Below are 57,671 nucleotides of genomic sequence, written 5' to 3'. Positions count from 1 at the left end.
AGTGAGACAAAATCGGCAGAGGACGTAATCGACGTGTTGAAAAAAGAGTGGGATACTCATAAGAATAAAAAGTGGATTATTGGCTTTAGCTGGGATAATGGTGGCTGGGAAAATACAGCCTTACCAACAAAAGAAATGCTAGATAAGCATTTTCCGGATCATCCAATTGTACTCAATCATTTAGAATGTCATTATTGCTGGGTAAATAGTAAGGCGCTAGAATTAGCTGGCATTACTGAAGAAACGCCAAATCCCCAGTTTGGTGAAATTGTGAAGGATGAAAATGGAAAAGTAACAGGTATCTTAATGGAAAAGGCACAAAGCTTAGTTCAGGAATTAGCTTATAGCTTTACAAAAGATGAAAAACTGAATATGTTAAATAACTTTTTCCACTATACAGCACGTCACGGTATTACATCGATGAATGATATGTATGCTCCGTTTTCTGAATCCTTAGATGATTTCGACTTGCTGTATGAGCTTGAAGAAAGTCAGGAATTAAAGGCGAGAGTGCATTTACAGCCTAAAATGGAAGGGAACTTAGAGCATGCTAAGCTATTCCTAGAAAAATATAATCATCCTAAAGTAAAAATGAATGGTCTAAAGCAATTTATTGATGGAGTTATTACAGGTCATACAGCGTATATGCTAGAGGATTATGAGGATGTACCTCATCGTGGCCATACGACGTATCCGCTGCAGGAACTAGAGGATTGGATTGTCGAAGCTGACAAGGAAGGTTTCAGTGTTCGCTTACATGCAATAGGCGATGGAGCTGTAAAGTTCTCGCTAGATGCATTTGAGAAGGCTAGAAAGATTAATGGAAATCGGAATACTCGACATACGATTGAGCATATTGAAACGATTCGGGATGAGGATTTTAAGCGATTTAAAGAGCTTGATGTGATTGCATCCGTTCAGCCTTATCATTTAGCTGCTTTAGAACAAAAAGTATATCTTGAAAGACTTGGGGAGGAACGTTTTAAAAACACGTATTGCAGTAAATCATTTTTAAATGCGGGTGCTATTTTAGCCCTAGGTAGTGACTTCCCAGTTGTTCACATTTCACCGATGAGAGAAATCTTTCATGCTGTAACTCGTAAAGATAATACATTAATGAATAGCTGGAATGAGGAAGAAAAGCTAACGCTAGCAGAAACTCTAAAGGCATATACGTATGCGCCAGCCTTTGGATGCTTTAGAGAAAACGAGTTAGGCACATTAGAGGAGAATAAGCTAGCAGACATTATCGTTATTAACCAAAACTTATTCGAAAGCAGTCCTGAAGAGATTTTAGGGGCTAAGGTGGTGTTTACAATGTGTGATGGAAAAGTTGTCTATGAATTAGAGGGAGCAACAGTGTAACCTCCAGCAAACCTAGAGCGACAACGCAGCCCCAACCCCTAAGGTGGCTAAAAGTCGCAACATTTTTAATAAAGGAAGGCTTAATAAAAGTGAGTTCCCCATAACTCCCATACCTATAAACATAAAAATCAGCCCGTGCCATAACACAGGCTGATTTTTTAGGGGTTCATAGTTAGAAAGAGGTAAGTCCGGAAATCATTCGGGCTTACTTTTTTGTTCTTCAAGCAGAGACTTATCGACTATGCCTAGGAAAGAAATTCACCGTACAGAAATATAACTAATGAACCTATTCTATGTAAGTATATGATATACGTGGTGATATTAAGGGCAAAATATTATATATTTCCCTATAATCTATTAATTGTAAATCACTTTAATTGTGCTCTAAACATTCTTACATTATTATTATATTAGAAAAAGGAGGTACTTATTATGAAAAAATCTAAAAGTGTTGCTTTAAAGCTATCTTCTTTAATTATTGGGTTGTTTTTAATGTTATTTATTACCTATACATTGGTAACGAGTTATATTTTATACAATCAAAATATAGAGGATTCAGAGAATGCAACACTTCAAAATGCTGAATTATCTGCTGCAAAGATGAGCGAACGTTTTAAGAAATCAAATAATATCGTGCAGACCACTAAAAATATCGTGGAAACAATGCAACAGAACGGCGAGCTCTCAGGCGATGCTGTAGTAAGCATGCTCCAAAAGAATTTGGAGAAAAATGAGGATTTGCTAGGTGTTGCTGCGATCTTTGAAAAGGATACAGTAGTCCTTGATCAAAATATTGATAGCAATCTAATTGATAGTGAAAAACGTTTTATCCCTTATGTTTTCAAAAGCGAAGGTGAAATAATTACTACTTCGATCAAAGGGTATGAAGACCAGAACAATGCAGACTGGTATTGGGTGCCGAAAAATGAGGGTAGAGCAATATTAACTGAGCCTTATAACTATGAAGTGAATGGTGAAAAGATTTCAATGGCAACAATCGCAGTACCTCTAGAGGATTCATCAGGAGAATTCTTTGGTGTGTTAACGGCGACTCTAACTATAGATTTTTTAGAGGGGCTAGTGGATTCTATTGAACCAGATGGAGGATATGCCGGAATCATTACAGACAAAGGCATTTTGACAGCAAATAGTACTAATGAAAAGTTGAATGGGACAAATATGCAAGATGCCATTGACTGGACAAAGATTAAAAATTCCTTGGAAGATGGTAAACCAGATAGTGTTTATGTAGATTCGAAGCAATTAGGAGAACAATCATTCAATGCGTTTGCCCCTATGACACTAGGGGGTATAGACGACACATGGTCTGTGCAATTAGTATTACCAAAATCTAAAATTCTTGAAACATTTAATACGATTCTTGTATTAACCATCGTATCAGCAATTGTTATGATAGTTTTGATGGCAGTCGCAAGTGTATGGTTTATTTATAGGCAATTAAAACCATTACAGTACTTAAGAGAATCTATTGAAACTGCAGCTCAGGGTGATTTAACCCAAAAAGTAGATGAGACGTATATTAAAGCGGATGAAATTGGTTCAGTCTCATTGGCGTATAACAATATGCTAGATCAAATGAATAATGCGATACATACTGTTTACAAATCTGCTAATCTGCTTAATAAATCATCAAATCATGTTCATAATGCATTTAATGAAATTGTCGCATCTAGTCAGGAAGTTTCAGTAGCCATTAACGAAATTGCCCAAGGCGCTTCTAAGCAATCAGAAGATACGGAACAGACAAATTATCGCATGATTGATTTATCCGATAGAATGGATTCAATTACAAAACTATCGGCTCAGATGGAAGCGTTATCGCAACAAACGAAAGCTTCTACAGAAAAAGGGTTGAAAGAAGTAGAGAGTTTACGTGAACGCAATACCGAATCAAATGAAATGAATGAACGGATACAAAAGCAAATTGAATCACTCTCTTCCAACATTGCCAATATTAATGGAGTCATTACATCCATTAATGCTATTACAGAGCAAACTAACCTTCTTGCACTTAATGCAAGTATTGAAGCCGCTCGCGCTGGAGAACATGGGAAAGGTTTTGCGGTAGTAGCAGAGGAAGTTAGAAAGCTAGCGGAGCAATCGAGAAATGAAACTGAAGTAATTAAGACAACGGTAGATAGTATATTAAAGGATACAAGACAAACAGTATCAATTATTGAATCCAATGTAAGTTTAATGAAAGCCCAAAATGAATCAGTCCAAGGTACAGATGTAGCCTTTAAGGATAATAATGAGCTTACTAATTCTATTGCTGCTGCAATTCAAGAGCTACATTCTCAACTTACTAGTATGCTAGAGCATAAAAACCAAGCTTCAATGGCGATTCAAAGTATTTCAGCCATATCAGAAGAAACTGCTGCATCGGCTGAAGAGGTAAGCGCTTCGTCTATCGATCAGCAAGGAGAGCTAGAAAAAGTAGCAGAGTCTATCAGTCATATGAAAAATATCTCTGATGAGCTAGAAGAGGTTGTTCATCGATTTAAGCTTAATTAATTGTTTTAATATAGTTTTTTATAAAAAGGCTGCCCTTAAAGTCAGTTCACACTGAGTTTAGGAGGCAGTTATTTTATTTTTCCTTTTTTTATTTTTAGCATTGCCTAGCTCCTCGGTCGAAAACGAGAAAGAGCTTTTGAATCGGAACTAAACATAACGCTTTCATATTTTTTTATAACTTTGTACAAGCAGAACGTAGTTGTTCATAAAGTGGAGAGTCTTTCTTTCTCTACCAAATAAAGGCTAATGTTCTATAAAAATATGGCGGTTATTGACAAAAGTAACAACCTGTTGTTAAAATTGAGTTGTTTCTTTTGAGGGCTTAGTAATATTTTTGAAAAATAGGCTTTTAAAGAATGGCTTGGGGACAAGTGAGGTTTTCTAAATAAGGGGGATATAGAAATGGTAAAAATGAAGACGTTAGGAATCACTTTCGGGTTAGCATTTTCATTACTATTAACTGGTTGTGGTGATGAAAAGGATAATCAAAACAACGGGAAATCAACGGGAGATAGCTTAGGGGAGCAAATAGATTATAAAATTACAGGCATTGAACCAGGAGCAGGAATAACGGAACTTTCACGAAATACATTAGAGGAATATGATAACTTAAAAGGTTGGGAACTTGTAGAAAGTTCAACAGCGGGGATGTTAGGTTCATTAGAGCAGGCAATTAGAAATGAGGAACCTATTATCGTTACTGGGTGGACACCACACTGGAAGTTTTCGGAATATGATCTGAAATTTTTAGAAGATCCTAAAGGAACTTTAGGTGGAGAGGAAAATATTAATACGCTTGTGCGTAAAGGGTTTGAAACAGACTACCCTGATGCATATACAGTTTTAGATCGATTTTATTGGGAACCAGAAGATATGGAAGCTGTCATGCATGAGGCACAAGACAATTCTTTTGAGGAAGCAGCAATGAAATGGATCGAAGACAACCAGGATAGAGTAAATGAATGGACAGAAGGTATAGCAAAAGTAGATGGAAAAGAAATAGAAATCGTTTCAACGCCATGGGATACGGAAAGAGCTTCAAGTAGTGTAGCTGAGATTGTATTAGAGCAATTAGGTTACAATGTAACAGTGACACCAGTTGATCCTGCTATAATGTTCCAAGCAATCGCTACCGGTGAAGCTGATGCAACTTTAGCGCCTTGGTTACCATCAACACACCAATCTTTTTATGATAAACATAAGGAAGACGTAGTTGATTTAGGGGAAAACTTAAAAGGTACAAGGACTGGATTTGTTGTTCCAGCATATATGGACATCGACTCAATTGAGGATTTAAAGCCAAAAGAGTAATGATATTTGCTCACTGTGATGAGAAGGGGGAATTTCCTAATGAGGGAAGTTCCCCTTTTTAGCGGTATAAAGAAAGTGAAAATTTTGGAGTTTGAGCCTTGTATAGATCCGGCGCTTGTCGGGGCTAAACGGGGCGCTTGCGCTTTTCTAGGTGTCTAGCTCCAGCGCCCAGCCCCTCGAGGTCGCTTCATCCCCTCGGTCGAAAGCGGGAAAGCTGCTTTCGATTCGGGTCTTCCACCGCTTGTCAGGGCTAAACGGGACGCATCCGCTTTTCTTTCTCTTCCGTAAGATTTTTCAGGGCAGTACTGGGCACTAGGAATAAAATGTAAAACTGACCTAAAGTAAAAGCATACTTAATAACATCCCGATCACGATAGCGGAGATGGTTGAAACTAAGCCTGGGAGCATAAAGCTGTGATTTATAATGTACTTACCGATTCGCGTTGTGCCGGTACGATCAAAGTTAATGGCAGCAACAACGGTTGGGTAGTTTGGGATGAAGAAGTAACCGTTCACTGCAGGGAACATAGCAATTAATAATGCCGGGCTAATTCCAAGTGTTACACCAAGAGGCATGAGCGTTCGAACGGTAGCTGCCTGGCTGTATAGCAAAATCGATAGTATGAATAGGGCAATTGCGAATAACCACGGGGCTGCTGTGACGAGCCCAGAGATTGAACCCTTGATAAGCTCTGCATTTCCGTTAAAGAAGGTGTCTCCCATCCAGGCAATCCCGAAAATTGCCACTACTGCTGCTGCTCCAGCTTTAAACACACTTCCCCCAACAATTTCGTCCACATTTGCTTTACATAGAATGATAATGAGAGCGGCAATCGTAAGCATAACGATTTCAATCGTCACAGGCATCGACATCCTTGTAAATTCTCCATCAATCTCCCAGCCTGGACGTAGCCTTTCAAAAGAGCCGAGTACGACGACTAAAACGGCGGATAGAAGGAATAATACTACTGATAGCTTGGAACCCCGAGTAGCATTGAATTCTTTTTTATCTTGTTTTATGGGTGCTAGACCCTCTTCCAGGCGCTGCAAATAAATCGGATCCTCCGGTAGCTCCTTACCCTTTCTACTCACAGCAAAAGCAGCGATCATACAGCCGATAAAGGTAGAAGGAATGGCAATCATCATAATATCGAGCAGCGTAATTTGAAAATCAGCTAATAGGGCTAATAAGGCAACAGTCGCCGCTGAAATTGGGCTCGCTGTAATAGCTTGCTGTGAGGCAATGACGGCGATGGACATCGGTCTCTCAGGTCGAATGCCAGATTCTCGGGATACCTCCGCAATTACTGGTAGGATAGAGTAGGATACATGTCCGGTACCGGCGCAAAACGTAAAAGCATACGTAACAATTGGAGCGATAAACGTAATCCATTTAGGATTTTTTCTCAATGCCTTCTCTGCAAGATGCACGAGATACTCCATTCCTCCAGCGGCTTGAAGCGCACCTGCAGCTGTAATAACAGCTAAAATCATAAGCATTACATCGATTGGGGCGGATGTCGGCTCTAAACCGAATACAAAAACGAGGATGGCTAATCCAACCCCACCCATTACGCCGAGACCTAGTCCGCCAATTCTAGCCCCTAAGAAAATACAAAATAATAAAATCATAAACTGTATCCAAAACACACGTATTTCCTCCAATGAACTATGGTTAATTTCTTTCCGGTATGAGTTATTGCTAGGAATAGTAGTAAGAGAAGTGTGAGGAAGGATAAAAAGATAACGACCGTTAGTCATACTGTTTAACAATTAGCAGAAATAAGATTGTTATTCATTTCAGCAAGGACCTTAACACATCTCTTTTTTAGTTTGGGTAGGAATGCTCTAACTTATTCGTTTGGAGGAATAGGATGTATGGCGAGTGACTTGGAATTAGTTAACAGAGAAATAGCCATCTATCCTAAACGATTTTCGGATAGATGGCTATTCGCCTTATAAAATGGGTATAGAGCAACTTCAGTTTTTAGCAATCTGAATGGATTATTCAAAATCAATGTGTGCTCTCCTGTTTAGGGTATTATTGTATTTTACAGCTGTTGATAATAGCTTAGTGGCTGTGGCTTCCCTAAAAAATACCCTTGGAAACTTTCGCATCCTTTATTTTTTAAATAATCGTATTGATCCTTTGTTTCTACCCCTTCTGCCAGTACACTAAAGCCAAGCTCATGCGCCAATTGAATCGTACTATTAATAATGGCTTTGTTTGAAGGATGTATTAATAAATCTTTTACAAAGCTTTGATCAATTTTAATGCAATTAATTTGAAAATCCTTCAAGTATTTTAAACTCGAAAAGCCCGTACCATAATCATCTAATGCAACCTCCATCCCTAATAACCGAAGCTTAGCGATAATTTGAATCACATTATCTATATTTGTTGCAGCTACACTCTCTGTTATTTCCAATATAATATCATGCGGGTCCACCTTATATACTTCGCACAAAGAAATAAGATGGGTTGATAGGTTTGAATCAAAAAATTGCTTTAGAGAAAGGTTGAAAGCGACTTTTACTTTCATCCCAACAGCTTGTTGAAGCGAATGGAATTCTTGTAATACGAGCTCAAATAGTAAATAGCCTAAAGGAATGATTAAACCTGTGCGCTCCGCGATCGGGATAAATTCCCCAGGAGAAATCACACCTTTTATTGGATCATGCCATCGAACAAGCGATTCAAAACTCGTCAATTCGCCTCTATTGTTGTATTGCGGTTGATAAACCATCGTAAAGCGTCGCTGCTGTATTGCCTCATATAATAAATTTTTCAGCTCTAAACGTCGATTCGTATCTTCAATGATCGATTCATTGAAGAAAATAGATGTATTTTTACCTTTGATTTTAGCTAGCTGTAAGGCCCGAGCTGCATGTTGAAAGAGCTCCTCATAGCATGTTGCATAGGTAGGGTAATGAACAGCCCCAATAGAAATAGTAATATAATAATCAATATCTAAATATGTGATGGGATTCTCGAATAGTTTAAATATCTTTTGAATTACGGGCTGTGCCGATCCAGCCTCTCCTAAAACAACTAGTGCAAATTCATCACCATACGTTTTAGCTAGTATGCTTCGTTCGTCTTTTACGAATTCAGCTAATCTTTCACCAATCGAATGCAATATATGATCAGCTTCGAAATTGCCTAAACTCTCATTAAAACTTTTAAAATCATCCACATTGATAAAAAGTAAGGTCATTTCTTCATTCGTACGAATAAGCTTTTCGATAGAAGTCTTTAATGAATATGTATTCGGTAAACCTGTGATCGAATCGATAACAAGCTGCTGTTGAATTTTATGTTCTAGTAATTTTCGTTCTGTAATGTCGTGGCGAATGGAGACGTATTGATACGGCTGTCCCTGAGCATTAAGAAAAGGAATAATATATGTATCCACCCAGTAAATTGTCCCGTCTTTTGCTTTATTTTGAATTTCACCTCTCCATGTTTGCCCTAAGGAAATGGTTTGCCACAAACCTTTGAAAAACTCGGGCTCATGATAACCTGAATTTACTATTTTATGTGTTTTTCCAATTAATTCTTCTGAACTATATTTTGAAATTTCGCAAAATTTAGCGTTGGCATAGATAATTTTACCTTTCGTGTCTGTTATGGCTAATATTGTAGTAGCATTTAATGCATCTTCAATATCGTATAATTCTTTTAGCTTACTTAACAAAGGGGAATCCCTCCAACTAGTTTGTGTTTTACTTCTGACTAATAGTCTGAAAAGTTATATTATTTACTAGAATCATAAATACTCTTAATATTTTAACAAAAAATTTACAATTCATGTTGAAATGTAATAAATAACATGTTTCTAGCACTTTGAATAAAATTAATTGTAATTTTTCAGTACCATTTTGAATTTTTACGAGTAAGAAAGTATTTTGAAGTAATAGATATTACCAAATGGAAGGAACATTTTCCACAAATTAAAATAAATGAAATATAAGATCTATACAGTATTTAACTGTTGAAATTATTCTCGGGTTAGATGCTTGTTTCCATAAATGGTCATCAAGATGCTTTAGAAAAAATGAGTAAGAAGGAATGAGGCCAAAATTCTTTATCGTTCGTCCTAGTACTATTGGAAATTTTATAATAGTCAAAATATATACGAAATTTATTGTATGATATTTTATAACGTATTGGTAAAATGTGTATATAGGAGGTGAGTGATATGTATTCAACTGGTGAAAAGCCTGGAATAGGTACATATAAACTTACTTCATGTGGACAATTGGTTAGACTAGACGATAATGAAGATCGTTTACCACCATGTCCTAAATGTGAAGGAACAACATATGTTAAAGTTTAAATGTTGTTGCTTAATGGCTTAGTATTAAGGGGTGAAGGAGGGGCTCTGAAAGTTTGTACTTTCAAGCCCCCCTTTTTTAGTAGTTATTGTCCTGTTAGTTAATACATAAACACAACGTAAAAATCTCCTTCATTCGAACAAACTATTTCTCCAATGCTACTATTTTCTTTCTTTTATTAATAGCGGTAGCTAGTAAAATCATCGTGAGCAGTGCGATCACCGCAAATATCGTGGCACCAATGAAGGCAACGTTAATACCATGTAATAAGCCATCCAACTTAATGCTATTTAGCTGTTCAAGACTAGGGGCTCCATTAGCTGTTTTTGCCGTCTCCTCTGTCACATATATACCTGAGCTCATCGACATAAATGAAGTCATGACAGCTGTTCCAATGGCTCCTGAAATCGCTAGCATAGTATTTTGCATAGCTGTACCGTCTCCGTATAGCTTACTCGGTAAAGCGTTCAATCCTGCTGTTGACAATGGCATCGTTAAAAATGAAAGCCCGACTGATCGTACTAAATAGACTAGGGATAAGATAATGATTCCAGAGGTATAGGCTAAATTAGTATAGTAAGCAGTCGTCACAAAGAGCAGGAACGTACCGATTAATCCTATCCACTTCATACCGTATCGATCATACATTTTCCCTGCAATGGGGGACATAATCGCCATTGCTATGCTTCCTGGTAAAAGAAATAAGCCTGATTCCAACGCAGTTAGTCCACGGTTTGACTGTAAATAAATAGGAATTAAAATCATGGCCGAATACGAAACCCCATTAACAAAAAATGTAATAATGATTGAGTATGTGTACTCAATAGACTTGAAAATTCTTAAATCGATAAGCGGGTGAGCCGTTTTTAGCTGACGGATTGTAAATAAAGTAAGTGATACAACCCCGACTGTTAATGTAGTTAGTACAGTTATACTTCCCCAACCAGCCTTGCCGGCAATCCCAAAACCATACAATATGCCACCGAAGCCAAATGTTGAAAGAATAACGCCTAAAACATCCAGCTTTGCAGCACGTGGTTCAGAAACATTTTTCAAAATAAAGAAAGAAGCAATTAATGCTGTTAGTGAGAATGGCAAAATAGCAAAAAAGATATAGCGCCAAGATAAAGTCGTGATTAATAAGCCTGAAAGAGTTGGCCCAACCGCAGGCGCGAACATAATAGCTACGCCAACAATTCCCATGGCTGCTCCTCGCTTTTCAATTGGAAATAGCTTGAACACGACGTTGATCAATAGCGGCATAACAATTCCGGCACCAAGAGCTTGCACAACACGGCCTGCTAAAAGGAAGGAAAAGCTTGGTGCTAAGCCACATAGAACAGTTCCTAAGGAAAATACAATCATTGCTGTAAAAAAGAGCTGACGTGTTGAAAAGCGAGCCATTAAAAATGCCGTAACGGGAATAGAAACCCCATTTACTAGCATATATAAAGTGATCAACCATTGAGCAGTTGAATTAGAAACGTCCAATTCTGTTGTTAATGTCGGTAACGCCACATTCAATACGGTTTGATTTAAAATTGCTGCCACTGCACCTATTAGTAAAATGGCTAATATAGGACCTGTCTTTATATCGCTTTGTTGGGTATTCAATCATTTTACCTTCCCTTCATTATTTAAAATGGGTTTTACTTAGTATGCTAACTAAATAAGCAGATTTGATTTATTAGTGAAAATTAAAAATTTATTCGCTTAAGTTGGTGTCAATCTGCTGTAACAGACGTTTGAGTGTTAGCTGGTCTTCTTTACTAATGCCCTTTAACATTCTCTCCTGGTGCTTTTCCCAAATTTCATCGAGTGGGCCTTTAATTGTACGACCTTCCTCTGTTAAAAAAACACGGGTCACTCGAGCATCTAAGACATCTTTTTTTCTTGTTAAAAGACCATATGCTTCTAGCTTTTTCACCATATTTGTTAGTGTTGGCGGCTCACAGCCCATTCGATCACATAACTCGGTTTGTGTAGCACCATCCCCATTCCATAGTTGCCATAGCAAATGATCTTGACCTACATAAATATCTAATGCTCGTAGTGCATCTGCATAATCCTTTCGCATTTTGGCAGAAGTTCTTGTGAAAAGAATACGAATGTCTGCTTTTAACAAATTTATCATTCCCATCTTAAAGTAATTAGCCTGCTAACTATATTAGAAACGGATGGATTTGTCAAATATGGTAGTTAGAGTAGGGAGCTTAAATCTGTGTAAGCTTTCTTGGAATCGAATTTTTAATAGAGTTCATCTATATCAGTCTTACATATTTATTTGTTCTTTGCTGCTCCGAAAATCACCTTCCTAATAAATGTCGGGAATAGAATTTCTGTTTTAAAACATAATTATTCTCTTTTGTAATTCTTTTCTGTTCCAATTGACGTTAACGTAAATGTTATAATTTTCTGAGAAAGGGGGGGTGGTGATGAAGTCCATAAAGCAGCTTTCAAAGGAGTACAATTTATCGACTCGAACATTACGGTATTACGAGGAGATGGGGATTTTACAGCCGACTCGACCCTCTAATGGGATGCGCCACTATCCTAAACGGGAGGAGGCGAAGATAAAACTTATATTAAGAGGAAAGAAGTACGGTTTTTCGCTTGAGGAAATTAAAGAAATGATCCTACTGTTTGATAAGGACAGGACCGGCGTGAAGCAGCTAGAGCGAACGATTGAATATGGAGATCAAAAATTAGCAGAAATCGATGAAAAAATTCAAGAGCTTTATGAAATACGTGAGGAGATTGATCGGACAGCCAATATGTTTCGCCAAAAATTATCTCAATTATTGGAGGTTGGAGAATGAATATTTCAAATTTGTTAGCACGGGGCGCAAGAAAATATCCAAAGAATATTGCTGTTATTAGTATGGGGAAGGAAACTTCTTATGAAAGCTTAGAGAATCTTGTAAATCGAGTTGCCAATAGATTAATAGATACAGGGATCCAAAAAGGGGATAAAATCGGGATTTACATGCCGAATGTGTTAGAGTTCGTCGTCATGTATTTTGCGATTCAACGTGTAGGAGCGGTTGTTGTCCCAATCAATGCGAAATTTGTAAGGAAGGAAATAGAGTATGTGCTAGAGCATAGTGATGCGAAGGCGATCTTTGCACATGAGCTCCTCTTCTCACAGGCAGCAGACATTAAATTTGACGGCTTAAAAGTAAAAACAGGCGAGGCTACTAGAGAGTGGTTTAGCTTGGAGGAGTTTATCGATGAAAGCTCCGCTGACGAAATCCGCTGTCAGTTAAAGGAGGACGATGATTCGACGCTGCTGTATACATCTGGGACGACAGGTAATCCGAAGGGCGTGTTATTGACGAATCGGAATGTACTAGCAGTCTCTCATATGATTGCGATTGAAATGGAAGTGAAGCCTGAGAGTCGTCTTCTCATCATGATGCCGCTCACGCATTCAGCGCCACTTAATTTATTTTTAGTCACTGCTTTTTTAGTTGGAGCAACGGCAGTATGTACACCAACCTTCACACCTGATTTGCTGATCGATACGGTAGAAAAGTATAAAACGACACACTTCTTCGGTGCACCGGTCGCTTATTTACTGACAGCAGGCTCACCTCGAATTGCAGCAGCTGACCTATCATCGATGAAATGGTGGGTTTACGGAGGAGCACCTTTATCAAAGGGGGAGGTACTCCACGTTCAAAAGCAATTCCAAACAGATCGTCTCGTTTGTGTGTATGGTTTAACGGAGGCGGGGCCAAGTGGTGCCATCCTGCATGCGGAGGATCATCCAGAGCGAGCAGGCAGTATCGGAAAACGAGCGCCATTTGGAACGGAGATTCGCATTATAAATGAAACGGGCGAGGATGTGCTGCCAGGTGAAATCGGAGAAATTATTTTATACGGTGAAGGGAACATGAAGGAATATTATAAAAATCCTGAGGAGACGAGTAAAATTTTTCATCATGGCTGGGTAAGGTCCGGCGATTTAGCGCGAGTAGATGAGGCTGGCTATATGTATATTGTTGATCGAAAAAAAGATGTCATTATTTCTGGTGGAGTGAATATTTATCCAAAGGAAATTGAGGATGTGATCCTGGGGCATGAGGCAATATTTGAGGTTGCGGTAATCGGAGTCCCACATGCCGAATGGGGAGAAACGGTAAAGGCTGTTTTTGTAGCAAAAGAGCCAGTGCTAATAGATGACCTGAAGAGCATGCTAGAAAAGGAGCTTGCAAGCTTTAAGATTCCTCGTTTGTTCGAACAGGTAGAGGAGCTTCCACGCAACGCATCAGGCAAAATTTTAAAACAAAGGCTGAGAGGTGTAATGGATGAAAGTACTAGAGAATAAACAATCCAAGCGTAGCAACTTTTATGAGGGGGATCGAACACTACAGCAGATCCTACAAGACAAATTACCAGATTCTTTTTTGAAGTATGCAGATGAGCACTTAAGTGATTTTGGTGCACTATGTGCTGGACAGATCGATGCACGGGCAAAGGTAACAGACCGTGAAGGCGAGCCTCGTTTACAGCGGTATAATGCTTACGGTGAAGAAGTAAGTGAGGTTATCGTAAATGAAGGCTACAAGAGAACCGTTGCAGAAACGTATGCAACAGGAATTGTTGGGTATGTGCATAAGCCGATCCCAGAATTAAACGAACGAGGAAACTATGTGTATAGCTTTGCCCAAGGTTATTTGCTTTCGCAGGCAGAGCCAGGGTTCTATTGTCCGGTGACATTATCGATGGCTACTGCCTATTTAATAGACCACTATGGAGATGAGGAAGTGAAGAAGCGATTCCTTCCGCATGTTTGTGCTACAGGAGATGAAGAGTTATATGAGGGCGCTACGTTTTTAACCGAAAGACAGGGTGGCTCAGATGTTGGGGCTAATGTTGTTGAGGCGCGTTATGAAGCTGGTAGTTGGCGCCTTTACGGTGAAAAATACTTCGCCTCGAATGCTGGTATGTGTGGTGTAGCGATGGTGCTCGCTCGACAGACCGATGCACCTCAAGGCTCGAAAGGGTTAACCCTATTTGCAGTCCCTTGGCGTCACGAGGATGGTACATTAAACGGCATTCATATTCGTCGCCTAAAGGATAAACTCGGTGTTCGTGCAGTGCCTTCAGGTGAGGTAGTCTTTGACGGGGCAGAGGCGTTCGTCGTTGGCGATCCCTCTAAAGGTATCTATTACATGCTAGAGGCATTAAATCTATCTCGTATTTGTAATGCGGCTGCTTCTCTTGGCATTATGAAAAGAGCGTATGAGGAGGCGAAAGATTACACAGAGGGGCGTATTGCCTTTGGTCAAACACTAACTCAGTATCCGATGGTCCAGGAATCATTAAGTACGCTGCAAGCAAAATGGCATGCCTCACTCGTTACTTTATTTGATTTAATCGAGCGATGGGACCGAGTTACAGAGGGAAAGGCAACAGTCGAGGAGCAGGCTTTAGTTCGACTATTAATCGCCCTTGTTAAAAAAGAAACGGCTGAAGCCTCTATTCATTTTGCTCATGAGGCAATCGAGCTTCACGGTGGCAACGGTTATATAGAGGATTTTGTGACACCTCGTTTACTTCGAGATGCTCAAGTATTAACGGTTTGGGAGGGCACGGCGAATATTTTAGCACATGAGCTCCTCCGCCTTGTTCAGAAAAATGCCCATAAGGTTCTACTAAATGTTTTACAGCGCACGAAGCATCCGTATTTACAGCAGCGGCTAGCGATATTAGAGGGACAACTTTCGCAATTTACGAAGCTAGGTCCTGATGAGCAAACGCTAGAAGCGAAGCCCCTAATGAAGGAAATGGCTCAGCTGTATGAAGCGGTAATTGCAGTAGAGCATGGCGAGAAATTCGGTGAACGCGAGAAAATGCTAGCTGAGATTTATATTGAACAAACATGGCAGCAACGTGTTTTCGGTGAGGCTCCACTAGCAGTAAAGTATTATGAAAAGCTAGATTAAGTTCATTAAACCATTGTGGACCGTTTTTTATTCTCAAAAAAATGTATATAAACTAGCAAGCCCCGCCACTCCGCTTTTCGTGGGCGAGCGCCGAAGCTTCTCGAATTTGCAAGAGTGCAAATCCTGTGGGGTCTCGCCTGTCTCGCTATCCCACAGAAGTCTACGTGGCGGGGCTTGCCTTCTATTTTGAAGATGGGTATCAATATTGTTATTACTTTGATTTTTGAGAAAATTTGAAATAACCTATGCTATAATAAAAGCTATTATTCTATAAGTCATCGAGGGATTGCCTATGAAAAGACGCTCATTGAATTTTCGTTTTTTTAAATATAATATATTTTTAGCAGTGACTGTCGCCTTAATTATTTTGATTTCTACTTATTTTATTATGGGTGAAATGGTCGAGCATGAAATTGGTGAGCGGGCTTTAAGTGTTGCCAAAATCACTTCAAAACATCCAGATGTGATAGAAGGATTAAAAAAACCAGGAACAACAGAAGAGCTACAAGGATTAGCTCTAGAGATTCAAAAAAACGTTGGGGCAGAATATGTTGTAATTGGAGATGAAAATGGTATTCGATATGCCCACCCGGTAAAGGATCGATTAGGCAAAAAAATGGTTGGGGATGACAACTATCGAGCGCTAGTCAAAGGAGAGGCGTATATTTCCACTGCAAAGGGTACTTTAGGGAAGGCATTACGTGGAAAAGCACCTGTAAAAGATGAAGCAGGAAGAATTATCGGTGTAGTATCGGTAGGTTTTTTATACGAAGATATTTTTTCTACAAATATAGACTATGGTCGCTATTTACTCGTGCTATTTATAATTACTGTAGCGCTCTCCATCATCATTTCCACATACCTATCGAATAAAATAAAGAAGCAGCTATTAAATTACGAGCCTCAGGAAATTGTAAAAATCTTAACCGAGCGAAATGCTATTTTAGAGTCAATTCGTGAAGGAATCATTATGGTAGATGATAAGGGGACAATCACATTAAGCAATCATTCTGCCAATGCGATATTAAATAGTGAAAATTCGGTCGTCGGAAAAAATATCCGTACAGTCATTCCAAATACTAGACTCATTAAAGTTATGGAATCTGGGCATGAGCAGCTAGACCGTGTGATGACGATTAACGGAATAAAAACGTTAGTCAACAGAGTACCGATTATTAATGAAGGAAAAGTGACTGGAGCGGTTTCAAGCTTTAGACCGTTTGAAGAAATCGACTTAGTAGCAAACGAGTTATCACAAGTAAAGCAATATATTGAATCCTTGCGTGCCCAAACACATGAATATAATAATTTTTTGTATACCATTTCAGGCTTACTTCAGTTAAAGGAATATGAGGAAGCATTAAGCTTAATTCATTCAGAGCGTTTAGGAAACCATGCGTTAATATCGTTTATTAATGAACTGATTAAGGATACGTTTATTAGCGGTCTAATGATCGGGTTTTATAATCGAGCAAAGGAGCTCAAGGTTAAGCTTATTTTAGATGAGGATAGCTATTGTGGCAAGCTAGGGCAGCACCTTGAAAAGCATTTGTTAATATCAGTTTTAGGTAATTTGGTTACGAATGCATTCGATGCTGTTGAAGATTTAGATGAGGAAGAGCGAATTGTTCGTATATACATTTATGAGCATGATAAAGAGGTAATATGTGAAATAGAGGACTCTGGAAGTGGTATTGAGCAAAATCAAATAAATAGTATATTTAATTTAAAGCACTCCACAAAGGATAACGAAAACAGGGGTTATGGATTATATATCGTAAACGAAAATTTAAAAAAATTAAATGGCTCAATTGCCATTGAAAACGGGGAATTAGGGGGAGCACTATTTATTGTTTCTATTCCTAAAGAGGGGTAAATGGTATGGAAAAAAATATAGAAGTGTTAATTGTGGAAGATGATACACGTATTGCAAAAATTCATGAAAAGTTTCTTGAACAAATTGAAGGATTTAAAACAATCGGAATGTCACACACAATTGAAGAAGCGAAAATTTGGCTAGATACTTTGAAGCCTGATTTAATCTTATTAGATATCTATTTTCCAGATAAATTAGGTACGGAGCTTATTGATTATATCAAGCAATCTAGCATAGAAACGGATATTATTTTGATTACAGCGGCTGCAGAAGTAGAAATTGTAAAGAAAGCGTATTCGAGTGGTGTTGTCGATTTTTTATTAAAACCGCTAACTCTGCAGCGATTTATTGATTGTATGCAAAAATATAAAGAGAAAAAGGCAATATTAAGTGCCTCTGAAAGATTAGATAGCAATGAAATTCAACGCTTATGGAACAATTTTTCTGTTAATGATGAGCAGTCGAGAGAAAGCAATCCAAAGGGCATTGATGCGATTACGAAAAATAAAGTTATTAACTTCCTTACTACTTGTAATGATGGAATAACGGCTGAAGGTTTGGGTAAAGAGCTCGGCATCAGTCGTACAACAGCCCGTCGTTATTTAGAGCATTTAATGGAAGAAAAAATTATTTACGTAGAGCATATATACGGCACTGTAGGTCGACCAGAAAGACGATATTTTATTAATTAAATAGGAAGAAAAAGAGTACGTAAAGACATTTACGTGCTTTTTTTGTGCAAAAAAAATCAGTCGTGAACAGTATGAACAAAATGAATAATATAAAACTTAAAAACAATATTTCCGAAATATATAAATCTTTCAAAAAATGTATTTAAATAAAGACAGCGCTTACAAATAGGCGCGGAATCGGGAGGGGGATTTATTCATGTCAATGCGAAAAAAGCTACTTACACTGTTTTCTGCAGCAACGCTATCATTAGCTTTAGCGGCTTGTAGCGATGGCGGAGAAAAGTCAGATGGGGGTAAGAGCAGTACAGAGGAGTATCCAAAAAATAACCTAACAATCGTAGCGCCATCTGGAGCAGGTGGAGGCTGGGATTTAACAGCTCGTTCAATCGGAAAAACGATGAACGAAACAGGTTTAATTGACAAGGCAATTACAATTGAAAACAAACCAGGTGGGGGCGGAGCTGTATTTATGGCAACTTTCGCTACTAAGGAAGCGAAAAATGATCATATGCTAATGGTCAAATCGCCACCAATCCTCATTAATAATTTAAAAGCGGAAGGAAACAGCCCTTACGGATATAAGGACACAACACCACTTGCGCAATTAACAAAAGACTTTGGTGCAATCGTTGTACGTGCAGATTCTCCGTATAAAAGCTTATCGGAGCTATTAGATGCAATTAAAGCGGATCCAAAAGCAATTACAATGGCTGGTGGTTCAGCACCAGGTTCAATGGACCACTTAATTACGATACTACCAGCATTTGAATATGGTATTGATCCGAAATCGGTAAAATATGTTTCTTATGATGGTGGCGGTGAAGCAATGGCAGCGCTACTAGGTAATAATGCAGATGCAATTGGAACAGATATTTCAACTGTTACTTCATATGTAAAGAGTGGCGATGTTCGCGTATTAGCAGTAACATCTCCAGAAAAAGTGGCAATTGAAGGCTTAGAGGATATTCCAACTCTATACGATTTAGGAATCGAGACGGAATTTACAATTTGGCGCGGTATTTTCGGTCCAAAAGACATGTCAGAGACGGCTAAAAAATATTGGGTCGAAAAGTTAACAGCTCTAAATGAAAAAGAAGAATGGGCAGAAGAATTAAAGCGTAACGGCTGGGAGCAAGACTTCCGTGTAGGTGACGATTTCACTACATTCCTTGAAGAGCAAGAAGGAACAATTACAGAAATCTTAACGGCGTTAGGCATGCAAAAGTAATAGAGTAGATGCGAGCACAATGAGTTGCTCGCATCTCCTTTTAGGAGGTGGAACAACGATGAACTTAAAATTCGATCGAATGGCAAGTGTTGTATTTCTTGCACTAGGTATTCTTGTTGTTATCGAATCACAGAAAATTTCAGATAGTGCATATGGCTCGCAAATTGGTCCTAGTACCTTTCCGCTAGGCTTGGGCATAATTCTTATTGGATTGAGTGTTCTTTTGTTTATTGAAACGATTAGGCATAAGGCTACTTATAAAATTGTCGGTGAGGAAGAAGATATAAAATCTCCTAATTACAAGCGATTTTTTATCATTTTTCTTGCAGCCTTAGGATATGTTCTTCTATTAGAAAAACTAGGGTATTTAATTACTACATTTGCGTTCCTACTTATTGGATTCCAAACGCTCGAAAGAGGAAAATGGATTCCTTCTATTATTATTGCAGCAGCCTTTTCAGGAATAATTTATTACGGCTTTGTAAACGTATTAGGCGGATCCTTACCAGGGTTACCAATATAGTAGAAAGGGGGATATTGGATTGGAAACTATACGATATTTAATGGACGGCTTTGCGGTAGCATTTCAATGGCATAATATTTTATTTGCTCTATTAGGGGTTATCATTGGTACTGCAGTTGGCGTTTTACCGGGTATCGGACCGATGAGTGGGGTAGCGTTATTAATTCCTGTTACAGCTACATTAACATCTGGTTTACCTTTAGAAATGGCTGCAACTAGCTCAATCATCTTACTAGCAGGAGTCTACTACGGTGCAATGTATGGTGGATCTACAACATCCATTTTATTAAATACGCCAGGGGAATCTTCCTCTGTTGTTACAACGTTAGATGGTTATCAAATGGCACGTCAAGGTAGAGCAGGTGCGGCGCTGTCCATAGCGGCAATCGGCTCCTTCGTTGCAGGGATTGTCTCGTTAGTCGGATTAATTTTATTAGCTCGCCCCCTATCGAAGGTTGCCATTAATTTTGGACCTGCCGAGTATTTTTCATTAATGCTACTAGGCTTAGCAGCAGTAAGTGGATTAGCTGGTAAGTCGATTACGAAAGCATTGATTATGACCGTGCTAGGTTTATTACTAGGATCGATTGGGATTGATGCTGTTTCGGGTATTGCCCGATTTACGTATGATCAACCGGTTCTGTTTAGTGGAATCGAGTTTCTAACAATCGCAGTGGGGTTATTTGCCTTAGGAGAAGTATTTAAAACGATTTTCGAGAAAGACGGCAATGACGAGCCGATTGCAAAAATTAACAGAATCCTACCAACAAAGCAGGATTTTAAGGATAGTGCAGGTCCGATTGGTCGTGGATCTATTCTTGGCTTCTTCCTAGGTGTATTACCTGGTGCAGGGGCGACACTAGCATCATTCTTTGCTTATATTACGGAGAAAAAAATTAGTAAAAATCAGGATTCCTTTGGTAAAGGAAATATTGCGGGGGTGGCTTCGCCAGAATCTGCAAACAACGCAGCTTCAGGTGGTGCGATGATTCCCTTGCTAACATTAGGTATTCCCGGCTCTGGTACAACAGCTATTTTAATGGGTGCCTTTATTATGTACAACATTCAGCCAGGTCCGTTATTATTCGAGGAGCATCCACAGGTTGCTTGGGGATTAATTGCAAGTATGTTCTTAGGTAATTTAATGTTATTAGTATTAAATATGCCTTTAGTGCGTGTATTCGCAAAAATTATTCAAACACCGAAGAAATACTTGCTACCAATCATTATTGCCATTTCAATCTTTGGGGTTTATGCAGTTCAGTATACGACATTTGATTTGTTCTTATTATTAGGCTGTGGGGTTTTAGGGTATTATTTTGCTAAAAATGACTTCCCAGTGGCACCGCTTGTATTAGCATTAGTGCTAGGACCGATGATTGAAAATAATATGCGTCGTGCATTAACAATTTCAAACGGTGATTATGGCATTTTTGTACAGAAACCATTATCCTTAGTATTTTTAATCGTAGCTCTTCTATGGATTCTTATTCCGTTACTTTTAAAATTACGTGGAAAAAACGTAATTATCAATGAAGAAGGATAAAAGGTACTTGTAAATCATAAACATACTCATTTCATTATGAAATGAGTATGTTTATTTATATTATGAATATATTTATGAATGGAATTGGAGTATTTTCAAAAGGGACTCATTATTTAATCTATTGAAAGTCTATCGGATTCTAAGTGAAAAAAAGCTTACTTTAACCGATTAATTTGCTCAACAAGCTGCTGCATCGAATGCGGGAAGGAGGCGTTTTTCCATGCGGGATTCGATTCTTGAAGTAGCTCTGCCACGGCAACTAGCCAAGGCTTTTCAATATGAGCCTTTTGAAGCAACTCGCTATTTGAAAATAATGCTTCTCGTTCCCCAGTATACAGCAGCTCGCCTTTATGAAGCACAATAAAATACTCTGCCCACTCATACACAAGGTTGATTTGATGTGTAGCATATAAAAAAGTCCGCTCATTCGTATCGAGCTGCTGCAAGTAGTTAGTAAGCTGTGTGGCAAAGTAGTAATCAAGACTACTCGTTGGCTCATCTAAAATCAAAACATTTGGCTCCATAGCATAAACCCCAGCAATCGTTACTCGCTTTTTTTGCCCACCACTTAAAAAATGAATAGGCCGATCCTCAAGTTCCTCAAGCTCGGTAAGGGCAATCGCTTTATTCACCTGCTCATTTACCTTTTCTATTGACAGATCTAAATTAAGTGGTCCATATAAAATATCCTGTTTTACAGTTGAAGCAAATAATTGATTGTCAGCTTCCTGAAAAATTAGTCCTACATTTTGACGTAGATTTTTCATTGCCTTTTTCGTATATTGAACAGGCTCTCCCTGAAAATAAATCTTGCCACTTGTCGGTTTTTCTAGGCCCATTAACAGTTTAAATAGCGTCGATTTTCCTGAGCCATTTTCTCCTAGAATGGCTATTTTTTTGCCTCGAGGAATCGTCAAGGAGATACTGTCAATTGCCTTCGTACCATCCGCATATTGAAAAGATACAGAATCAAATTCAAAATAAGGTGTTGTCATTGGGTCTTTCCCCTTTCTTACAAGACTAAAAGCACTGCACTAAGCAAAAAGTACATCGTAAATAGTAGCGTCAGCCTTGGTAGCCATTTTCTTCTCTTCAAGAATGCTTGAGGAATAGTAAATTGTTCGATATTTCGAGCCTTCATGGCGTGTGTCATCGTCCCGTAACGTAAAAACATCGATTTAAACAGAGAACTAATCATTAGGCTTAGTGAAGAAAAGCTAGATTTATAGCTTTTATAGCCTAATCGTGCCTGCTGTGCTGTATAGAGCTGTTCGTATGTTTGAAGAAATAGGAAGATAAAACGGTAAATTAATTCAATCAATTCTACTATAACGACTGGTACCTTGCCTTTAAGTAATATTGGGCTAATCTCATAAATAGGCGTTGTTAAAATTAAAAAATATAAACAGCCTGTCGCGCTAAATGCTACTAAAAATATGTTTAGTGCACGTGAAAGATCATTGGGCAAAATATAAAGGGACAATTGAGCGAGTGAAGCATCCCACACAGCATGAGCGGGGATTGGACCATTCCATGCTATCGAAATAACAATCGTCACTATACCGGCTAGGCTAAATCCAAGCGGTGCAAGCATTAATATGGCGTAGGATTTCCAAGGGATTTTTGCATAGAAAACAATGACACTACTCATAAAAAGTAGTGTCCAAAGGGCAATCTCATTATTTCTGGAAATCGTAACTGCAAGTAATGCACTTATTGCAAAGAGAAGCTTTTGACTAGCGGCAACCCTTCTCAGTGCGTTATGGTGTGAAAGAAAATCAATGTTTAGCATGCTGTTTTGATGAGTTTTTCGAGTGTTTACCACGAGTATACCCAATGAAATAGCCGATAATTATTGAGCCGATGACCGCTTGTAGCACAAATAATAAGCTTTCAATTTCCCCACTTGGAGGCTCCCAAATCGCATTAAACCAAGGCTCATAATCATTAGCAATTTCAGTAATTGCCTCCTCTGCCTCTCCATCTGCTCCGCCAAATTCTGCATCCTTTAAAAATAGAACAGGCAAGATGGCTAAAAGGACAACAAGTAGGAATAGAATCAAATTTTTCTTCAACATATTAGCTCTCCTTTGCCTTTAAAATTCGTAATTGTACTAGCTCGTTCATATTGTACTTTTGTAAGAAATTCATAATGATAACCGTTAATAACCCTTCACTAACAGCTAAAGGAATTTGGGTTAGTGCGAAAATGCTCGCAAATTTTTGGAATGAGCCTAGTATTCCACCCACTTCTGCCGGGAACGCTAGTGAGAGTTGAACTGATGTCATCACATATGTACCGAGATCACCTAACATGGCAGCGAAAAATACAGCGATACTAAGGGACAGTCCCCATTTTATTGCTAATTTATAAACACCTACAGCGATAAAGGGACCAACGATCGCCATTGAAAAAATATTAGCTCCTAATGTAGTTAAACCACCGTGGGCAAGTAGGAGTGATTGGAATAGTAATACGATTGAGCCAAGTACGCTCATTACGAATGGTCCAAACAATATAGAGCCTAAGCCCACACCTGTTGGATGAGAGCAACTCCCTGTAACAGATGGAATTTTTAATGCAGATAGCACAAATGTAAATGCTCCTGATAAGGCAAGTAATAGTTTACTTTCTGGATTATCCTTTACGACGCTTCGAATTGAGCTAATCCCTTTTATTAAGAATGGTAAGCAGAGTGCTCCCCAAAAGATAGCCCATCCTATTGGTAAAAATCCTTCCATGATATGCATGGCGTGCGCTTGTTTCGGTATGAATAATAGTACAACTCCGAAGTACCCAAGCTTTGGTAATAAATGCTTCATCTTTCTTTCTCCTTTTTGATTATTTGACGAAAAAAGTGCAATAAAAAAAGCACCTTTCAGGAGAAGAAGTGCAACACTAAAAAAGCAAATCTTAATTTGCTTTCTCTTTCGCACCTATCCTCGTAGGTTGAATAGTACGTCATTTCTGGCAGGTCTCCTGGCTTCTCTTCATTGCATTTTACAAGCCTTCCCACGAAAGAATCGCAGTGGCTCTTCTAGTAATCTGCTCAGAGTTACAGTTGCGGGACAGCGACGGACTCACACCGTCTTCCCTATTAAGCTAAAGGTTAGCACCAAAAAATCATTAGGTTATCGTCATTGATAAAGATTCTAGCATTTAAAAAATAGGTTTGTCACGAAAAAGTTTGAAATATAAAAAAATTTAAAAGCATATCAATTTTCTTTTATCTATGTTATTTTAATATTAATTTAATTTTTGCAATTTTAAATAAGTGCTCACGATTTTGTGAGGTAAAAGGGAAATTAGTGAAAATCTAATGCAGCCCCCGCTACTGTAAAGCTGATGAAATCACAATAAATCACTGTCATTATGATGGGAAGATGTGAAAGTAAAGCGACGCTCAAGCCAGGAAACCTGCTTATTTAAACGACACTTACTTTTCGGAGGGAGAAGTATAGGCGGGACAATAATGTTCTTGTGCTTTTGTATGCATTTTTTGTATAGAATTTCACATGCCTGTATCTCTTTTTGAAAAGAGGTGCGGGCATTTTTTTTGAGGAGGGAGAGCTATGGTTAAGGGAAAGATCTTCGTTGTAGGCTTTGGTCCTGGAGACAGAGAGCATATTACAAAACGGGCTGTCGATGCTCTACAGCAAAGTGACCACATCATGGGCTATAAAACATATGTTGAGTTAATCCAGCATTTAGTAACAGCTAAAACGATTGTTAGTACAGGCATGACGGAGGAAGTGTCGCGTGCTCAGGAAGCGGTAAAGCAGGCGGAAGCGGGACACATCGTTTCGGTAATATCGAGCGGAGACTCGGGTGTGTATGGAATGGCAGGTCTTGTTTATGAGGTACTCATCGAAAAAGGGTGGAAAGAAGCAACGGGGATCGAGGTAGAGGTTGTACCTGGCATCTCGGCGATTAATTCCTGTGCAAGCTTACTAGGTGCACCCGTTATGCATGACTCTTGTACGATCAGCTTAAGTGATCACTTAACGCCGTGGACGGTTATTGAAAAACGAATTGAGGCAGCAGCAATGGCTGATTTTGTAATCGCCTTTTATAACCCGAAATCAGGCCGTCGTACTCGTCAAATCGTGGAGGCGCAAAAGATTTTATTGAAGTATCGTTCACCAGATACACCTGTGGGACTTGTAAAAAGTGCTTACCGAGATACACAAAATATCGTTTTGACAACATTAGCAGAAATGCTAGAGCATGATATCGGCATGCTCACAACAGTTGTTGTAGGTAACTCATCGACCTTTTTTTATGATAATAAAATTATCACACCGCGCGGCTATCAACGGAAATATACGCTCGGTGATGAAAAGCAAATATGGAAACCGCATCAGCGCTTGAAAAAAGAAGCCGAACCGTGGGCATTAGATCAGGAAACAGGGGAAGCGAAGGCGGGCTATGAAAAAATTGTTGCCATACAGAACCCAGTTCCACTAAAAAAAATGGAACCGAAAGTACCTTCGCTTAGGCTAGCTCAAAAAGCATTGGCACTTGTAACGAATCAAAAAATTGATAATCCGTTTATCGTGAGTCAGCCAATTGAATCTATATTTGAGTTTGCCGTATCTCCTGGTGTAGCAAATAAAATCATTTCACCAAGGCAGCTACAGAAGCTCGCTGAAATTGTTGGGGAAAAGGGAACATTTGAATATACACCTGACCATCGCTTCCTAGTGAAATTGCCAACTGAGAATCCACAAGCAGTAGTGGAAGCTATCAAGGCAGAGGGGCTGCTCGTCTTACCGATGGGCGATGTGTTAAATGTTAAGGCCTGTGATTTCTGCTACGGAGAAAAGGCTGAGTCGATTCCATATGCAGAGGAGATTATGGAGACTCTTGGTGGGATGAAGCTACCGAAGGAACTACATATTGGATTTAATGGCTGTGGTATGGCGTGCTATCGCGCGGTGTTTGATGATATTGGTATCGTATATCGTAAGAAAAAATTTGACTTATTCATTGGAGCGAAGCCTGTTGGGAGAACTGCTCATGCAGCACAGCCTGTTGTGGAAGGTTTAGCACCAGAAGAGCTGGTACCACTGCTCTCAAGGATAATTGAAGAATATAAAGAGAATGCTCATCCGAACGAACGATTATTTAAATATTTCAAGCGTGTGAAGAAAATTTTGCATTATAACTACCATGATATGAGCTGCAAAATCGAAATCGAAGAAGCACCTTGTGGAGATTAGGAGGCTATTATGATTTTATTTTTAGCAGGCACTAGTGATGCGAGGGAGCTTGCGGTAGTGTTACAGTCGCAAGGGCATGAGCTGCTTGCGACTGTTGTTACTGAGTCAGCGGCGCATAGCTTACAAGAGGCAGGAGTGCACACTAGTATTGGTCGATTAACAGCTCAAGATATGGAGACGTTGATAAATAAAATCGGCGCTACTTGTATTGTGGATGCGAGTCATCCGTATGCAGAGGAAGCATCTAAAACAGCAATGCTAGCCTCCTCAAGTCTGAATATTCCATACATTCGATACGAGAGGCCACTAGAAACATATAAGCATCCCCTTGTGACGGAGGTAGAAACATACGAGGAGGCAGCGAGGGCAGCAAAATCTCACAATGGTACAGTCATGCTGACAACAGGCAGTAAAACACTGGCAACCTTTACAAAGGAATTGCTAGACGAGCCGGCTATCCGATTAGTATGCAGAATGCTACCGAATAAAGAAAATATGGAAAAGTGTGATGGGCTTGGTGTAAAACAACGAGATATAATCGCAATCCAAGGACCATTTTCTAAAGAGCTAAACGTAGCGCTCTACAAGCAGTACGAGACAACGCTTGTTATTACGAAGGAAAGCGGCAAGGTTGGCTCTGTCGATGAAAAAATGGACGCTGCCTTAGAGCTAAATATTCCGGTTGTTTTAATTAAACGACCTAAAATTTCGTATAGCAACTTATGTACAACATTTGATGAAGTAAAGACTATTTTAGGAGGATTATAAATTATGGCAAATATGAATTTTAATACGGAATTTGTTCCGTTAACAGTAGATCCAGACAAAATTTATGACTACAGCTTCGCGATGATTAAAGATGAAATGGGCGAGCACTCATTTACAGATGAGCAGTGGCTAGTCGTTCGTCGTGTTATTCACGCTTCTGCAGACTTTGAATTAGGGCGCAGTATGATTTTTACGGATGACGCAATTGAAGCGGGCATCCAGTCGATTTTAGCAGGCCGTCATGTCGTAGCAGATGTTCAAATGATAGAAAGTGGCTCTGGCCGTAAACGATTCCAAAAGCATGGCGGTGATTTACATTGCTATATCGCAGATGAGGATGTATCGAAAAAAGCAAAAGAGCTAGGTACGACGCGTGCTATCATCTCTATGCAAAAAGCGACGCAATTACAGGAAGGCGGAATTTATGCAATTGGTAACGCACCGACTGCTCTTTTAGAATTAATTCGTTTAATTAAGGAAGGCTTAGCAAAACCAGATCTAATCATCGGAATGCCTGTAGGATTCGTATCAGCTGCAGAATCGAAGGATGAGCTAGCCATTTTAGAAGGTATCCCATTCATTACTAATGTAGGAAGAAAAGGTGGTAGTACGGTAACTGTTGCGGCGTTAAATGCCATCTCTCTTATGGCTGATGAGCGAGCAAAGCAAGCGAAATAAAAAAGACCCTTCACAAATGCGGCATGGCTATACAACAGGTGCATGTGCAACAGCAATGACAAAAGCAGCTCTGCAGGCACTCGTAACCGGTGAAGTGCCACAGGAGGTAACGATATATTTACCGGTTGGGCAGTATGCTACGTTTCGTGTAGAGGCAAGTGAAGTAAAAGACGGACAAGTGATGTGTGAAACAATTAAGGATGCTGGTGATGATCCAGATGCAACCCATAGGGCGCGTATTCAAAGTACTGTACGATTTTCAGAAGCAGAAGGGATTAGTTTAGATGGTGGCGTCGGGGTGGGACGTGTAACAAAAGCAGGATTGCCTGTCGCTGTTGGTGAAGCGGCAATCAATCCTGTTCCTCGTAAAATGATTCACGGTGTCGTTCAAGAAATGATTGAACAGTATGACCTTTCACAGGGAGTTGAAGTTGTCATTTCAGTACCAGACGGCGAGGAAATAGCAAAGAAAACTTTAAATGGTCGACTCGGCATAATCGGTGGTATTTCAATTTTAGGAACGCGCGGTACAGTAGTGCCTTTTTCAAGCTCAGCCTATATGGCGAGTATTGTACAAGCAATCAACGTTGCTAAAGAGGCAGGCTGCGATCATCTTGTTATTACAACAGGGGGACGTAGTGAAAAATATGCCATGAAGCAATATCCACATTTACCCCAGGAAGCGTTTATTGAAATGGGTGACTTTGTCGGCTTTACATTAAAGCATATTGCACGTAAAGGCATTCCGAACGTTTCTCTCGTAGGGATGATGGGGAAATTTTCGAAGGTCGCGCAAGGGGTCATGATGGTGCATTCGAAAAGTGCTCCAATTAGCTTTGAGTTTTTAGCCGCTATTGCTAGAAAAGTTGGAGTCAACCAAGTCGTGATAGAAGAAATCCTAGGGGCGAATACCGCTTCACAGGTTGGTGAAATGCTACAAGAGAACGCAGCATATTTTGAGGCGCTCTGTAAAAATTGCTGCTACTACGCGCTCGCACATACGAAAGCAGAATTAAATGTATCGACGTCACTGTATGCGATGAACGGAGATTGTTTAGGAAAGGCTGAGAACATTGACAAATTGGATGAAAATGATTGGTATCGGGGATAACGGTGTACAAGGTTTACTCCCGCAATATATAGAATGGATTCACAGCTGTGATGTGTTAGTTGGTGGAGAGCGTCATTTGCAGTTTTTCCCTGATTTTGTGGGAGAGAAAAAGCAAATTAAAGGTGGGCTAGCAAAACTAATCTCTGAGCTGCAGCAAGAAGCACGTAATGTCGTCATACTCGTATCAGGAGATCCATTATTTTATGGGCTTGGTGGTGTCGTTGCAAAAAAACTGCCTATTGAAATATATCCATACGAGAGTTCCATTCAGCTTGCTTTTGCGAGGATGCAGGAAAGCTGGCAAGACGCTTATTTAATTAGCTTGCATGGCCGTTCTAATCAAGGCTTTGCTCAAAGAATTGATGGGCGAAAAAAGGTAGCTATCTTAACAGACGATACGAATACACCAAATACAATCGCAAGCTATTTAAAAAGATATGGTATGACTGAATACGATGCCTTTGTGGCAGAAAATTTAGAGGGTGAGAACGAGCGTTGTCGCTTTCTGACATTAGACGAAATGGAGCAGGGGACGTTTTCTCCGCTAAATGTAGTGATATTAAAGCAACGTGTTTCAGTGGATCGTACGTCTTTAGGTATCGACGACGAGCTATTCAAGCAGCGTAAACCAGATAAAGGGCTCATTACAAAAAAGGAAATTCGTGTGCTTTGTCTTCAAGCATTAGGGTTAAAGGAGACAAGTACGGTATGGGATATTGGCACATGCACAGGCTCTGTTGCAATTGAGGTGGCGAAAATTGCGCGAGAGGGTGCTGTTTTTGCCATCGAAAAAAACGAAGCTGATTTAGCGAACTGCTTCGAAAATCAGCTTATTCATCGTGTGGATTTTACAGCACTATTAGGAAAAGCACCTCAACGATTAGAGGAATTTCCTGATCCAGATGCTATTTTTATTGGTGGTAATGGCGGCAACATGGAGAAATTACTGCAAACATGTATCTCACGCTTAAAACCTGATGGTCGCCTCGTAATGAATATTGCGACCATAGAAAATTTAGCCGAGGCGATGCAGCATTTGAAAAATCTAGGCTGTGAAGTGTCGGTCCTACAGGCGCAGCTTTCGAAGAGTAAGCCAATTTTAAATTTAACTCGTTTTGAACCATTAAATCCAATCTTTATCGTGACAGCACAGAAAGGAAATGAAAGATGACAATTGGAACACTATACGGCTTAGGTGTTGGTCCTGGAGATCCAGAATTAATTACCGTAAAAGCATTTAGAAAGCTACAGGAATGCCCGGTGATTGCTTATCCGAAAAAGCTAAAGGGCAGTAAATCATATGCACATAGAATCGTTGAAGTATACATAAATCCTGCTGAAAAAGAAATGCTCGGGCTTGTTTTCCCGATGACAAAGGATGAGGAAACGCTACAAGCAGAGTGGTCTAAATCGGTTGAGGCGATTTATCATTACTTGCAGCAAGGGAAGGATGTTGCGTTTGTAACTGAGGGAGATCCGATGTTATTTAGCACATTTATTCATCTAATGAAGCTAATGAAAGTGATGCATCCAGATGTGCCGATGGAAACAGTAGCAGGTATATCCTCGTTTAACGGCTCGGCCAATCGATTAGGTATTCCTTTAGCGGATGGTGACGACCATGTGGCGATGATTCCTGCAACAGATAATATGGATGATATGCGTAAAGTAATCGAGGATCATGATGCTATTGTATTCATTAAAGTTGCGAAGGTGTTAGATGAAATGCTAGCGCTATTAGAGGATATGAATCTACTTTCGAACGCTCATGTTGTAACGAAGGTCACTTCTGATGAGGAAATCATCTGGAATGTGGAGGATTTACGTGGTGCAGAATTAAACTATTTATCTTGTATGGTGGTGCGAAAATAATGAAGAAAATATGGATTATCGGCGCAGGACCAGGAGACCCGGATTTAATTACGGTGAAGGGCTTAAAGCTCTTACAGCAAGCAGATGTAGTAATGTATACAGATTCATTAGTAAGTGAAACGCTTGTAGCGGAAGCTCGTGAGGATGCAGAGGTCATTCGTACAGCAGGAATGCATTTGCAAGAGATGGTGGATTGCATCGTTGAGCGTGTCAATGCGGGCAAAACGGTTGTGCGATTACATACAGGAGATCCTGCCATGTACGGTGCCACAATGGAGCAGGTAGCACTGCTTAAACAGCATGACATCGGATATGAAGTAGTGCCAGGCGTAAGCTCTGTTTTTGCATCAGCAGCTGCTGTAGGTGCAGAGCTTACCATTCCAGATTTAACACAAACATTAATTTTGACACGAGCAGAAGGTAGAACGCCAGTACCAGAACGTGAAAAATTACAAGCACTAGCTAGCCATCACTGTACAATTGCGATGTTCTTAAGTGCAACCTTAACAAAGAAAATAATGAAAGAATTGCAGGCGGCTGGCTGGGCAGATGATACGCCAGTAGCGGTTGTGCAGCGCGCTTCATGGCCAGATCAAAAAATCGTCCGTACAACGCTTTGTGAATTAGATGAGGCTATGCGAGTAAACGGTATTCGTAAGCATGCGATGATCCTAGCAGGCTGGGCACTTGATCCAAATATTCATGAAAAGGATTATCGCTCAAAATTATACGATGCAACGTTTACACACGGCTTTAGAAAAGGTGTGAAAGCCGATGATTAGTTTACGAGAAGGTGAAATACCGGAAATTCGAGTAACAAAATCATATGCGCTAGTAGCGATTACAAAGCATGGTGTTGCTAATGCCCGTAAGTATGCAGAAAAATTTCCGCATGTAGATCTTTATTATATGAAGAAATTCGAACAGGGCGATGAAGAGGAAAAAAATATTCAATTATTTGACGGGACAGTTCGCTTATTATTACCAGCCTTATTCCAGCAGTACAAAGGGATGATTTTAATTATTTCACTTGGTGCAGTTGTTCGAATGATTGCGCCAATATTAGTCGATAAAAAAACAGACCCAGGTGTGCTCGTTGTGGATGATAAAGGACAATACGTAGTTAGTGTTCTATCTGGTCACATTGGTGGTGCAAATGCGTTAACGAATGAGTTCTCGCAGGCGATAGGTGCAACCCCAATCGTCACAACGGCATCCGATGTGCAAAAAACGATCCCTGTCGATTTATTCGGTGCGCGCTTTGGCTGGATATGGGATAGTGATGAAAAGCTTACACCTGTCTCTGCATCTGTTGTTAATGAGGAGCATGTTGCGATTGTGCAGGAAACAGGCGAAACGGATTGGTGGATGCATGATACGGCCATGCCGAGTACTCTAAAAATTTATCCGTCAACGCAGGCGGCTATGGAAGCGAAGCCACATGCGACACTCCTTATAACGGATCGCCTTATCGAAAAAGAAGAGGAAGTACTGTTAGAGAATGGTGTTATTTATCGACCGAAATCGATTGTGCTAGGAATGGGCTGCAATCGCGGGACATCGCTAGAAGAAATCGAAGCGGTCGTGGATGAAACGCTAAAGGAACTTGCCTTAAGCAAAAAAAGTGTGAAAGCCTTAGCAACGATTGATTTGAAAAAGGATGAAGAGGGCTTACTCCAATGTACATCAAAAAATAATTGGGAATTCATTACGTACTCGCCGGAGCAACTAAATGAAATGCCCTTAAAAAATCCTTCAGAAACCGTCTTTAAATATACTGGGGCATATGGTGTGAGTGAACCAGCAGCGTTGCGATACGCCAACACTAATGAACTATTACTAGAAAAGAAAAAGAGTGGCAATGTAACGATCTCAATCGCTCGTATTCTCTTTGAGGAGTTGAACTAACATGAATCGATTTGTATTAGCTGGTACAGGAAGTGGCGTAGGGAAAACGACGTTCACAATCGGCATTATGCGTGCACTAATGAAACGAGGCTTTACCGTACAAGGATTTAAATGTGGTCCAGATTATATTGATCCGACCTATCATACAGCAGTAACAGGTAGACCTTCACGGAATATTGATAGCTTTATGATGGAGCATGATGTTGTACGTGCCATTGTGGCTAGAGCAAGTAAGGATGCAGATGTTAGTATCGTTGAAGGGGTGATGGGTCTATATGATGGCAAATCACCACTCTCAAATGAGGGCTCTGCAGCACATATTAGTGAGATTACGGATAGCCCCGTTATTTTAATTGTCAATGCAGCAAGTATGGCTCGGAGCGTGGCCGCGATTGTAAAAGGATTCCAAACATTAGATGATAATATAAATATCGTCGGTGTAATTGCCAATCAATTAGGTAGCAAAAGTCACTATGAAATCGTTAAAACAGCCATTGAAAAAGAATGCGGCGTGCCCGTTATCGGATATTTACCGAAGGGTGCTGTACCAGTAATGCCAAGTCGTCATTTAGGTTTAGTCCCAGCAATCGAGCGCGGAGATTTAAATGAATATTTTGATTCGTTAGCAGCTGCAATCGAAGAGACAGTCGATTTAGATGGGCTACTGGCGATTACACGGACTACTCCATTACAGATGGAATCGTCTATTTTTGATAAACAGCAAGGAGCAAAAGAGGTTCATCTTGCTGTAGCAAAGGATGCGGCATTTAACTTCTACTATGAAGAAAATTTAGAGTTATTAAAAGCATACGGCGCGAAGCTGCATTTCTTCTCACCATTAAATAATGAAGAGGTGCCATCTGTTGCGCAAGGTCTTTATATCGGCGGGGGATTCCCAGAGGAGTTTGCTGAGCAATTAGCACAAAATGAAAAGGCTAAAAAATCAATATTAGCCTCAATCGAAAAGGGATTACCAACGCTTGCAGAATGCGGTGGCTATATGTATTTAACAGAACGAATAGTAGATCGTGAAGGACAATCCTTTGAAATGTTAGGTGCTATTCCTGGTTTTGTTACGATGCAGGATAAGTTAGCCTCACTCGGCTACCGGGAGATTACAGGAACGGAAGGCAATTTCCTCATAGGTGCAGATGAGCTAGCAAAAGGGCATGAATTCCATTATTCAACTTATACAGGGGAGCATGATTCATATGCTTACTTTAGTAAAGGTCGATTCCGTGCACAGCAGGAGGGTTATTTACATAGGAACGTAGTAGCAGGCTACACGCATTTTCATTTTGCATCAAATCCAGCCCTAGTACAAAACTGGCTTAGCGCCTGCTTGGAGGTAAAAGAATGAACTATTTTCCGCTATTAATGAATATCGATTATAAAAAGGTTGTCGTTGTAGGTGGCGGGCATGTTGCGCGTCAAAAAGTAGAGGCGCTGTTACCTACAAAAGCAGATGTGACGGTCGTGAGCCCCAATGTGACAGAAAAACTCCAACACTATATTTCGGAAGGTACTGTGAAATGGAAGGGAAAATATTTTGAGCCAGTAGATTTAGACGATGCTGCGCTCATTTTTGCCGTAACGGATAGCGAAGAGGTTAATAATGCTGTAGAAGAAGCGACGCAGCACTGGCAGTTACTCAGTCGAGCCGATGCTAAAGGACGTGTTGATTTTATCAATCCGGCAGTTGTACGCCAAGGAGATTTAGTGCTAACGGTTTCGACTTCAGGTGCAAGCCCAGGTTTAACACGCAAAATTAAGGAGGATTTAGTCGAGCAATACGACGATTCTTACGCGCAGTATGTAGCTTTTTTAAAGGAAGCAAGAGAGCGAATCCTTTCAAAGTTACAAGGCGATGCCAAAAAACATGCACTCTCAGCCTTACTCGAGCCATATGTTCATGAATGGATACAAAACGGAGAAATAGCAAAGTGTGAAGAATATTTACAAAGATTATTAGTAGGAGAAACGCTGTGAGTGGATATGTATATATTGTAGGAGCAGGACCAGGTGATCCGAAATTATTAACGATACGAGGGCTAGAATGCATTCAAGGGGCAGATGTTATTTTATATGACCGCTTAGTAAATCCGGTGCTGCTTCACCATGCAAAAGAGAATGTAGAGCTAATCTATTGTGGTAAAGAGCCTGGAAAGCATGGCTTAATTCAAGAAGAAATTCATCGCGTGCTCGTTGAACAAGCACTGCAAGGTAAAAGAGTCCTTCGTTTAAAGGGTGGCGATCCATTTGTGTTCGGACGCGGTGCAGAAGAGGCAGCTGTTTGTCGAGCGGCACAAATTCCATTTGAGATTGTACCGGGTATTACAGCAGGTATTGCCGCCCCAGCGTATGCAGGAATTCCTGTTACTCATCGTGATCATGCGACGAGTTTTGCCATTGTGACAGGTCATGGACGTGCAGAAAAAAAACAGGACTTTTTAAATTGGTCAGCTCTTTCTCAAATTGATACGGTGGCATTTTATATGAGTGTCGGAAATATCGACCATATTGCCAAAAGCTTAATCGAGCATGGAAAAAATAGCTTAACACCTGTAGCCGTTATTGAGTGGGGGACAACTGAAAAGCAGCGTACGATTACAGGGCAGCTTGCTACCATTGCTGGGGATATTAAAGATAAGCACATCTCAAATCCAGCAATGATACTAGTCGGCGATGTCGTGAGAGTTCGTGAAGAGATTACATGGTTTTCAGAAAGGATTGAAATCGAATCATGTTAGAAGCATTAAAAAAACGTCGTGCCGTTCGTCAATTCGAGGCACGTGATGTAGAACGCGAGAAAATCGAGCAATTATTAGAAGCTGCAACCTATGCACCGAACGATCGCATGCGAGAGCCTTGGCATTTTTATGTGCTTCAAGGAGATAGCTTAAAGCGTTATGAAAAGGTTGCACTGGATTATTTACAAAAACGTTTTCCAACGAAATCAAATCTCGTTCAAAGCTCGATGGAAGCTGTCACAAAAACACCACTCATTATTGTCGTGACCTCAGCAATTGTTGATGGTGACGAAGGAGCGACAATTGATAACACTTTTGCCGTTAGTAGCGCCATTATGTCGATGTGGTTAATGGCAGAAAAATTAGGACTTGGCATGGTTTGGCGTACACGAGGTGTCGGTCTTGTACATGAGTCAGGCTTACATGAGTTTATTGGAGCGTCTCATACAGAGCAACTAGTTGGAACACTGTGCATTGGCTACCCAGAAGAGCAAATCACAACGGAGAAAAAACGTACTCCATTTTCAGAAAAAACGACGTGGCTATAGGAGGAACATAAATGGCACGGAAAGGTATGCTATTAGTTTATACAGGGGACGGAAAAGGGAAAACGACCGCCTCATTAGGTGTCACATTACGAGCACTTGGTAGAGGAATGAACGTAAAATATTTTCAATTTATTAAATCACCTGATCGTACATATGGAGAAGGGCTAGCGCTACAAAAGTTAGGCTTAGAAATGGTGCAGCTCGGCGTTGGATTCACATGGACAAAAACGCCTGAGGAACACCGTCTAGCACTACAGAAGGCTTGGAAGGTTGTGAAGGCAGCTCTACAAGATGAATCGATTGACTTATTAGTGTTGGATGAATTAAATAATGCATTAGCGATTTCACGCTTTCCAATTGATGATGTGCTGCCACTTGCTGAGGTGCTAGAAGCCATTCAAAATCGTCCACAGACTATGCATGTAGTCATTACAGGACGATCAGCTCATCCTTCGATTGTGGCACTTGCAGATTTAGTATCAACTATCGATGCAACAAAGCATTATTACGAGGATCAAGATGTCAAAGCAATGAAGGGACTTGAATTTTAATGAAAGCAATTATGATTCAAGGAACCTCATCCGATGTTGGTAAAAGTGTGCTAAGTACCGCGCTCTGCCGCATCCTTGCCAATGATGGCTATAAGGTTGCCCCTTTTAAATCACAAAACATGGCTCTCAACTCGTACATCACACAAGACGGTGGCGAAATTGGACGAGCACAGGGTGTACAGGCAGAGGCGGCCAAGGTCATAGCAACTACAGATATGAATCCAATATTACTAAAGCCAAAGGGTGAAATGATTTCAGAGGTTATCCTGCATGGTAAGCACTATGCGAATATGGATGCCCTTTCGTACCGTGAGAATTTCGTCGAAGAAGTGATGCCTGAAGTCAGAAAGGCATTAAGTCGCCTAGAGTCCCAATTTGAAGTCTTAGTATTAGAGGGTGCAGGTAGCCCTGCTGAAATTAACTTAAAAAGCCGTGATATTGCCAACATGCGGATGGCACATGAAACAGATGCAGCGGTAATTTTAGTAGCGGATATTGAGCGCGGTGGTGTATTTGCATCACTAGTTGGGACGTTAATGCTACTCGATGAGGAAGAACGCGTACGTGTGAAAGGCATAATCATTAATAAGTTTAGAGGAATGAAGGAGCTACTAACAAGCGGAATTGAGTGGCTTGAGGAGTATACTAATATCCCAGTGCTTGGTGTCATTCCATATATTGATGTGCAAATTGAGGCAGAGGACTCTATGGCGCTTTCAAGCTTACGTTTAAAAAAGCCTTTGCAAAATGAATTCGAAATGGATGTAGCTGTTATCCGTTTGCCTCATATTTCAAACTTCACTGATTTAGATCCGATTTTTGAGGAACCGGGTGTCGGTGTACGATTCGTTTCCTCTCTAAAAGAATTGAAAAACCCAGACCTGATCATTATTCCCGGCACAAAAAATACGGTCGATGATTTTATTTGGCTACGTGAAACTGGGTTAGCTCAAGGAATTTTGCATGCAGCTCAAAATGGCTGTCAAATAGTAGGGATATGTGGCGGTTATCAAATGCTAGGTGAAATCATAATCGATGAGCAGGCGATTGAGGGTAACGGAGGGGTATATATGACACTTGGTTTACTACCAATTGAAACGACGTTTATCCCTGAGAAGAGAACGGTGCAGGTGACAGGTACAACCAGTTCTGGACATGCCATTCAAGGATATGAAATTCATTTAGGTCGAAGTCAAGCTACACAACCTATCCAGCCTTTTATCCAATTTGATGATGAGCGAACGGATGGTGTCATAACAGAAACTATTATTGGTACCTACTTGCATGGCATTTTCCAAAACAGACATTTTACCCGTCATTACTTCAACGAATTGCGGCAAAAAAAAGGATTAGAAATTATATCCGAGGATGTCGTGTCGGATTTTGAGCGCAGGGAGCAGGCTTATGAAATGCTTGATCAACATGTACGCGAGCATCTCGATATGGAGAAATTATATAGCTTAATAAAATGAGCATCAGTGTAGCGTAACAGCTACTTAATAGGGAAGTGTGATGAAAAGTCACCGCGGTACCCGCCACTGTAATTCTTAGCAACTCACAATAGCCACTGTCAATAGACGGGAAGGTGTGACAAGCGTTGATGAAAAGCCAGGAGACCTGCTGATGCAAATGACAAAATGTTCCTACGGGATTATGGGCAGCATTGTACAACATACCTATCTTGTACTTGCTGCTTACACATGTAGACATTTTGTTTACATGTTTTTTTGATTTCTAATAGATGTAAAAAAGGGTGTGATGGTGTGAAGGGACCTTTAGTGATTGATTTTGAAAAGAAGTGGCAGGAGGGGATGCTCGATTGGAGCGGCAATATGCCAGAGCGCATGGTAGACGATTCCCTTGAAGAAGCCTTCTGGTCACAATCAATGAAGAAAAAAAAGTATAAACAAACCGATGCTTACGCAAAGACAATATACGAAAGCATGAGACGCCATATTCCGAAAGGAGCAAGCATCATTGAAATTGGTCCAGGCTGGGGGAATTACACGTTTCCACTATATGCTGATGCTGATTCGTTAACGCTTGTGGACGGCTCCCAAAGTGTTCTAGCTTATTTGAAGCAGTACTTTAAGGAGCAAGATCCTATTCAATTTGTTCTTGGAAAATGGGAAGAGGTAGATTTAAAGCCGCATGATGTGATAGTTGGTGTAAATTGCTTTTACCGTATGTATGAAATGAATCAAACATTATTAAAAATGAATGCACTCGCGAAGAAGCGTGCCATTATCGGTATGACGACAGGACCGATTCAGCCACATTATGAGGTGCTGGATAAAAAGTATGGCTACGATATTAAGTATCCTAGAAGAGATTATATTGAAATAATCAATATGCTCTATCAATTAGGAATTTATGGGGATTGCGAAATGATTAAGCTGGAGCGCACATATCGCTATGAAACTATGGAAGAGCTACTTCATGTTCAAAGCAAGAAAATTTTATCCGATACGTATGATCTAGCCCATGTAGAAGAATCACTACAACCTTTTATAGCGTATCACGATGGTCAGTATGAATACCGACATACATTCTATGCTGCCATAATTAGCTGGGAGCCGGTTGAATTACATGTCTAAAGTAAGATTAATAGCAATAAGTATAGTACTTATTATGGCATTACTCTTTTCGATGACCTTTGCTGTAATGGTAGGATCGGTTGATTTGACACCATTTGTAGTATGGGAAGTGCTAGCATCAAAAATCGGACTGTCCTTAGGAGAGGGAGTAAAAAAGGCTCAGGCGATAATAATTTGGGAAATTCGTGCACCACGTGTTGTATTGGCTGCAGTCGTTGGAGCAGCTCTTGCTATTAGTGGGGCAGCGATTCAGGCACTTGTAAAAAATTCGATAGCCGATCCATATATTTTGGGCGTATCCTCAGGGGCATCGGTTGGCGCGACTTCCGTAATATTATTAGGTGCTTTTAGCATGCTAGGCGTTTATGCGCTTTCCTTTGCGGCGTTTCTTGGAGCAATTTTGTCAGTAATTGTTGTGTTTTTCCTTGCACGAGTGAATGGTAGAACCTCTGTAATTCGATTGTTGCTAGCAGGAATTGCAGTATCACTTGTACTATCAGCAATAACAAACTTTATGCTAATGATGTCAAAGCAACAGGGTGGAATTCAAGCGGTTATGCACTGGATGCTAGGAAGCCTAGCAGGTGCAAAGTGGTCAAATATTGGTATTCCAGCCTTCACGTTACTTATCGTATTTTGCTTACTTTGGATGAATTATCGGCAGCTAAATGCGCTACTTCTTGGTGAAGAAACAGCTGCAACACTTGGCATTAACTTAGAAAAGTTCCGGATATTTATTATTATTTTTGTATCACTGCTTACAGGGGTTGTCGTAGCTGTGAGTGGAAGCATCGGCTTTGTTGGACTGATTATTCCACATATCGTTCGTATGTTTGTCGGTTCGAATTATAAGTTCGTGCTGCCAATTAGTGCATTGTTAGGTGCAGTATTTTTAGTGTGGGCGGACCTTGTCGCACGAATAGTTGTTGCACCAGAGGAAATGCCGATTGGAATTATTACTGCATTATGTGGTAGTCCATTCTTTATTTGGATGTTAAGAAGACAAAATTATTCATTTGGAGAAGGTGACTAGCATGCTTGAAGCAAAACAAATATCATTTTCAGTTGTTGAAAAGCAAATTTTACACGATTTATCCTTTTCAATTGAACAAGGTCAGTTTGTCGGGATTGTAGGACCAAATGGCAGTGGCAAATCAACGATGCTAAAAGTATTGTATCGCTATTTAAAGCAATCTAGCGGCCTAGTTACCTTATTTGAAAAGGATATTTTGAAAATATCTCCAAGGGATTTTGCTAAAGAGATTGCCGTTGTTAGCCAGGAAACCCCTGTGCTTTTTGATTTTACAGTGAAGGATCTTGTTATGATGGGGCGTACACCGTATAAAAAATGGCTCTCTTCAGATAATCAAGAAGATTACCGAATTGTAGAAGAGAGTTTACGTTTAGCCAATGTTGACCACCTAGCTACTCGTACGTTTAGCCACTTATCAGGAGGAGAGAAAAAACGAGTAATGTTAGCACGAGCACTTGCTCAAAAAGCCAATATACTCATTTTAGATGAACCAACGAACCACTTAGATATTGCTCACCAATATCAATTGATGGATTTAGTAAAAGACTTGCCTATTACAATTATCTCCGCGCTTCATGATTTAAACTTAGCGGCAAGCTATTGTGATGAAATCATCGTCATGAAAGAAGGTCGGATATATGCATACGACAAGCCTGAGAAGATTTTTACAAAACAAACCTTGCAAGATGTGTTTGGCATAAATGCAGGGGTTGCAGAAAATCCATATACGAAAAAAATCCATTTATTTTTTTATACAGAAAGAAAATAGAAAGAGGTTTTACATCGATGAACAAAAAACTTTGGATGACATTAGCATTATTCGCTTCGCTGTTTTTAGCTTCATGCACTAATGGTGAACCAAAGCCTGCAGAAGCAGGAGAAGAAAAAATTACAAAGGAAAAAGTAGTAATCGATAATGAAGGCTTCCCTATCGAATATAAAGAAGCACCAACTCGAGCGGTCTCACTTAACCAACATGTAACTGAAATTATGTTAGCTCTTGGATTAGAGGATTCTATGGTTGGTACTGCATTTTTGGATGATGAAATTTATGAGCCATTCCAAGAAGCTTATGAGAAGATACCGGTGTTAGCCGAGCAATACCCTACGAAGGAGCAAATTGTTTCAGTAGAAGCGGACTTTTTATATGGCGGTTGGGGCAGCGCCTTTAATGAGAAAAACATTGCCACTCGTGAAGAGCTAAAAGAAATGGGCATCTCTAGCTACCTACAATCATCGTCGGTAAATATGGCTCCAACCTTAGATGATATTTACGGAGATATCCGTAATATCGCGAAAATTTTCCAAGTAGAAGAGCGCGGCGAAGAGCTTATCAAGAAGATGAATGAGGATATTGAGGCAACTACAAAGAAATTGCCAGAAGTAACGGATCCATTAAAGGTTTTAGTATTTGATAGCGGTGAAACTGATGTTTTCACAGCTGCACAAAACTTTATGAATACACTTGTGACAATGGCGGGCGGAGAAAATGTGTTTGGTGATGTAGAAGATAACTGGGCAACCGTTTCAAAGGAAGCAGCAGTAGAGCGTGAACCAGAAGTCATCGTCGTAATCGATTATGGAGAGACAACAGCAGAAGAGAAAATTCAATTCTTAAAAGCGGATCCTGCCTTAAGCCAAACACCGGCTGTACAAAATGAACGCTTCGTTATTTTACCATTATCAGCAGCATCAGAAGGTATTCGTGTAGCTGATGCAGTAGAAATCCTCGCAAAAGGTTTCTATCCAGAAGCGTATTAATGGAGAAAAAGAACATGGAAGAGTTGTATCGTGCAAACTTTAAGCAGGCTATGCTATTGCCAATGCCAGAAAAAACCTATGCCAAACTAAATAAAAATGACGAATACACATGCTTAACTGTAAGGTCGGGCATTATTAATAAACATTTTACTCCACAGCAATTCGCTCTGCTTGCCAGCCTTGCTGAACAAGGGGCGGTGAAATATTCCGCAAACCATAGCTTACTTGTTTCTGTTAAAACAGAAATACTGCCTCAAATTATCGAGCAGCTAACGGTGGTAGGTTTATATGTTGTTCCGCCTAGAGCATGTGCAGTCTTAAAATGCTGTGATTTTTGCGATGGTGATCGGTTAGAGGCATTGCCAATAGCGACTGAGCTACTAAATGCTTTTGAAAAAATACCGCTGAAACGCCGCATTCGAATTGGGTTTAATGCATGTACTTCCGCTTGCTATAACGCAGTGCAAGATGATGTTGCGCTTGTGTATCATCGCGGACACTTCGATTTATATGCTGGAGCGATTCCGATGGGGAGAAGTGCAAGCTCAGGGAAAAAAATACTTACTCGTGTGCCAGAAGCACATATAGAAGAGATTTTGAGCGTATTACTGGAGCTTTATAACGCTTCACAAACTGAAAAATTTTCAACCTTTATTAAACGAACAACAACACTTGAAGGGCAGCTACAAAGAAAATTACATCAATTAGCTGAAGGAGGGCAAATATGACAACGTGGAATTTGATGGAGATGCAACGACACTTACTTATCTGCAACGGTGCAACATGTATGGGGGCTGGTGCAGAGGAGGTAACACAGCAAATCCGAGATGAAATCCGAAAAAATCGTTTAGATGAAAAAATTCATACATCACGTACACGCTGTAATGGTCGCTGTAAGGATAAATGTGTCGTCATTGATTATCCAAAAGGTAATTGGTATTCAGTGCAGGAAGAGCAAACAGCAAGGGATATTGTGCATGAGACGGTAGCAGAAGAATCAATCATTTATTCTATGGAGAATGGTGAACGTGAGCGTAAAACAAACCGAATCAAAGGCATTAATAAATATAGGAAGGGGAACGGGCCAATGAAAAAGGCTGTATTATTTGTTGGACACGGCAGTAAGCTTGAAGCTGGAAATGAAGAAGTTCGTCAGTTTATCGAGCAAACAAAAGAATATATTGATCCAGCCTTGCTTGTTGAAACGTGCTTCCTAGAATTCGCTGCACCAAACATTGAAGATGGGATTCAACTTTGTGTTGAAAAGGGTGCTGATGAAATACATGTTATTCCCATCATCCTATTACACGCCGGGCACTCAAAGCTACATATCCCAGCCGAAATTGAGCATGCTAAAGAGCATTTCCCTGATGTTCGCTTCACATATGGGCAAACGATTGGCATCCATGAAGAAATCTTTGAAATTTTAAAAACACGTCTAGCCCAAACAGGATTTGATGTGGATGCGAAGCATGAGGGTACAGCTATTCTATTGATTGCTCGTGGTGGAAGTGACCCGTATGCGAATGGTGACGTTTACAAAATCAGCCGCCTACTTTGGGAAAAGCTCGATGTGGCGATGGTGGAAAGTGCCTTTATGGGTGTAACAACGCCAACTGTTCAGCAGGGGATTGAACGTTGTGTTAAATTAGGTGCCAAAAAAATCATTATGCTTCCTTACTTCTTGTTTACAGGGATTTTAATGGAACGTATGGGGAAAATGGCCGAAAGCTTTATAGAGGAGTATCCAGAGGTGGATATTACAATTGCACAATACTTCGGCTATCATCCAAATTTAAAGAAAGTACTCATTGAACGACTGCAGCAAGCGATCGATGGTACATCAACAGGTATGCAGGACCTAGAAAACTTCCGCAAGTTTGCCGAAGAAAACGGCTATGAGCATCATCATCATCATTAATCATCCAAAAATATTACAAGGTCAAAGCTTCGTATTCTATCGAGCTTTGACTTTTTTTGCATCCAAATGGTATTATGTGTAATTTCGAGTGTATACTAGAATTGATGAAAATACAGGAGGGGTTGAGATTGAAAAAGCTAATACTAATGATGGCAATGGCTCTACTCTTTTTGGGTGCATGTAACGCAGAATTATCAATAACTGAACTGAAAAAAGTACCGAAAGAAATTCAAGATGTGGAAACACTTTATGACACACAATATTATGCGCAATTAATAAATGGTAAAGAGGGTGAGCCTTCATATCTTGTACTAAACACAAGCGGAAACGTAACTGTAAATGTTGAAGTTGCAAACAATGCATTAAAAATACTAATTGATGAAGAACCACAAGAAGACGCTGGAGTTCAAACACATCTTTATAAAATTCAGCTAGACGACCGAGACTTTGAATTTATTAAATTGTATAAAAATGGACAAGAAACACACTTTGATATGTCAATAGGTGGAGCTATTTAAATTTAAAATAGCTTAGTTTGAATCACTTCTACTAAAATAAAAAGCGAATGAATCGAGTAAGATTCATTCGCTTCTCATTATGCATTTTATCGCCGTAAAGTCACCTAGACGATTTTACGTTCCCAAGCCTATAAAATGCTAATATTTCTAAATGCTTCAGCGCCCAGCCCCTCAAGGTCGCTTCTGTCCTTCAATCGAAAGCGAAAAGATGCTTTCGATTGAGTGCCAAGTAGTGCGTGTTGGGACAAAACAGGTGCTTCCACTTTTCTAAATTACATATCCCAAAGAAGGATTAGTAGTGTACCTAACACTGTAATAATAACCATTGCAAAGCCATATACAATGTTTGAATAGATTGACCACTTGTCTTCTGTTTCACCAGCGTGCATGAAAATCATAAATTGCAGACCAGCCTGTAGGAATGCAGTTACTAATAGTACCGTAATTCCTGTTGTCATGGACATATCCATGAAGTAAACAAGCAGGGCAACAGCTGTTAAAACTAAAGAGAATATAAATCCCATTACTTGACCGATTGGAAAGAACTTTGCCATATTACATCATTCCTTTCAAGTAAATGAAACTGAAGATGAAAATCCATACAACGTCTAGGAAGTGCCAGTATAGCGAGAAGATGAAAGACTTATTCGCTGTTTCTGGATTTAAACCACGTTTCCAAATTTGGATCATGATAAAGATTCCCCAGAATAGACCAACTGTTACGTGCAAGCCGTGAGTTCCTAAAGTTGTTAATAGGATTGACGTGAAGGCACTTACTGTAATACCAGCGCCAACATGTGCATAGTGTGTAAATTCATAGATTTCAACACCTAAGAACGCTAAACCTAATAGTAGAGTTACAGCCATAAATGATAGGGTTGCCTTCTTACTGCCTAAACGCATCGCATGAATGGCAAGACCAATTGTAAAACTACTTGCTAAAAGAATAAATGTTTCAGCTAGAACTGGACCGATTTCAAAAATCTCCGCACCTGTAGGCCCACTACCTGTACGGTCTACTAATGTAAAGTAAGCGGCGAATAATGTTCCAAACAGCATAATCTCCGCACCAAGGAATACCCAGAAACCAAAGATCTTCATGTTGTTTTCCTCTGTACTATACTCTAGCGGGCGTGAGTGATCTACTTTAGCCATTATTTCGCACCTCGCTTTTCATATTGATTTTCAGTTGCCTTTACTTCTTCAGCAGGAATATAGTAACCATGATCCTTTTCAAATGATCGATGCACCATACCTCCAAGAATTACGATTAAACCGATAACCGCTGGAATCCACATACTAAAGATTAATGAGAATCCTCCTAGGAAGAATCCACAACTCATAATGAATGGAACACCAGAGTTATTTGGCATATGAATTTTTTCAATATTGCCTTTGAAAATCTTTGTACCTTTTTTCTTCATATCCCAGAATGCTTCAGAAGTACTTTCTGAAATATCAGGAGTAATTGCAAAGTTGTAATTTGGAACTGGTGTATGTGTTGCCCACTCTAAGCCACGTGCATTCCATGGGTCTGAACCGATGTTACGTGGAGAGTTTTTGAAGCTATACCAAATGTTCCAAACTAACATGATGAATGATACAGTCATGATTCCTGCACCAACGAATGACACCATGTTTAAAGCGCTAAAGCCAGTTGATTCTGAATAAGTGTACATACGACGAGCTTGTCCGTCTAATCCAGTGATATACATTGGAATGAACGCAAGAACGAAACCAGTCGACATTACCCAAACAGTTGCTTTACCGATTTTTTCATTCAGCATGAAACCAAACATTTTTGGCCAGTAGAATGTCAAACCAGCTAACATCGCGTAAACAACACCAGGGATGATTACGTTATGGAAGTGAGCAACTAAGAACATCGTATTGTGGTATTGGTAGTCAGCTGCGGACATTGCAAGCATAACCCCTGTTACACCACCAAGTGTGAATAATGGGATAAAGTGAACTGCATACAACATTGGTGTTGTAAATTCAATTTTCCCTTTATAAAGCGTAAATAGCCAGTTGAATATTTTAACCCCTGTTGGGATCGCAATAGCCATTGTTGTAATCGAGAAGATCGAGTTTGTGAAAGCACCTTGTCCCATTGTAAAGAAGTGGTGCGTCCATACTGTGAATGCAAACACAGAAATAATGATCATCGACCAAACCATCGAGTTGTAGCCGTATAGGTTACGACGTGCGAATGTTGAAATAACCTCTGAGAAAATACCGAATGCCGGTAGGATCAAGATATATACTTCAGGGTGACCCCAAACCCAGAATAGGTTGGCCCAAAGCATGTCCATACCACCGTTGCCGATAGCAAAGAACTGCGTATCAAATAGTCGGTCCATCGCCCCCATTGCTAACGCTACAGTTAGAACTGGGAAAGCAAATACAACGATTAAGTTTGCAATTAATGCTGACCAAGTGAACATTGGCATTTTAAATAATGTCATACCTGGTGCACGCATTTTCATGATTGTTGTAATAAAGTTAATACCTGTAATTAATGTACCAAGTCCAGCAATTTGGATGGCAATCATGTAGTAATTCGTACCAACAGATGTACTAAACTCATTATCAGCTAATGGGAAGTACGAAGTCCAACCTGCGTCAGGAGATCCCCCAACAACGAATGATAGGTTGAATAGCATTGCACCCATAAAGAATAGCCAGAAGCTTAAGTTATTTAAACGTGGGAACGCAACGTCACGTGCCCCGATTTGTAAAGGTACTAAATAGTTAAAGAAAAATGTGATAAAAGGCATCGCCATGAATAGGATCATGACTACCCCGTGTGTTGTAAATACTTCATTATAGTGTTGTGCATCTAAAAATGTATTATCCGGAACAGCTAGCTGTAAACGTAGCATTACAGCATCAACGCCACCTCTGAATAACATTAAGAGTGCTACTAGTAAGTACATTATACCGATTTTTTTATGATCGACAGTTGTAATCCATTCACGCCATAAGTAACCCCATAGCTTGAAGTATGTGACCACCGCGACTAATGCAATCGATACAAGCACAATTGACACCATTGCAACGTAAATTAAAAAACTTGGATGTGGTATCATAAAGCGCTCAAAAAATTCCATACTGTTGTAACTCCTTTCAGACTAGACCAGTCTTTTTAGTTAACATCATTAATGAGAAGAAGGATCTTCGTGTCCAGTGTCTTATTCTTCGTGACCTGCATGTTCGCTATGGTCGGCATTTGGTGAAGCTGAATTGCCGTGATTATGCTCTGGCGCTGGTGAGAACTCAAGGTGTGTACCTGTATAAGTTGAACGACCAAGGTGACCAGGCTCTAATAGCTCTTCGAATTTATCTTCTGTAAGTGGTTTAGCAGTTGCATGTACTTCCTCCACCCACTCGTCAAACTTTTCTGGAGACATCGCTGTTACATCAAATGTTTGTTCAGCTGTTCCTCTACCTGCAAAGTTTGCGTTACGTCCCCAGAATTCTCCTTCAACATCAGCAGCTAGGTGAAGTGTTGTTACCATGTCGGCCATCGCGTATTTTTGACCGCCTAGCTGTGGAATCCAGAAACTTGTAATCGGTCCGAAAGAGTACAACTTAAACTCAATATTGCGGTTTGCCGGAATGTATAAGTAGTTAACTGTTTCGATACCTTGTTCTGGATAGCTGAAGTGCCATTTCCAATCTGAAGAAGATGCATAAATTACTAATGGCTCCTCCTCTTTATATTGTTCTGGAGCACTTTCTACTAAATAGTTACTTTCTACCGTTCTAAAAGATAAGAATAGAACGATAAGCACTGGAACCCCGATACAAATTGTTTCTACTAGCCAGTGACCATGGATATGTGGCGGCTCGTAGTCAGGGCTTTGTTTCGAGGCGCGGTATTTAAATAGCATAAATACCAGTAATGCAAGTACAACAATAACAATTCCAGACATTAAGAAAATTAACATCATTGTATCGTTTGCTTGTACTTCGGCTTGAGGACCTTTAGGATCAAGCACTAATAAGGGATTACATCCACCAAGAAGCAAAGTGCCAAAGACGATTGATGCTAGTAAAGTCCCTTTCATATTCACTTTCATAATTGGACTCCTTTCAATTAGATATAGCTAATAAAAGATGTCGTATTTACCTATTTGCACTATTGAGATAGTGGAAAACGATTAGTAATAGGTATATACAGCATGTCTGAGGTAAACAGTGATATAAAATCATACAGGATGGGACGATGATTCTTGTTCACTCGTACTAAACTTGAGTCGAACAAATATCCGATTCCTTACTAAAAAAAGGCTACTGTCGTAATCGTTCATTACTGCTAGCAGTTAATTAACAAAATATTCCCTAAAATAGAATCTGTCACCATCACATCTAGCGGTTCTAATTGTCGAATAGAACTTTTTGATTTATATAATGACAATCACCTCTGACTGCTTAGAAAGTTTATAAAATTATTAGCCTATAGTCAAAAAAATAATATAACTTTATGAGTGGTAGAACTATAGAGTCATAGTGGATAAATCTACTAGGGAATAGTTCGGGGAGTAAAAAGTGGCTTCAACTCGACATTTATCGACATTTTCGAGAGTTTTGATACAGAGTTTATTTATGGCGTATTTATGACAAGCTTAAAATGTTGGAATAATCGAAATTTAAAGAAAGGTGGTCAACTTGAGGGGAAATAGTGACTATTTTACAGAAAAGTATAAAAAAACGGTAAGAGTTGAGATTCAAAAGAGCTGTTTAAATGGAGTTTTATTATAAGGAAAAGATGTCATTTATACCAATTATGTTTACTTAATCTAAAAATTCACTAATTGCTATGAGGAACGGGAACCTAATGTGAAAAAGCAAGTTTTGAGATGTTGTTAAACGATAGTGACAAGTGGGAATAGGCCACGGCTTCCTGGGGAAAAAGTATGACTTGAAGAAATCGCTTGGTCCGCTAACATTTTAGAATGATCGATGTAGGTCATTAGAAAACGAAGGATTCTTTCATTTGTTCGACAATTGGCGGTTTTATTGCATTGGAAAACTCAAATAAGACAAAAATTTATGTTTTTAATCAATTTTATACGAAAATATAAAATGATATGCTAATATGTATTCTGTAGAAAAACAAATATCCGCACCCAAAGAACAATCCGTGCGCTCGGAGGAAATATATGAAACAAATAATAACAAAATGGAATTCTATTAACCTCGTGAATAGAATTATTATAGGTATCGTTATTGGAGTAATTTTAGCGGTAGCTGCCCCAAGTTCGGCAAGCGGCGTTTCAATGTTAGGCGCATTGTTTGTAAGTGCATTAAAATCTGTTGCACCTATCTTAGTGTTCTTCTTAGTTATTAACGCGATTGCAGGGCAAAAAATCGGAAAAAAAACAAACATGAAATCCATTGTCATGTTATATGGAATCGCTACAGTACTAGCTGGATTCGTAGCAGTAGTGGCAAGCTTTATGTTCCCAACGACATTAATGTTGAAGGAAGCTGCACAAGATGTAGCACCACCTAGTGGAATAGGTGAAGTTTTTGAAACACTGCTATTTAATATCGTATCGAATCCAGTAAGCTCTCTTATGAATGGCAATTACATTGGGATATTAGCTTGGGCCATTGTTTTAGGTCTTGCATTAAAGCAAGCAAGTCCATCAACGAAGGAAGGACTTGCAAATATTTCAAATGCAATTTCAACAGTAGTACAATGGGTTATTAGCTTAGCTCCTTTTGGAATTATGGGGCTAGTTTTTGATGCAATTGCTACAAATGGACTTTCTGCTTTGAAGGGCTATGGACAGCTAATATTAGTACTCGTTGGGTCTATGCTTGTCATTGCACTTGTAGTAAACCCATTACTCGTATTCATTTATACAAGAAAAAATCCTTATCCACTTGTATTAATAAGTTTAAAGGAAAGTGGCATGACAGCCTTTTTTACACGCAGTTCAGCTGCAAATATTCCAATTAATATGAAGCTTTGTGAAAAATTAGGATTAGATGAAGACACATACTCTGTATCGATTCCATTAGGTGCTACGATCAACATGGCAGGTGCAGCAGTTACCATTTCTGTCCTAACGCTTGCAGCAGCTCATACTTTAGGGGTTGAAGTCGACTTAGCAACAGCTGTAATTTTAGCGGTTGTATCAGCAGTCTCAGCAGCAGGTGCTTCTGGAGTAGCGGGCGGTTCACTGTTGTTAATTCCAGTAGCTTGTAGCTTATTCGGTATTTCAGTGGACGTTGCGATGCAGGTAGTAGCAATTGGCTTTATTATCGGTGTAGTTCAGGATTCATGCGAAACAGCCCTTAACTCATCATCAGATGTCGTATTTACAGCGGCAGCTGAGCAAGCAAAAAATAGAAAAAGTAAATAAAATCAATTAATTAATTCAGCGGAGCCCTAAATTTATTTAGGGTTTTTGAATTTTAGATAAACTCATATAATATTGAGTATGCCTATAGTCTATTTTAAAAAAATTTATTAGTAAAAAACCGTTGATCTCCGTTCCATGCGCTCCCTTTCCGCAGGCACGGCTTCAACTAATTTTTGCGGCGATCCGCCGCAAAAATGGATTTTCAGCGCGCGCGATTCCTGCAGGAGTGTCGCGCCTTTCACTACAATCAACTCCTGTTGCCTAATGATAAGATATGTCACTTTATATTTAATATAATGTGCCAGGTGATGTATAAAAATAGAATAAGTGACGTTACCAACTTGAAATACTTACAATCCAATAGCTTTTAACAGGAGAATCTTCTTCGTAAAGTAACTACAACGACCTTTTCCAATTTCATTCTCCGTTTGTTTGGAAAAAGATTTGTATGAATTGTACTTTGAAGAATGGATTAAAATATGTTGGAAAACCAGGGAAGCCTCTTCACGAAAAGGGCAGTGGCGAGGCTTGCCGATTTCTAAGAGAATACTTTGTCTACAGTCCGGAGCCCTAAATTTATTTAGGGTTTTTTCTGTCGTTGAAATTGCTTCGGTTGGTTTAAATAAGATATAATATAGTTATGTAGGAGGGAAATTGGATGACAAAAATCACTATTGATTCTCCAGAGTTTAAACGCGTTGAAAAAAATTTATTACTCGAAAATTTTCAAGTCAACAAACAATTAGCCTTAAAAGCAATTGACGTCGTTAACTCCAAAAAAATATTAACACCTACTATGATTAAAGAAGCGTTAAACCTTGAAAAAATATAATTTCGGTAAAGATGAGGATTATTTATTAGCGCATAACTGCTTAGGAATAACAACTTACGAGGATCTTGAAAATGCTGAGCAATATGTATTCATCATTCGCTCCTTACAAGTGGAGAACGGCACATATGTACTAGATTCTTTTACAATGAACTCATTGCAAAATCTGCACCGTCATTTATTTCGGGATATATATGATTTTGCTGGAGACATCCGGAGCGTACAGTTAGCTAAAGGAACAACACAATTTTGTCAGTTTCAATATATTGCAGCGATTAGTTCTGACATTTTTACGAAAATAGCGGCTGAAAAAAATTGGTCAACAGTAGAAGAGGCAGCAAAAAAACTAGCTTATTACAAAGCAGAATTGAATATGCTACATCCTTTTAGAGAAGGGAATGGGAGAGCCATTCGTATATTCATCCAATATTACGCTAAATCCAAAGGGTATGATTGGCAATATGCGAATATCGATTCACAGGAATACATGCTTGCGATGATTGCGTCTGTTCATAATAGTACTAAACTTCAACGCCTATTTTTTAAAACATTAGTAAAACTATAATGTAGCAATAATAAAAACGATGGACATCCTAAATTAGGTGACATCGTTTTTTTATGGAAACAAATGAAATGTAAATAATTGAGTTGAAAGTAATTATCGAAATTTCAGAATAACATAACAATTTTAAGCTAAAATAAAAATCATGTCCCTTTCGTTATAGTTTTGTAAACGTAGTGTAAATTTAATATTTCGTTTTTGTAATGATATTTACTTTCTTCCGCAGATGAGTAATATTAAAGCAGGAAATAAACTTGTCTGTGAAAATAGAGTAAGCTAAATCTATTATCCGGATATACGGTAGACTCCGTGAATAATTTTATCGAGGTGACAATAGTGGAAATTAATTGGCAAGAAATGATATTTGAATTTCTTGGAGGGTTAGGCTTATTCCTTTTTGCAATTAAATTTATGGGAGACGGTCTACAAAAAGCAGCTGGCGACCGTTTACGTGATATTTTAGATAAATTTACAACAAATCCATTAATGGGTGTTTTAGTCGGTATTGTTGTTACCGTTCTCATTCAATCGAGCTCAGGGACGACGGTCATTACAGTCGGTTTAGTGAGTGCCGGATTTATGAAGCTTCGTCAGGCAATCGGTGTCATAATGGGGGCGAATATCGGGACAACCATTACAGCGTTTATTATAGGAATTGATGTTGGCGAGTATGCATATCCAATTATGGCGCTCGGTGCAGTATTATTGTTCTTCTTTAAAAAGAGTACAGTTCAAAATATCGGACAAGTCCTATTCGGTTTTGCCGGTCTTTTTATCGGTTTAGAGCTGATGAGTGGCGGTATGAAGCCGCTTCGTGAATGGCAGCCATTTTTGGATTTAACAGTTAGTATGAGTGATACACCATTTTTAGGGGTCATCGTTGGTACAGTATTTACAGTAATTGTACAATCCTCATCGGCAACAGTAGGGATCCTACAAGGCTTATATGCAGAAGGTTTAGTGCCACTAGAAGGTGCATTACCTGTCCTATTTGGAGATAACATCGGTACGACAATTACAGCGATATTAGCAGCGCTTGGTGCATCTGTTGCCGCTCGTCGTGCAGCTGCCACACACGTCTTATTTAATGTCGTTGGTACCGTTATCTTTGTGCTTTTATTAGTTCCGTTTACCGCGTATATAGAATGGATTACAGGCGTCCTTGGTCTTGAGGAAAAAATGCAAATCGCCTTTGCGCACGGTACATTTAACGTTATGAATACTTTAATTCAGCTACCGTTAATAGGTGTTTGGGCATGGCTAGTGACACGTCTTATACCGGGTGAAGATACTGCAATTGAATATAAACCAAAATATTTAGACTATAGCTTAATCACACAATCACCATCTATTGCGATTGGACAAGCCAAACAGGAAATTGTACGTATGGGTGAGTATAGTGTACATGGCTTACAAGAAGCACTGCAGTATTTAAATACACAGGACAATAAACATGCCGGTACAACAGCACTGCTGGAAGAAGCAATTAATAATTTAGATCAAAAGTCGACAGATTATTTAGTCTCACTTTCTAAGCAGTCACTATCTTCGCATGATTCTAAGGTCCACCATGCACTACTAGAAAACATTCGTGATATTGAACGGATTGGGGACCACTTTGAAAACTTAATTGAGTTAATAGATTATAAAGAAAATAATCGTGTGAAGTTAAGTAAGGATGCTATGCAAGAATTGAACGAAATGTTTGAGCTAACAGTCGAAACAGTATCGTTAGCTGTTCGTTCACTAGATCAACGTGATGTAAAATTTGCAGAAGAAGTAATGGCGAATGAAGATAAAATCGACGAGATGGAACGAAAGCTTCGAAAACGTCATATCCTTCGTTTAAATGAGGGAATTTGCTCAGGCTCTGCAGGCATTGTTTTTGCTGATATTATTAGTAATCTCGAACGAATTGGGGATCATGCAGTGAATATCGCACAAACAGTAATAGAAACAAAGTAAAAATGAAAACATGAGCTGACGATAGATCCGTCACTCATGTTTTTTTATTTTTCATTAGCCTTCATTCGAGAAATATACTTCTTCAAAGGGCTGGATGATTACAAACCCTTCACCTGAGAAAGCCATCTGTATCGACTCACCACTTCCACGACCAATAAATGTACGGAAGCTAATATCTGTTATAAATTCTGGTGTTAGATTGCCAGACCAAGCCACAGTTGCATGGGGATCTGTATAAACAGTTTGCCCTGGTTTTACAAGTAATGTTAATGGCTCAAAATGCGTAGTAATCGCTACCTTGCCACTTCCCTTTAACGTCACATTAAATAAACCTCCTGCCATTATCCCAGCCATTTTGCGCATTAGATGAATATCCCATTCAATCTGCGGTTCAAAAGCAAGTAAATCATTGCCGTTTACACAAATACTTTCATTATTTAGTTCAAAAATCGTAACTTTCTTTCCTTGATCGGCTAAGTAAAGACGCCCTTTACCTTTCGCTCTCATAAGTTGAGTACCTTCACCTGTTAACGCTTTTTTAAACATTTTAGCGAGGCCATGCTCCATCACTCGCTCACGTTCAAACTTAATGTCGCCTATGTAGGATATCATAGCGCCCATCTTAGACCAAACTTCACCATCCAAGTTGACTTCTAATACACGTTCAGTTTCCAAGACAAAGTAGTCATTATCCTTGTCGTCTTGTTGCGTGTTTTCCACAAATGCGTTTAAAGAATATTTTCCCATGCCAATCTCCCCCTTACTATCCTTTATACGTATATAGGAAATTAAAGATTCGTAATTTTTAGAATATAATGCGTTACTAAAAATCAACCTTTGTCGCATTTTTTATCTTACCTATTGCATAGTATGTCGAAAGGGGGATCGTATGAGAATAAATTGGCGAGTGCGCGTCCGACATAAAACTTTTTTAGTAGCACTATTTTCTTTACTTCTTTTACTCTCGCAGCAGGTAGCGGCAATATTTGGCTACGAATTAACCGCCCAAATAAGTGAACAGCTCACATCTATTTTTAATACGATTTTATCGATACTTGTTTTACTAGGAGTTGTAGTTGATCCAACAACAAAGGGAATGAGTGACAGTGAAAGAGCATGTACGTATGAACGTCCAAACTAATAGCGGATAATGTCAGAGGTGCCCATGCTAATCCAGACTAAATGGTCTATTGTTACGCCTATTTCTCAATTTTAGTGTAGTATTTATAGAAATAGAGGTGTTTTTATGGATCTAGCTTTTGAACAACGAATTATCGCAAATTTCGGTGAGGTGGGTGAGCAATGGTTAGCGAGGTTACCCACTACTATTGAATGGTGTAACAACGAGTGGGGATTAGTTATGGAAGAGGTTATGGAGAGGTTATCTTATAATTATATTATTTATGTAATAAAAAACGATAAGCCCTATGTATTGAAGCTTGGTGTACCAGGAAATGATATCAGCCTAGAAATGCTAGCGACAGAGCTGTACGGAAGTCAGAACTTTGTTAGGCTCCTTGCGAAAAATAATCAGCACGGTGCGCAATTGCTTGAACGGATACAGCCAGGCTGCATGCTGTCAACCATGGATGAGGAGAGAGCCATCGAGATTTTTTGTAGCACTTGGCAGGCGTTACGTGCCCCAGCAGATGAACGATTTCCACATATATATCAGTGGTTTTCTACATTACATACTCACGAGGGCCCTATTCTAAAAGGTGACCTAGAGCTAGCAGCACACTTTGCTCAGGAAATAATGCAGGACGGAAATAATGAGCTGCTGCATGGTGATTTACATCATTATAATATTTTGTATGATAACAAGCGTGGCTGGTGTGGCATTGATCCAAAGGGTATAAATGGCGATAAGTATTTTGATTGTATTCCTTTTATATTAAACGAATGTCAGAATGAAAAAGTATTATCTAACCGGATAGAGCAAATAACGCAAAAACTATCTTTAAATCGAAACAGACTTATTAAAGCAGCAATTGCGCTCACAACAGTTCGATCTTGCTGGGCAACAGAGGATGAGGAAGACTGGTATGGTACTTTTGAGAAGGTAGTGTGGCTAAAAAAACTATTATAAAATAGGGAGAAACTCCTCGTCAGAAACCATTTCCCATACAGCTTTTTGCTGATTTGGAAGATGGTTTCTAATTTTTTGATAAAAAATGTATGTTTTCTGTATTTTTTGTCCAAAATTGGACAAAAAGCTACAGATAACTACAAGGAGGAGTTCTATGTTGAGAGTTAATGCTTTTTTTGTTCTGCTACTAATTGTTTTTTCAGTTAGTTCAGTAGCAAACGCAGCTACCCCATTGCCGCTAGCCACCAGTAATTTAGATCCAAAATATAATTCAGTTGATGAGAATGCCCTGGGTGAGACAAGCATTCACACTTGGGATGCTTTAGATATTTCAATGCTGTTAAACGATGACGATGAAGTGAAAAAGTATACGGTAGTTCAAGGTGACAATTTATTTCGAATTGCCGTTAATCACGGTGTTTCGCTTCAATCACTTATAGGTTGGAACGATTTGACGAGCGATTTAATTCACCCTGGGGATGTTTTAATTGTAAGTGGTGAAGAGGTGGATGAAATCACTCCTATCAAATCCCATTTTGAGGAAAAGAAAAAAGTAGTCACCACAAGTGGTAGTTCGCAGAATACAAATAAGACAAAGCCAAATAATAACGCCCCACCTTCTAATTTGACGGGGAAAGAAATGATTGTCACTGCAACAGCCTATACAGCCTATTGTGATGGATGCTCTGGAACAACTGCATACGGCATTGATTTACGAGCAAATCCAAACCAAAAAGTTATCGCCGTCGACCCACGAATCATTCCTCTTGGAACAAAGGTATGGGTAGAGGGCTATGGTGAAGCAATTGCAGGTGACACAGGTGGCGCGATTAAAGGTAACAAAATTGATGTCTTTATTCCAACTTATGAAAATGCCATAGCCTGGGGCGTCAAAACAGTTAAAATTAGAGTGTTAAATTAACTATAGTATCTGTGCTTTTTTAGGAGCTCCAAATAGTGACGACTATTTGGAGCTTTACTTTTTTAATAAAAGTGAGGGCTATCCGCACAAAAGGTAGCCATCCGCACAAAAGGTAGCCATCCGCACAAAAGAAGCGTGTATCCGAACAAGAAGAGGGTCCATACGCACAAAAGAAGCGTGTATCCGAACAAGAAGAAGGTCCATCCGCACAAAAGAGCAGCATTTCAGTATAAAACCCCTCATCAAAATAAATACTCTCATATTATCACTACCGTCGCATAAAATTTTACTGAATTTTCTGTTTTTTATTCTTCCTGTTT

Annotated in this window: 54 protein-coding genes and 3 riboswitches (1 of these 57 running past the window's edge); of the genes, 40 read left to right on the top strand and 14 right to left on the bottom strand. The window is 39.5% G+C overall.

From position 1 onward, the window contains the following. From V4T18_RS12705 to V4T18_RS12695, 3 genes are all read left to right on the top strand, one after another. Positions 1 to 1,365, top strand: partial view of an amidohydrolase gene (locus tag V4T18_RS12705; RefSeq protein WP_332649875.1) — the 3' portion only. 243 nt of this gene lie to the left of the window's left edge; the window shows 1,365 of its 1,608 coding nt (coding positions 244–1,608); its start codon lies beyond the left edge, outside the window; the stop codon is at positions 1,363 to 1,365. Between the two features lie 432 nt (positions 1,366 to 1,797). Next, positions 1,798 to 3,900: a methyl-accepting chemotaxis protein gene (locus V4T18_RS12700; RefSeq protein ID WP_332649873.1), complete on the top strand. Its 2,103-nt coding sequence runs from the start codon at positions 1,798 to 1,800 to the stop codon at positions 3,898 to 3,900. Between the two features lie 402 nt (positions 3,901 to 4,302). Further along, entirely contained in the window at positions 4,303 to 5,211 is a 909-nt protein-coding gene (locus V4T18_RS12695; RefSeq protein WP_332649871.1) for a glycine betaine ABC transporter substrate-binding protein, read from the top strand. A gap of 336 nt (positions 5,212 to 5,547) precedes the next feature. Here V4T18_RS12695 and V4T18_RS12690 read toward each other — a convergent pair whose 3' ends face one another. Both V4T18_RS12690 and V4T18_RS12685 read right to left on the bottom strand, forming a co-directional pair. After that, positions 5,548 to 6,861, bottom strand: a complete 1,314-nt coding sequence (locus V4T18_RS12690) for an anaerobic C4-dicarboxylate transporter (protein WP_332649870.1) — start codon at positions 6,859 to 6,861, stop codon at positions 5,548 to 5,550. Between the two features lie 401 nt (positions 6,862 to 7,262). Beyond that, on the bottom strand, positions 7,263 to 8,909 hold the full coding sequence (locus V4T18_RS12685) for a sensor domain-containing protein (protein WP_332649869.1): 1,647 nt from the start codon (positions 8,907 to 8,909) through the stop codon (positions 7,263 to 7,265). A 504-nt stretch (positions 8,910 to 9,413) separates the two neighbouring features. On the opposite strand from V4T18_RS12685, the gene V4T18_RS12680 reads away from it, so the two are divergent. After that, positions 9,414 to 9,551, top strand: coding sequence for a zinc ribbon-containing protein (locus V4T18_RS12680; RefSeq protein ID WP_332649868.1), 138 nt, complete (start codon positions 9,414 to 9,416; stop codon positions 9,549 to 9,551). Between the two features lie 142 nt (positions 9,552 to 9,693). On the opposite strand, the gene V4T18_RS12675 is transcribed toward V4T18_RS12680, so the two are convergent. Together V4T18_RS12675 and V4T18_RS12670 are read right to left on the bottom strand one after the other, a co-directional pair. Next, positions 9,694 to 11,163, bottom strand: coding sequence for a DHA2 family efflux MFS transporter permease subunit (locus V4T18_RS12675; RefSeq protein WP_332649867.1), 1,470 nt, complete (start codon positions 11,161 to 11,163; stop codon positions 9,694 to 9,696). A 91-nt stretch (positions 11,164 to 11,254) separates the two neighbouring features. Beyond that, the gene (locus V4T18_RS12670) at positions 11,255 to 11,689 is read right to left on the bottom strand and encodes a MarR family winged helix-turn-helix transcriptional regulator (RefSeq protein WP_332649866.1); all 435 of its coding nucleotides are present in this window, start codon (positions 11,687 to 11,689) and stop codon (positions 11,255 to 11,257) included. 295 nt (positions 11,690 to 11,984) lie between these two features. On the opposite strand from V4T18_RS12670, the gene V4T18_RS12665 reads away from it, so the two are divergent. The 8 genes from V4T18_RS12665 to V4T18_RS12630 all read left to right on the top strand — a co-directional run bounded on the left by V4T18_RS12665 (position 11,985) and on the right by V4T18_RS12630 (position 21,365). Then, positions 11,985 to 12,368, top strand: a complete 384-nt coding sequence (locus tag V4T18_RS12665) for a MerR family transcriptional regulator (protein WP_332649865.1) — start codon at positions 11,985 to 11,987, stop codon at positions 12,366 to 12,368. Next, positions 12,365 to 13,879, top strand: coding sequence for a class I adenylate-forming enzyme family protein (locus tag V4T18_RS12660; RefSeq protein WP_332649864.1), 1,515 nt, complete (start codon positions 12,365 to 12,367; stop codon positions 13,877 to 13,879). Before V4T18_RS12665 ends, V4T18_RS12660 begins: the two co-directional genes overlap by 4 nt. Beyond that, positions 13,860 to 15,500, top strand: coding sequence for an acyl-CoA dehydrogenase family protein (locus V4T18_RS12655; protein WP_332649863.1), 1,641 nt, complete (start codon positions 13,860 to 13,862; stop codon positions 15,498 to 15,500). The genes V4T18_RS12660 and V4T18_RS12655 overlap by 20 nt, the downstream gene beginning before the upstream one ends. 292 nt (positions 15,501 to 15,792) lie before the next feature. Next, positions 15,793 to 17,376 (top strand): sensor histidine kinase, encoded by a 1,584-nt coding sequence (locus V4T18_RS12650; RefSeq protein WP_332649862.1) that lies wholly within the window; start codon positions 15,793 to 15,795, stop codon positions 17,374 to 17,376. Between the two features lie 5 nt (positions 17,377 to 17,381). Next, positions 17,382 to 18,068, top strand: coding sequence for a response regulator (locus V4T18_RS12645; protein WP_332649861.1), 687 nt, complete (start codon positions 17,382 to 17,384; stop codon positions 18,066 to 18,068). A 202-nt stretch (positions 18,069 to 18,270) separates the two neighbouring features. Then, the gene (locus V4T18_RS12640) at positions 18,271 to 19,296 is read left to right on the top strand and encodes a Bug family tripartite tricarboxylate transporter substrate binding protein (RefSeq protein ID WP_332649887.1); all 1,026 of its coding nucleotides are present in this window, start codon (positions 18,271 to 18,273) and stop codon (positions 19,294 to 19,296) included. 58 nt (positions 19,297 to 19,354) lie between these two features. After that, positions 19,355 to 19,819 (top strand): tripartite tricarboxylate transporter TctB family protein, encoded by a 465-nt coding sequence (locus V4T18_RS12635; protein ID WP_332649860.1) that lies wholly within the window; start codon positions 19,355 to 19,357, stop codon positions 19,817 to 19,819. 40 nt (positions 19,820 to 19,859) lie between these two features. Beyond that, positions 19,860 to 21,365, top strand: coding sequence for a tripartite tricarboxylate transporter permease (locus V4T18_RS12630; RefSeq protein ID WP_442916941.1), 1,506 nt, complete (start codon positions 19,860 to 19,862; stop codon positions 21,363 to 21,365). 155 nt (positions 21,366 to 21,520) lie between these two features. Here the strand turns inward: V4T18_RS12630 and V4T18_RS12625 are convergent, their stop codons facing one another. From V4T18_RS12625 to V4T18_RS12610, 4 genes are read right to left on the bottom strand one after another with little or no spacing between them, the layout of a single operon-like run. Then, positions 21,521 to 22,360, bottom strand: a complete 840-nt coding sequence (locus V4T18_RS12625) for an energy-coupling factor ABC transporter ATP-binding protein (protein ID WP_332649858.1) — start codon at positions 22,358 to 22,360, stop codon at positions 21,521 to 21,523. A 17-nt stretch (positions 22,361 to 22,377) separates the two neighbouring features. Beyond that, on the bottom strand, positions 22,378 to 23,157 hold the full coding sequence (cbiQ, locus tag V4T18_RS12620; protein ID WP_332649857.1) for a cobalt ECF transporter T component CbiQ: 780 nt from the start codon (positions 23,155 to 23,157) through the stop codon (positions 22,378 to 22,380). Beyond that, complete coding sequence (locus V4T18_RS12615; RefSeq protein ID WP_332649856.1) at positions 23,144 to 23,443, bottom strand: energy-coupling factor ABC transporter substrate-binding protein; 300 nt, start codon at positions 23,441 to 23,443, stop codon at positions 23,144 to 23,146. Before V4T18_RS12615 ends, cbiQ begins: the two co-directional genes overlap by 14 nt. Before the next feature lies 1 nt (position 23,444). Continuing rightward, a complete protein-coding gene (locus tag V4T18_RS12610) occupies positions 23,445 to 24,188 on the bottom strand; it encodes an energy-coupling factor ABC transporter permease (protein WP_332649855.1) in 744 nt (247 codons plus the stop codon). 130 nt (positions 24,189 to 24,318) lie between these two features. Beyond that, a riboswitch (cobalamin riboswitch) is annotated at positions 24,319 to 24,501 on the bottom strand. A 120-nt stretch (positions 24,502 to 24,621) separates the two neighbouring features. Further along, a riboswitch (cobalamin riboswitch) is annotated at positions 24,622 to 24,805 on the top strand. A gap of 133 nt (positions 24,806 to 24,938) precedes the next feature. Between V4T18_RS12610 and cobJ the strand changes: the two genes are divergently transcribed. The 21 genes from cobJ to V4T18_RS12505 all read left to right on the top strand — a co-directional run bounded on the left by cobJ (position 24,939) and on the right by V4T18_RS12505 (position 44,604). After that, positions 24,939 to 26,588, top strand: a complete 1,650-nt coding sequence (gene cobJ / locus V4T18_RS12605) for a precorrin-3B C(17)-methyltransferase (RefSeq protein ID WP_332649854.1) — start codon at positions 24,939 to 24,941, stop codon at positions 26,586 to 26,588. 9 nt (positions 26,589 to 26,597) lie between these two features. Continuing rightward, on the top strand, positions 26,598 to 27,356 hold the full coding sequence (cobK, locus tag V4T18_RS12600; protein WP_332649853.1) for a precorrin-6A reductase: 759 nt from the start codon (positions 26,598 to 26,600) through the stop codon (positions 27,354 to 27,356). Positions 27,357 to 27,359: 3 nt separating this feature from the next. Further along, on the top strand, positions 27,360 to 28,034 hold the full coding sequence (locus tag V4T18_RS12595; protein WP_332649852.1) for a precorrin-8X methylmutase: 675 nt from the start codon (positions 27,360 to 27,362) through the stop codon (positions 28,032 to 28,034). Then, on the top strand, positions 28,009 to 29,145 hold the full coding sequence (locus V4T18_RS12590) for a cobalt-precorrin-5B (C(1))-methyltransferase (RefSeq protein WP_332649886.1): 1,137 nt from the start codon (positions 28,009 to 28,011) through the stop codon (positions 29,143 to 29,145). Before V4T18_RS12595 ends, V4T18_RS12590 begins: the two co-directional genes overlap by 26 nt. After that, on the top strand, positions 29,120 to 30,316 hold the full coding sequence (gene cbiE, locus V4T18_RS12585; protein ID WP_332649885.1) for a precorrin-6y C5,15-methyltransferase (decarboxylating) subunit CbiE: 1,197 nt from the start codon (positions 29,120 to 29,122) through the stop codon (positions 30,314 to 30,316). The genes V4T18_RS12590 and cbiE overlap by 26 nt, the downstream gene beginning before the upstream one ends. Then, complete coding sequence (cobI, locus tag V4T18_RS12580; RefSeq protein WP_332649851.1) at positions 30,313 to 31,017, top strand: precorrin-2 C(20)-methyltransferase; 705 nt, start codon at positions 30,313 to 30,315, stop codon at positions 31,015 to 31,017. Before cbiE ends, cobI begins: the two co-directional genes overlap by 4 nt. Next, positions 31,017 to 31,799, top strand: coding sequence for a precorrin-4 C(11)-methyltransferase (cobM, locus tag V4T18_RS12575; protein WP_332649850.1), 783 nt, complete (start codon positions 31,017 to 31,019; stop codon positions 31,797 to 31,799). Before cobI ends, cobM begins: the two co-directional genes overlap by 1 nt. Next, positions 31,792 to 32,925, top strand: a complete 1,134-nt coding sequence (locus V4T18_RS12570) for a cobalt-precorrin 5A hydrolase (protein WP_332649849.1) — start codon at positions 31,792 to 31,794, stop codon at positions 32,923 to 32,925. Before cobM ends, V4T18_RS12570 begins: the two co-directional genes overlap by 8 nt. A gap of 1 nt (position 32,926) precedes the next feature. Beyond that, positions 32,927 to 34,285 (top strand): cobyrinate a,c-diamide synthase, encoded by a 1,359-nt coding sequence (locus tag V4T18_RS12565; protein WP_332649847.1) that lies wholly within the window; start codon positions 32,927 to 32,929, stop codon positions 34,283 to 34,285. Further along, positions 34,282 to 34,914: a precorrin-2 dehydrogenase/sirohydrochlorin ferrochelatase family protein gene (locus V4T18_RS12560; RefSeq protein ID WP_332649846.1), complete on the top strand. Its 633-nt coding sequence runs from the start codon at positions 34,282 to 34,284 to the stop codon at positions 34,912 to 34,914. The genes V4T18_RS12565 and V4T18_RS12560 overlap by 4 nt, the downstream gene beginning before the upstream one ends. Continuing rightward, complete coding sequence (gene cobA / locus V4T18_RS12555; RefSeq protein ID WP_332649845.1) at positions 34,911 to 35,675, top strand: uroporphyrinogen-III C-methyltransferase; 765 nt, start codon at positions 34,911 to 34,913, stop codon at positions 35,673 to 35,675. Before V4T18_RS12560 ends, cobA begins: the two co-directional genes overlap by 4 nt. Further along, a complete protein-coding gene (locus tag V4T18_RS12550) occupies positions 35,669 to 36,223 on the top strand; it encodes a nitroreductase family protein (protein WP_332649844.1) in 555 nt (184 codons plus the stop codon). Before cobA ends, V4T18_RS12550 begins: the two co-directional genes overlap by 7 nt. Before the next feature lie 11 nt (positions 36,224 to 36,234). Beyond that, a complete protein-coding gene (locus tag V4T18_RS12545) occupies positions 36,235 to 36,774 on the top strand; it encodes a cob(I)yrinic acid a,c-diamide adenosyltransferase (protein WP_332649843.1) in 540 nt (179 codons plus the stop codon). Continuing rightward, entirely contained in the window at positions 36,774 to 38,246 is a 1,473-nt protein-coding gene (locus V4T18_RS12540) for a cobyric acid synthase (RefSeq protein ID WP_332649842.1), read from the top strand. The genes V4T18_RS12545 and V4T18_RS12540 overlap by 1 nt, the downstream gene beginning before the upstream one ends. Beyond that, a riboswitch (cobalamin riboswitch) is annotated at positions 38,234 to 38,413 on the top strand. It overlaps the preceding gene by 13 nt. A gap of 124 nt (positions 38,414 to 38,537) precedes the next feature. Continuing rightward, positions 38,538 to 39,371: a class I SAM-dependent methyltransferase gene (locus V4T18_RS12535; protein WP_332649841.1), complete on the top strand. Its 834-nt coding sequence runs from the start codon at positions 38,538 to 38,540 to the stop codon at positions 39,369 to 39,371. Beyond that, positions 39,364 to 40,404, top strand: coding sequence for a FecCD family ABC transporter permease (locus V4T18_RS12530; protein ID WP_332649840.1), 1,041 nt, complete (start codon positions 39,364 to 39,366; stop codon positions 40,402 to 40,404). The genes V4T18_RS12535 and V4T18_RS12530 overlap by 8 nt, the downstream gene beginning before the upstream one ends. Before the next feature lies 1 nt (position 40,405). Then, positions 40,406 to 41,173 (top strand): ABC transporter ATP-binding protein, encoded by a 768-nt coding sequence (locus V4T18_RS12525; RefSeq protein ID WP_332649839.1) that lies wholly within the window; start codon positions 40,406 to 40,408, stop codon positions 41,171 to 41,173. Positions 41,174 to 41,190: 17 nt separating this feature from the next. Continuing rightward, positions 41,191 to 42,165, top strand: a complete 975-nt coding sequence (locus V4T18_RS12520) for an ABC transporter substrate-binding protein (RefSeq protein ID WP_332649838.1) — start codon at positions 41,191 to 41,193, stop codon at positions 42,163 to 42,165. A 14-nt stretch (positions 42,166 to 42,179) separates the two neighbouring features. Next, the gene (locus V4T18_RS12515) at positions 42,180 to 42,893 is read left to right on the top strand and encodes a sulfite reductase (RefSeq protein ID WP_332649837.1); all 714 of its coding nucleotides are present in this window, start codon (positions 42,180 to 42,182) and stop codon (positions 42,891 to 42,893) included. After that, positions 42,890 to 44,086, top strand: a complete 1,197-nt coding sequence (locus V4T18_RS12510) for a CbiX/SirB N-terminal domain-containing protein (protein WP_332649836.1) — start codon at positions 42,890 to 42,892, stop codon at positions 44,084 to 44,086. Before V4T18_RS12515 ends, V4T18_RS12510 begins: the two co-directional genes overlap by 4 nt. 128 nt (positions 44,087 to 44,214) lie before the next feature. Next, a complete protein-coding gene (locus tag V4T18_RS12505) occupies positions 44,215 to 44,604 on the top strand; it encodes a hypothetical protein (protein ID WP_332649835.1) in 390 nt (129 codons plus the stop codon). A gap of 272 nt (positions 44,605 to 44,876) precedes the next feature. Here V4T18_RS12505 and qoxD read toward each other — a convergent pair whose 3' ends face one another. From qoxD to qoxA, 4 genes are all read right to left on the bottom strand, one after another. Continuing rightward, positions 44,877 to 45,158 (bottom strand): cytochrome aa3 quinol oxidase subunit IV, encoded by a 282-nt coding sequence (qoxD, locus tag V4T18_RS12500; RefSeq protein ID WP_332649834.1) that lies wholly within the window; start codon positions 45,156 to 45,158, stop codon positions 44,877 to 44,879. A gap of 1 nt (position 45,159) precedes the next feature. Then, the gene (qoxC, locus tag V4T18_RS12495) at positions 45,160 to 45,759 is read right to left on the bottom strand and encodes a cytochrome aa3 quinol oxidase subunit III (protein ID WP_332649833.1); all 600 of its coding nucleotides are present in this window, start codon (positions 45,757 to 45,759) and stop codon (positions 45,160 to 45,162) included. Beyond that, the gene (gene qoxB / locus V4T18_RS12490) at positions 45,759 to 47,717 is read right to left on the bottom strand and encodes a cytochrome aa3 quinol oxidase subunit I (RefSeq protein ID WP_332649832.1); all 1,959 of its coding nucleotides are present in this window, start codon (positions 47,715 to 47,717) and stop codon (positions 45,759 to 45,761) included. Before qoxB ends, qoxC begins: the two co-directional genes overlap by 1 nt. Positions 47,718 to 47,798: 81 nt before the next feature. After that, positions 47,799 to 48,689 (bottom strand): cytochrome aa3 quinol oxidase subunit II, encoded by an 891-nt coding sequence (qoxA, locus tag V4T18_RS12485; protein WP_332649830.1) that lies wholly within the window; start codon positions 48,687 to 48,689, stop codon positions 47,799 to 47,801. Between the two features lie 1,083 nt (positions 48,690 to 49,772). Between qoxA and sstT the strand changes: the two genes are divergently transcribed. After that, on the top strand, positions 49,773 to 50,984 hold the full coding sequence (gene sstT, locus V4T18_RS12480) for a serine/threonine transporter SstT (protein ID WP_332649829.1): 1,212 nt from the start codon (positions 49,773 to 49,775) through the stop codon (positions 50,982 to 50,984). Positions 50,985 to 51,091: 107 nt separating this feature from the next. On the opposite strand, the gene V4T18_RS12475 is transcribed toward sstT, so the two are convergent. Further along, the gene (locus V4T18_RS12475; RefSeq protein ID WP_332649828.1) at positions 51,092 to 51,226 is read right to left on the bottom strand and encodes a hypothetical protein; all 135 of its coding nucleotides are present in this window, start codon (positions 51,224 to 51,226) and stop codon (positions 51,092 to 51,094) included. A 416-nt stretch (positions 51,227 to 51,642) separates the two neighbouring features. Here V4T18_RS12475 and V4T18_RS12470 point away from each other — a divergent pair, with 416 nt between their 5' ends. From V4T18_RS12470 to V4T18_RS12460, 3 genes are all read left to right on the top strand, one after another. Beyond that, a complete protein-coding gene (locus V4T18_RS12470) occupies positions 51,643 to 51,816 on the top strand; it encodes a Zn-dependent hydrolase (protein ID WP_332649827.1) in 174 nt (57 codons plus the stop codon). Next, complete coding sequence (locus V4T18_RS12465; RefSeq protein ID WP_332649826.1) at positions 51,803 to 52,378, top strand: Fic/DOC family protein; 576 nt, start codon at positions 51,803 to 51,805, stop codon at positions 52,376 to 52,378. The genes V4T18_RS12470 and V4T18_RS12465 overlap by 14 nt, the downstream gene beginning before the upstream one ends. Positions 52,379 to 52,732: 354 nt before the next feature. After that, positions 52,733 to 54,340, top strand: coding sequence for a Na/Pi cotransporter family protein (locus V4T18_RS12460; RefSeq protein WP_332649884.1), 1,608 nt, complete (start codon positions 52,733 to 52,735; stop codon positions 54,338 to 54,340). Between the two features lie 54 nt (positions 54,341 to 54,394). Here V4T18_RS12460 and V4T18_RS12455 read toward each other — a convergent pair whose 3' ends face one another. Then, positions 54,395 to 55,087: an AIM24 family protein gene (locus V4T18_RS12455; protein ID WP_332649825.1), complete on the bottom strand. Its 693-nt coding sequence runs from the start codon at positions 55,085 to 55,087 to the stop codon at positions 54,395 to 54,397. Positions 55,088 to 55,229: 142 nt separating this feature from the next. Between V4T18_RS12455 and V4T18_RS12450 the strand changes: the two genes are divergently transcribed. The 3 genes from V4T18_RS12450 to V4T18_RS12440 all read left to right on the top strand — a co-directional run bounded on the left by V4T18_RS12450 (position 55,230) and on the right by V4T18_RS12440 (position 57,351). Then, entirely contained in the window at positions 55,230 to 55,481 is a 252-nt protein-coding gene (locus tag V4T18_RS12450; RefSeq protein ID WP_332649824.1) for a phage holin, read from the top strand. Positions 55,482 to 55,586: 105 nt separating this feature from the next. Continuing rightward, entirely contained in the window at positions 55,587 to 56,429 is an 843-nt protein-coding gene (locus V4T18_RS12445) for an aminoglycoside phosphotransferase family protein (RefSeq protein WP_332649823.1), read from the top strand. Between the two features lie 154 nt (positions 56,430 to 56,583). After that, positions 56,584 to 57,351 (top strand): 3D domain-containing protein, encoded by a 768-nt coding sequence (locus V4T18_RS12440; RefSeq protein ID WP_332649821.1) that lies wholly within the window; start codon positions 56,584 to 56,586, stop codon positions 57,349 to 57,351. Positions 57,352 to 57,671: the final 320 nt, after the last annotated feature.

Source organism: Lysinibacillus sp. 54212 (assembly GCF_036662795.1).
Lineage (GTDB): Bacteria > Bacillota > Bacilli > Bacillales_A > Planococcaceae > Lysinibacillus_B.
This window is presented reverse-complemented; position numbering and strand designations above follow the sequence as displayed.

Coding starts and splice junctions, on each gene's coding strand:
- V4T18_RS12540 (WP_332649842.1), top strand. CDS start 36,774: ATGAAAGCAATTATGATTCAAGGAACCTCATCCGATGTTGGTAAAAGT.
- V4T18_RS12515 (WP_332649837.1), top strand. CDS start 42,180: ATGGAAGAGTTGTATCGTGCAAACTTTAAGCAGGCTATGCTATTGCCA.
- cbiQ (WP_332649857.1), bottom strand. CDS start 23,157: ATGCTAAACATTGATTTTCTTTCACACCATAACGCACTGAGAAGGGTT.
- cobK (WP_332649853.1), top strand. CDS start 26,598: ATGATTTTATTTTTAGCAGGCACTAGTGATGCGAGGGAGCTTGCGGTA.
- V4T18_RS12550 (WP_332649844.1), top strand. CDS start 35,669: ATGTTAGAAGCATTAAAAAAACGTCGTGCCGTTCGTCAATTCGAGGCA.
- V4T18_RS12650 (WP_332649862.1), top strand. CDS start 15,793: ATGAAAAGACGCTCATTGAATTTTCGTTTTTTTAAATATAATATATTT.
- V4T18_RS12655 (WP_332649863.1), top strand. CDS start 13,860: ATGAAAGTACTAGAGAATAAACAATCCAAGCGTAGCAACTTTTATGAG.
- V4T18_RS12565 (WP_332649847.1), top strand. CDS start 32,927: ATGAATCGATTTGTATTAGCTGGTACAGGAAGTGGCGTAGGGAAAACG.
- qoxB (WP_332649832.1), bottom strand. CDS start 47,717: ATGGAATTTTTTGAGCGCTTTATGATACCACATCCAAGTTTTTTAATT.
- V4T18_RS12595 (WP_332649852.1), top strand. CDS start 27,360: ATGGCAAATATGAATTTTAATACGGAATTTGTTCCGTTAACAGTAGAT.
- V4T18_RS12450 (WP_332649824.1), top strand. CDS start 55,230: ATGAGAATAAATTGGCGAGTGCGCGTCCGACATAAAACTTTTTTAGTA.
- V4T18_RS12440 (WP_332649821.1), top strand. CDS start 56,584: ATGTTGAGAGTTAATGCTTTTTTTGTTCTGCTACTAATTGTTTTTTCA.
- V4T18_RS12660 (WP_332649864.1), top strand. CDS start 12,365: ATGAATATTTCAAATTTGTTAGCACGGGGCGCAAGAAAATATCCAAAG.
- V4T18_RS12530 (WP_332649840.1), top strand. CDS start 39,364: ATGTCTAAAGTAAGATTAATAGCAATAAGTATAGTACTTATTATGGCA.
- V4T18_RS12545 (WP_332649843.1), top strand. CDS start 36,235: ATGGCACGGAAAGGTATGCTATTAGTTTATACAGGGGACGGAAAAGGG.
- V4T18_RS12640 (WP_332649887.1), top strand. CDS start 18,271: ATGCGAAAAAAGCTACTTACACTGTTTTCTGCAGCAACGCTATCATTA.
- V4T18_RS12665 (WP_332649865.1), top strand. CDS start 11,985: ATGAAGTCCATAAAGCAGCTTTCAAAGGAGTACAATTTATCGACTCGA.
- V4T18_RS12615 (WP_332649856.1), bottom strand. CDS start 23,443: ATGTTGAAGAAAAATTTGATTCTATTCCTACTTGTTGTCCTTTTAGCC.
- sstT (WP_332649829.1), top strand. CDS start 49,773: ATGAAACAAATAATAACAAAATGGAATTCTATTAACCTCGTGAATAGA.
- V4T18_RS12610 (WP_332649855.1), bottom strand. CDS start 24,188: ATGAAGCATTTATTACCAAAGCTTGGGTACTTCGGAGTTGTACTATTA.
- qoxC (WP_332649833.1), bottom strand. CDS start 45,759: ATGGCTAAAGTAGATCACTCACGCCCGCTAGAGTATAGTACAGAGGAA.
- cobM (WP_332649850.1), top strand. CDS start 31,017: ATGAAGAAAATATGGATTATCGGCGCAGGACCAGGAGACCCGGATTTA.
- V4T18_RS12460 (WP_332649884.1), top strand. CDS start 52,733: ATGATATTTGAATTTCTTGGAGGGTTAGGCTTATTCCTTTTTGCAATT.
- qoxD (WP_332649834.1), bottom strand. CDS start 45,158: ATGGCAAAGTTCTTTCCAATCGGTCAAGTAATGGGATTTATATTCTCT.
- V4T18_RS12630 (WP_442916941.1), top strand. CDS start 19,860: ATGGACGGCTTTGCGGTAGCATTTCAATGGCATAATATTTTATTTGCT.
- V4T18_RS12560 (WP_332649846.1), top strand. CDS start 34,282: ATGAACTATTTTCCGCTATTAATGAATATCGATTATAAAAAGGTTGTC.
- V4T18_RS12455 (WP_332649825.1), bottom strand. CDS start 55,087: ATGGGAAAATATTCTTTAAACGCATTTGTGGAAAACACGCAACAAGAC.
- V4T18_RS12520 (WP_332649838.1), top strand. CDS start 41,191: ATGAACAAAAAACTTTGGATGACATTAGCATTATTCGCTTCGCTGTTT.
- V4T18_RS12625 (WP_332649858.1), bottom strand. CDS start 22,360: ATGACAACACCTTATTTTGAATTTGATTCTGTATCTTTTCAATATGCG.
- V4T18_RS12680 (WP_332649868.1), top strand. CDS start 9,414: ATGTATTCAACTGGTGAAAAGCCTGGAATAGGTACATATAAACTTACT.
- V4T18_RS12510 (WP_332649836.1), top strand. CDS start 42,890: ATGACAACGTGGAATTTGATGGAGATGCAACGACACTTACTTATCTGC.
- V4T18_RS12470 (WP_332649827.1), top strand. CDS start 51,643: ATGACAAAAATCACTATTGATTCTCCAGAGTTTAAACGCGTTGAAAAA.
- V4T18_RS12590 (WP_332649886.1), top strand. CDS start 28,009: ATGAGCGAGCAAAGCAAGCGAAATAAAAAAGACCCTTCACAAATGCGG.
- V4T18_RS12445 (WP_332649823.1), top strand. CDS start 55,587: ATGGATCTAGCTTTTGAACAACGAATTATCGCAAATTTCGGTGAGGTG.
- V4T18_RS12670 (WP_332649866.1), bottom strand. CDS start 11,689: ATGGGAATGATAAATTTGTTAAAAGCAGACATTCGTATTCTTTTCACA.
- cobI (WP_332649851.1), top strand. CDS start 30,313: ATGACAATTGGAACACTATACGGCTTAGGTGTTGGTCCTGGAGATCCA.
- V4T18_RS12635 (WP_332649860.1), top strand. CDS start 19,355: ATGAACTTAAAATTCGATCGAATGGCAAGTGTTGTATTTCTTGCACTA.
- V4T18_RS12525 (WP_332649839.1), top strand. CDS start 40,406: ATGCTTGAAGCAAAACAAATATCATTTTCAGTTGTTGAAAAGCAAATT.
- V4T18_RS12645 (WP_332649861.1), top strand. CDS start 17,382: ATGGAAAAAAATATAGAAGTGTTAATTGTGGAAGATGATACACGTATT.
- cbiE (WP_332649885.1), top strand. CDS start 29,120: ATGAAAATGATTGGTATCGGGGATAACGGTGTACAAGGTTTACTCCCG.
- V4T18_RS12700 (WP_332649873.1), top strand. CDS start 1,798: ATGAAAAAATCTAAAAGTGTTGCTTTAAAGCTATCTTCTTTAATTATT.
- qoxA (WP_332649830.1), bottom strand. CDS start 48,689: ATGAAAGTGAATATGAAAGGGACTTTACTAGCATCAATCGTCTTTGGC.
- V4T18_RS12695 (WP_332649871.1), top strand. CDS start 4,303: ATGGTAAAAATGAAGACGTTAGGAATCACTTTCGGGTTAGCATTTTCA.
- V4T18_RS12570 (WP_332649849.1), top strand. CDS start 31,792: ATGATTAGTTTACGAGAAGGTGAAATACCGGAAATTCGAGTAACAAAA.
- cobJ (WP_332649854.1), top strand. CDS start 24,939: ATGGTTAAGGGAAAGATCTTCGTTGTAGGCTTTGGTCCTGGAGACAGA.